The following is a 55076-nucleotide window of genomic DNA, read 5'->3' as shown; positions in this document are numbered from 1 at the left end:
CACGGTGCAGCTGATGCGCGTGGAGCCTCTGGATGAAATCAGTGACGGGGTCTGAAAGCGGTTTCAATTTGAATAGGAATGTGTCTCTTCTGGGAAGCCGCTGTTGGAGCGACGGAACAGGGATAAAGGAGAGACACCCATGACTGCATCTGTGACGTTCAAGGTTGAGGGCATGTCCTGCACGGGGTGTTCAGGCAAGTTGCAGAAGGCGCTTGAGGCTGTGCCGGGTGTGTCGGTAGCGGAAGTCACGCTGGAGCCGGCTCAGGCTGTCATTCAGTATGATGAGGCAAATGTTTCGCCTTCTGCACTGAAGGACACTGTTGAAGATGTTGGTTTTGATGTTGTTGGCTGATTGAAGCCGCATGGCCCATCAGAGCCTGAGATGCAGGCTCTGATGGGCCATAATGAAATGGACGCCTGTTACATTCGTAGCGTTCAATTCTTCGAAAATACGGGCTGCGGGATCCTCCTGACGTTTGAGCGTTGGCTTGACGTGCGTGATGATGACGGGAAGGCCTTGGAGCCTGGTTCCTGCGACCGTTTGCAGATCCTGTAGTTCTTTCTGGACCCAGTGTGGTGTCAGATGGCCATAGAGGTGGCTGGTAGGTTGGCTGTTGTTGTAGGAGCATTCCATCAGGATGGCATGCAGGTGTTTCTGATGAACCAGTGGTGCGATGGCTTGCCAGAGGTGATGCAGATTGTCCGAGTGCTGGGGGGTATCTGGGCCTGTATCGCCAAGATAGAGCAGGGCGTCTGATCCGCTGATTAGCAGGAACGCGGTTGATTCCACGCCGCCATGGTTGAGGGGATAAGCCTGAACCTGAAGTGGGGTTTGTGGCAGGGGGACAGCTCTTCCGGGTTCAAGGTCCTGATAATGATACAGGCCGAGGCGGGGTGTGGGGCCGCGGTCGCTCATGTTGGGCCAGACCTGCCAGTTGAAGACGTGTTCCGCCAGAACGGCGTTGACGGACGGAAGTGCCAGAATGGGTTTGGGGGCGTCATCTGGCGAGACGGCAACGAGGCCGGCGATATGATCCAGATGGGCATGGCTGATGAGGTAGGCGGTGATCCTGTCGTGAAGGATTTCGCCTTCCGGGGACAAGGTCTTTGATGCCAGGGCGTGTTTATCAAAAGCGCCAGCTTTTGTTGCTTCCTTCAGGCCGTGCAGGATGGTTCCTGCATCGCAGAGGACGCCTTTGTCTGACGTGGTTGGACGGATGAAATAGGCGCTTAGGTTTCCGTCTTCCAGGCCACCCTCTGCACCAAGAACCACGATGTCAAAATCCGCTGCATGGCTGCATGCGGGAGCCATGAAGAACGGAAGCGCTATCAGAAGCTTGTGCAGGCAGGTTACGAAGCGCATGGATGATGGTCTTTCCCGTCTGGGGTGGCGTTATTTCCGGTAGTGAGGAAGTCCGAGCCCTTTGATGAGAGCAAGGGCACGCAGGGCAAAACCGGCCGTAATGGCGATTGCTGCTGCGAGTGTTGTGCTGAGGCCAAGTGTGGTGAGAAGCACATAGCTGCATGAGGAGAGGGCTACGGCCGTCACGTAGAGTTCAGGGCGGATGATGATGGATGGGACGCCTGCCAGAACATCCCGAAAGATACCTCCCATGCAGGCGCTGACGATGCCCATAAGAGCTGCCGGAACGAGGGGAATGCCGTAAGCAATAGCTTTGGCTGCTCCGTACACGCCGTAAGCGGCAATGCCCATTCCATCGAACCAGTCCACGGCGCGTTCTGACCAGAGGCGCCCGGGGGTGAACCAGACGAGCAGTGCGCAGACCATGCAGACGGTGATCCCGGTGGAGTTGTGCATCCATGCGACCGGGGCTCCGATCAGCAGATCGCGGACGGTACCGCCTCCGACGCCTGTGATGGCGGCGAAGAACATGAATGTCAGGATCGTCAGGCGTTCACGCGCGGCCGCCAGTGCTCCTGAGATGGCGAACACAGCGGTGCCGGCGATATCCAGAACCGACAGAATGGAAGTTGAGAAAGCCTCGAAGGCGGGGTGCATCATAAGGGATGCCGTAGCAGGGAAACTGCATACAAAAAAGCCCGGCGCGATGGCCGGGCTTTCTCGTTTGACAGATGTCTGTTCGGATCAGACCGAATAGTACATTTCGAACTCTGCCGGATGCGGCGTGTGCTCGAACTTGTAGACTTCTGCCCATTTGATGTCGATGTAGCTCTCGATCTGGTCCTTGGTGAAGACGCCGCCTTCGAGAAGGAACGCGTGATCTTCCTTGAGGGCTTCGAGGGCTTCACGGAGCGAACCGCAGACCGTTGGGATCTGGGCCAGTTCTTCCTTCGGCAGTTCGTACAGATCCTTGTCCATGGCGTCGCCCGGATGGATCTTGTTGCGGATGCCGTCCAGGCCAGCCATCAGCATGGCAGCGAAGGCGAGGTACGGGTTTGCCATCGGGTCCGGGAAGCGGACTTCAACGCGCTTTGCTTTCGGGTTCGTCGCATGCGGGATACGACAGGAAGCGGAGCGGTTGGCTGCGGAATAGGCGAGCAGCACAGGCGCTTCGAAGCCCGGGATCAGACGCTTGTAGGAGTTGGTGGACGGGTTCGTGAAGGCGTTCAGAGCCTTCGCGTGCTTGATGATGCCGCCGATGTAGTACAGGGCTTCATCAGACAGGTCCGCATACTTGTCACCAGCGAATGTTGGCTTGCCGTCACGCCAGATGGACTGGTGAACATGCATGCCAGAGCCGTTGTCGCCTGCGATAGGCTTCGGCATGAACGTGGCCGTCTTGCCGTAGGAGTGGGCGACGTTGTGCACGCAGTACTTGTAGATCTGCATGAAGTCAGCGGACTTCACGAGCGTTGCGAACTTCGTGCCAAGCTCATGCTGGGACTGTGCAACTTCGTGATGGTGCTTCTCGATCGGCAGGCCCATTTCGCCCATCGTGGAGAGCATTTCGGCGCGCAGGTCATGTTCGCTGTCCACTGGAGGGACAGGAAAGTAGCCACCCTTGACGACAGGGCGGTGGCCCATGTTGCCTTCCGGGTAGGCCTTCAGGGATGCGCCCGGGCCTTCGATGCTGTCGAGCTGGTACGTGCCGAAGTTCGGGCCCGTGCCGAACTGCACGTTGTCGAAGATAAAGAACTCAGCTTCCGGACCGAAGAATGCCGTGTCACCGAAGCCGGCTTCTTTCAGATAGGCTTCTGCGAGCTTTGCAGTCGAACGCGGGTCACGGTTGTAGAAACCACCGGTTTTCGGGTCGACGATGTCACAGAACAGGATGAGCTGCGGCTTCGCGGAGAACGGGTCCATGACGGCCGTTTCCGGATCCGGCAGCAGGACCATGTCGGACTCGTTGATGGCCTTCCAGCCTTGGATGGAGGAACCGTCGAACATGAAGCCTTCAACGAAGGTATCATCTTCAATGGTGGAGACTGTCTGGGTCGTGTGGTGCCACTTGCCCTTGGGATCGGTGAAGCGCAGATCGACGAATTCAGCCGCGTGCTCCTGGATCATTTCGAAAACGCGCGCTACGGCTGCGGGGTTCGGTGCCGGCGGCTTGCCAGCTGCGGCTGTGGTCTTGGGTGTTGCTGCCTTGGCGGAAGCGCGGCGCGGAGCAGCGGCTTTCGGCTTGGCGGTGGAAGAAGTAGGGGCTTTTCTGGCCATCGATCTGTCGCCTTGCATCGTGTGAACGGCTTCAAAACGATTACGGGACAATTTCCCATCTGTCGAGTACGACACAGCGCTTCATTTTATCATCTTTTGAAGAAAGGAAATGTCCGGAAACGGGGTTTGAACTGATCGGGTATGGCTTTCGGTCGTATAAGGTATGGGAGGAATGTTTCCTGTTCTGTGTTGTCCGATCGGGAAAACTTTATGATTTCCAAGGCAAGTGGGCTTCTATCTGTGTCATCATGGGGCAAGTGTTTAGAGCCGCCCTTCAAGGACGGAATGGCTTTTCACACGACGCTCCTCCTGCAATGGTGAAAATTCCTTTCTGCTCCTGTCAAAGTCCCGGTTCATGAAAACGCCCAATCGCTATCTTTCGTCACTTCCCACAACTGTGTTCACGGTTATGTCCCAGCTTGCGGTCAAGCATGATGCGATCAATCTGGGGCAAGGGTTTCCGGATACGGAGGGGCCTGCGGATATTATCGCGGTTGCCGCCGAGGCTTTGAAGGATAACCGGAACCAGTATGCCCCGTTGACCGGGTTGCCTGAGTTACGGGAAGCAGTTGCAGCGTCTAACCAGCGTTTCTATGGGCTGGAGATTGATCCCGCGACGGAAGTGGTTGTGACGTCTGGTGCGACGGAGGCTCTGGCAGCCTGTTTGATGGCGGTTGTGGAAGCGGGCGATGAAGTGGTCCTGATTGAGCCGCTGTATGACACCTATCTTCCCATGCTGAAGTTGATCGGGGCTGTTCCGAAATGTGTGCGTTTGCAGCCACCGCACTGGGATCTTCCGGAAAAGGAGCTCAGAGCCGCTTTTGGTCCGAAGACCAAAGCGATGATTCTGAACTCTCCCATGAATCCGGCTGGGAAGGTCTTTTCGCGGGCAGAGCTGGATCTGATTGCCGAACTGGTTCGAGACCATGATGCGTATGTGGTTTGCGATGAGGTGTATGAGCACCTGACGTTCCACGTGAAACATATTCCGTTGATGACGCTGCCGGACATGCGCGAACGATGCATGAGAATTGGCAGTGCGGGGAAGAGTTTCTCTCTGACGGGGTGGAAGGTCGGGTATGTGACTGCTTCCGCTGCGTTAGCGTCTGTGATTGCGAAGGCGCATCAGGTGATGGTTTTTGCCACGGCTCCTAATCTTCAGCGGGCGGTGGCTCATGGTCTGAACAAGGACGATGAGTATTATCAAGGTCTGTCAGCTGATCTGGAACTGCGCCGGGATCTGTTGCGGAATGGTTTGCATCGTCTGGGATTTGAGACGTTGCCTGCTGATGGAAGTTATTTCATCGTGGCAGACATTACGGGCCATGCGCAGGGGCGAACGGATGTAGAGTTTGCAAAATGGCTGGTTGAGCAGGCCGGTGTTGCGACCATCCCTGTTTCTGCGTTCTACGATCCTGACGGTCCGGCTGCTCCGCAAAACTTGATCCGCTTTGCGTTCTGCAAGAAGCCTGAAATCCTTGAAGAAGCGCTTTGCAGACTGGAAAAGGCTCTGTCCTGAGCCTGCCCTCTTCTCTTCAGCCTCTCGCACACTATCTCTGAACCTCGTTTCGCCCTCTCAGCCAGGAGATCAAGACCATGTCCATTGCCGCAGAAGCGCTGGGGGCTCTTGCCACAACGGATGCCCTGTTTTTCGACCGCCCTGGATCCCGACTGACGCGGGATGGCGCGGAGGCTCTGGTCGCGCAGGGGCTGGAAGGCGTGGATGATGGGGAGCTGTTTCTTGAATATCGCGAGAACGAAGGCATCTCTTTGGATGATGGTACGATCCGGTCTGCCAGCTTCACGACGTCTTCCGGGTTTGGTTTGCGCGCGGTTCTCGGGACCGAAACGGCTTTTGCTCATTCGGACGAAATGAGTGAGGAGGCTCTTGCGCGTGCGGTGAGCACGGTTGGGGCTGTGCGACAAGGGCGTAGTGGCATTATGGCGCCCGGACCACGCGCTACAAACCAGCGGCTTTATGCTGATGCCAGACCTCTGGAAGGCACGGATTTTGCGGCGCGGGCGGCGGTTCTCGGCGAGATTGATACATATGCGCGAGCACTGGATTCGCGTGTTGTGCAGGTGAGCGCCAGTCTGAGTTCCGAGTGGCAGGCTGTGCAGATCATGCGTCGGGCCGATGCTGGTGGCCGGGTTGCTGATCTGCGGCCGCTGGTGCGTCTGAACGTGTCGGTTGTTGTGGAAAAAGATGGTCGCCGTGAGAGTGGTGGGCATGGGCAGGGCGGTCGATACGAGCTGTCGCGGCTTTTGGATGCCGGAACATGGAAAGCCGCTGTAAATGAGGCGCTGAGGCAGGCGCTTCTGAACCTGGATGCGGCTCCTGCACCAGCTGGTGAAATGGACGTGGTTCTTGGTCCGGGCTGGCCAGGTATTCTGCTTCATGAGGCTGTGGGTCATGGGTTGGAAGGGGATTTCAACCGCAAAGGGACATCGTCGTTTACGGGGATGGTCGGAAAGCGTGTGGCTTCGCCGGGCGTGACGGTTATTGATGATGGCACGTTGCCGGAACGTCGTGGGTCGCTGAGCATTGATGATGAGGGAACGCCGACGGGTCGCACGGTTCTGATCGAGGACGGTATTCTGACGGGGTATTTGCAGGACCGTTTGAATGCACGCCTGATGGGTGTGTCTCCGACCGGGAATGGTCGGCGGGAGTCTTATGCCCATGCGCCGATACCCCGGATGACGAATACCGTCATGCTGGAAGGGAGCGCGACTACGGAAGAGATGATCCGCTCAACGAAGCGGGGTCTGTATGCGGTCAATTTTGGCGGTGGTCAGGTTGATATTACGTCCGGGAAGTTCGTTTTCGCGGCGTCAGAGGCGTATCTGATTGAGGATGGAAAGGTGACGCGGCCTGTGAAGGGCGCCACTCTGATTGGTAACGGCGCAGATGCCATGAACCAGATTTCCATGATTGGGTCTGATATGACGCTTGATCCCGGGATCGGGACCTGTGGAAAGGCCGGACAGGGTGTGCCGGTTGGCGTGGGGCAACCGACGCTGAAACTCTCGGGTTTGACGGTTGGTGGGACAGCCTGAGGTTTCTGAATTTCCGGATTTCAAAAATATGAAGGCACGAAGGGTTGGTTGAGAGTTGAGGTGTGTCGAAAGTTGCGTATGGTGGAGGTAGTTTGTTCCATCGACCAACATAATGGTGCTTCGACATCAATATTCGTACTTTCTCCTTCCTTTTTGCTGTTTTCTGTTGTTTGGAGAGTTTGTCAGTTTCAAGGGCTTTTTCGGCTTCTCAGACTGTTCCTGAGCAATGGTATACGGGATCTTTGTTTTCACCCTCTCCAGCAGAAACAAAAGCTGGTGCTCTTGCTGTTGAACCGTATTTTCAGGGGGCCATCCCTTCGGGGCGGTTCGATGCGCAGGGAGAAATCCGGCCTGTCACAGCTCAGAGGTCAGTGTCTCAATACACATTGATCAAATATGGTCTGACGGATCGGCTTTCGATCTATTCGTTACCGACATTTTCCTATGGATGGGGAAAAGGTCAGAGCAGTACGGGCGTAAAGTTCAATGATCTGCCAATTGAACTTCATTATAATATTCTGACAGCGCGTCCGGCACGGTATCGGCCCTCGGTGACGGCTTATCTGGGATTTATTGCTCCTACGGGGAATTATTCTGGTTTGTCGCAGTCTCAAAATGGTGTGGGGCAGGGTGTCTGGTTTTTGCGCTTCGGGTTCCAAAGCCAGTCTGTCTATCGGCTTATGGGGCACGTTGCACGGTTACGGATTTGGGCTGTGGGGCGGCAGCCTCTCACAACGGCTCATTTACACGATATAACCAGCTACGGAACATCGACTGGCTTTTTGGGAACTGCCCACCCCGGGACGTTTGGTAACGAAGGGGCGTCTTTCGAATATGGCCTGACAAAAAGCTGGGTGATGTCTCTGGATCTTTATGGCACTTGGGCTGGCTCGACTGAACTGACTGGAAAATACCGTAAAACCTCACAGGTGGTGCATACGCGGTCGTCCTGGTCAGGCTCTTACAACCTTGGTCCAGCAATGGAGTATAACTGGAGCCCGACCATGGGTTTTATTGGCGGGGTTATCGTCCCATTTACAGGGCATAATGCGTCTAGAGCCATCATGCCGGAAGTTGCCGTTAATATGGTCTTCTAGACTTGGAATGTCTGATTGAAGAAGGGCTATTGTTATGGGGCATAATTATGCCAAGCCGCTCACCAGCCAGGTGCGTCTGGAGCGCGTTCTCAGTCGTTTGCCTGAGGATTGGTCGGTGCGGATCGAACGGGACGCAGGGCAGGGATGGCGTGTCTGGATGCAACCTCCTGCCCATGATGGGCAGTGGAGTGAACCGCACGACGTTCTTGCCGATGCAATGGAAGAAGTGTGGCGCGCGGTGAGGTAGGGTTCAGAAGGCCGGGTGATAGATCAGCATTGCGAAGACACGGTTCACAAGTGGATAGACAAGGAACTGGATCAGCAGCAACAGGATCATTGGGGCGAAATCCATGCCACCCGTACTGGGCAGGATGTTCCTGATAGGAGAGAGCAGAGGTTCGACAACGCGGGCCAGTGTGTTGAACAGCGAATAGAAAAACCGGTTACGGATATCCAGAACGCCAAAGCCCAGAAGCATGGACAGGATACAGTAAGCCAGAAGGGCCCAGACGAAGGCCTGAATGATCATCAGGATAATGGCGTGCAGGGCAAGCATGCTGAAAACCTCGTCGGCAGTCGCGAAAGACCCGACAGCAGTCGGGCAGAAGCGGGTTTTGTATCTGTCTCTCGGGGAGAGGACAACTCTCTCCCCGAATGCTTGACAGAAACACTCTCTGTCAGAACTATCACAAACACCATGGGGCTGTAGCTCAGTTGGGAGAGCGCCTCGTTCGCAATGAGGAGGTCAGGGGTTCGATTCCCCTCAGCTCCACCATGGTGTTTTCTTTAACGGCGGGATGTTTGTGCACTTGGTGCGGGTATACTTGTGTAGGTCAATCCGGGGCGAAGAGGCCCAGATCGAGGTGATGGCCGTTTGAGTAGTTCAGGCCTTTGACGCGCCCATATTCGACGACGCTCATTCCGGTTTTTCCCAGCGCATTTTTGAAAATAGTCTCGTCTTTTCGATCAACAAGCGCGAGCGTGCATTTTGGATTTTTTTGCAAGTAAAGAGCCGCTGCTTCAGGGCCGAGCAACTGGGTTTGTTCACCTGCAAGAAAAACCAGACTTGGCTCGGAGTAAGACGTGGAAACCAGCACGCTTTGGTCACAGGGTTTAACGTCTTCGAAAAGGGCGGCTACCCGTGGGGCCAGACGGATTGTCTGCAGGTTGGGGATTACAGCCAGGAAAAGACCTGCCTGTGCAATGACTGCGGCGCCCATTGCACAGAAGGCGGCCTGTTGCCGATGTTGGCTCAGCAGCAGAAAAATTGCGGCTCCCATCAAGGGCAGTGTGCCGCAGAGAGCTAGGCCTTCACGCAGGGAAAAGACGTGCTCCATCTTGTAAAGCAGGATCGTTCCGGTAACGCAGAAGGCTATTCCAATAATAGCCCAGAGAGTGCCGTATAGTCCTAAAGCGGCCTTGCCCCATCGAGACAATGTGGGGACTGACCAGACGGTCAGGGATGCTGCGGTCAGAATGGCAATGGCTGGATAGGTGGGTAGAACATAATGCGGTAGTTTTGTTGCGATGAGTTCGAATACGACCCAGTGGGGAATAATCCAACTCAACAGAAAACGGACTTGTGGAAGTTTTCTGTTTTTCCAGATGGCGGGTAGGGCCAGAGCTGCGAAGAGCGATCCGGGCCAGAAAGCCAGTGCAAACACGACAAGATGGAAGCCGGGAGGAAGTCCGTGTGCTTCTTGGCCGTGCGCGACTTTACCCAAGAAGTTTCGGCCGATGGCGCGTGAGAAAAATTCACCATGGCTGACGACGTCAATTGCGATGCACCAGGGAACGACCACGGCGAGCATGAGGAGCCAGCCCCAGTGGGGGCGGAGGCGGGACCACCATGTTTTGTCTCGCTCCACGGCCCAGAGCGCTAGAGGAGTGCCGAAGCCGGGAATGAGAACGACTGGCCCTTTGAGCATAAGTCCTGCGCCTAGAGCCAACCAGTAACCGCAGGCAACCAGAACCGGAGTGGGAATATTTTTCTGGCGATCGAGGAAAGCTCGCAGAAGCATCGCTTCAAAGCACAGGACATCGAGCAGCAGGACAGTGTCGATCGTCGCCATATGGCTCTCGGCAACGAAAAGCGTTGAGACCATCAGGAGGCCAGCAGCCATCAGGCCCGTAGTTGCGCCAAACAGGACCGTTCCCATCCAGGCAGTGAGTGGAACAATGAGTGTGGCTGCGAGAAGGCTTGGAATACGGTAGGGCCACGTTTTTCTGAGAACGTCTGGGCCCAGAAATGTTTTGGCGATTTGTGCTGAAGAGGCTTCAAGCCAGTAGATGCCTGCTGGCTGAAGGTAGCGGGGTTTATCCTGAAAACGGACATCCACGAAATTACCGGAGGTCAGCATTTGCTCCGAGGCTTCCATGTATCTCGGCTCGTCGCGATCAAGCGGAGGAAGCGTCATGCGTCCTGACAGAGCAAGCAGGAAGGTGACCAGCCCAAGGAGGGCATAGTGCCGGAATGTCAGTTTCATGGTGAGGCTCCGTTCCGGTCCATCACGGAATGGTGGACGGAGACGGACCAAAAGACCATCCCCGATCGTGGATGGATCAGTGTTCGGTCAGATGATCGGGCAGGTGGGTACGGTTCTGCAGCCACATGACACCCAGCAGATCGCGGATACCAACAAGGGCCCGATTGAAATTGGTATATTTGGATGAACCGTGCAGTCGCGCACGATGCTGGACCTCATGGCAGATCAGCGGTGCACCGTAGTGCCTGAGCAGGGCTGGCAGGAAGCGATGGACACCCTCGAACTGCGGAATACGCAGGAACATCTCACGAGAGAAAAGCTTGAGGGGTGCGCCGGTATCCGGGCAGCCATCGTTCAGAAGTCTGCGTCGCAGGCCGTTTGCCAGTTTTGTGGCGACGCGGCGCGACAATCTGTCGTTCCGCTTGCGGCGTACGCCGACAACAAGCGGAGGTTGAGTGTTGGCTGTGCGGGCCAGTTCCAGCATCCGGATAATGGAAGACGGATCGTCCTGCCCATCACCATCGATGGTGGCCATCCATTCCCCATGGGCCGCGGTTGCGCCTGTTCTCAGGGCTGCGGATTTTCCAAGGCGTCGTGGGTGGCTGATAATTCTGAGATTTGGAAGATACTGTTGCCGGGCTTCGAGAAGCTTCTGAACGGTGGCGTCTGTGCTACCATCATCAACAACGACAATTTCAGTATTTTCCGGAAGGCGGTCAAGAACTTCTGCGAGTTCCTGACACACCGGGAGTATATTCTCCGCCTCGTTCAATACCGCCATGACAATCGAAAGAGTCACGGGGGCCTGCGATGGGCGGAGGGCAGTCATAGGCTCAGGCCGCGGAACGGCGGAGAGCTTCCGGAAGGTTCTGAATGCTCTGCTCAATCAACTGGGCAGCAACGTCCGGGCTTTCGGAAAGACGGGAAGCCACAACGTCGCGTGCTGCGGAAATTGCGATTGCCGTCGCACGTTCCTGAACTTCGCGAATGGCAGCACGTTCGGCGGCTTCAATGCGATCGTGAGCCATCTTCTCGTAACGAGCAGCTGCTGCTTCTGCTTCGTGACGGGCGCGTTCTGCAAGAGCAGCTGCTTCCGTCTCAGAGCGGGCGATCATGGCCTGCGTTTCAGCAAGCGTCTTCTCGCGTTCGCGGGTGGCATCTTCCAGCATCTGTTCGGCTTCACGACGAAGGCGTGCTGCTTCGTCAAGATCACGACGGACGCCCTCGGCGCGGGCATCGAGATGACTGGTGATCACGGTCCAGAGTTTGCGACCAAAGATCACAAAGAACAGGACAAAAGCCAGGGCGGTCCAGAAACGGGGTTCGTGGAACATCGTCGTCTCCTTAAGCGCTGACGCGTTTGACGGCGCTGGCGATAGTCTGCTCGTCCTGGTCCCCGATCAGGCGGGAAACGAGGTTCTGGGCGGTACCGGTAGCGATTGCGGGCAGGCTGGACAAAGCCTGTTCGCGGGACTGGGCGATCCGTGCTTCGGCGTTCGCGACGTCAGCTTCGAGACGCTTTGCGGTTTCCCGTGCGTGCGCTTCGGCGCTGAGGCGAGCCTCGTTCTGGATGCGCTCTACATTGGCCCGGGCCTGTGCGGCCGCTTCATGGCGGGTGCTCAGAAGTTCGGCGCTTGCACGGTCGGACTCTGCTTTCGCACGGCGGGCAATATCGAGATCATTCTGGATGCGGGTGCGTCGGTTGGACAGCACGCGCTCGATCCGCGGCAGAGCGGAGCGGCTGAGGACAATGTAGAAGCCGGCAAAGATGACGGCTCCCCAGACGACCTGTCCGATCAGCAGCGGATCATGGACGTTCAGCTGGGGCATGCCCGCAGCCACAGCTCGGCCCGGCACAGCCGCCAGCGGAGCGGCGAACAGGAAAAGACGTGGCGTGCGGTGCATGTTCGACCTCAGGCGAACAGGATCAGGAAGGCGATCAGCAGCGCGAACAGAGCAACAGCTTCCGTCAGAGCGAAGCCGAGCATGCCGAGGCCGAAAACGTGCGGGCGGGAAGCCGGGTTGCGAGCAATGGAGCTCACAAGCGTCGAGAAGATGTTGCCGAGGCCGATGCCGACGCCTGCGAGGGCGATTACTGCGATACCGGCGCCGATTTCACGAGCGGCTAGAACGTCCATGGTCAGGTTCCTTTAGGGTCGATACAGGGGTTGTGCCAAACCGCGCTCAGTGAGCGACGGCCTCGCGCAGATAGATGCAGGTGAGGATGGCGAAAACGTATGCCTGAAGCACACCCACCAGCAATTCCAGAGCCGTCAGCGCAATGTTGATCGCGATCGGGGCAACGGCCAGAATATGACCGAAGAAGCCCAGACCGGCGAGCATGATTGTGAAGCCGGCAAACACCTCGAGCAGAACGTGACCGGCCACCATATTGGCGAACAGACGGATCGACAGGCTGACGGGGCGAGAAAGAAAAGACAGGATCTCGATCGGCACGAGCAGCGGTGACAGCCATACAGGGGCGCCGGCCGGCATGAAGTGCTTGAAAAAGCCCAGGCCCTGAAAACGCAGGGAAGCCAGGATCGAGATCAGGAATACCGTGACGGCCAGCGCAAGTGTGACTGCGATATGGCTCGTGTAGGTAAAGGAGAAGGGGAGAAGGCCGAGGTAGTTACCGGCCAGAATGAAGAAGAACAGAGCGAACACGAATGGGAAGAAAGCTGCGCCCTCTTCGCCCATTGTGCCGATGGCGAGGTCGTGAATGAAGTCATAGCCGATTTCGGCTGCGGCCTGGAGACGACCGGGAACGACGGAGGCCGGGCGCATTCCGATGAAGAGGAATGCGAGCACCAGCACAACGGCGATCAGCATGAACAGTGGAGACTGTGAGAACCGCAAAGCTTCGCCCAGAGATCCGAGAACCGGATGGAGCTCGAACTGTCCGAGCGCGTCAATCGTCGATCCGGCTGCCACGCTGGCTTCTCCCGTCATCTTTTGGCTCGGGTACCATGCCCGGCCCATTCAACACTCGCCAGACATTCATCATGCCGGCACCAAAACCCAGCAGGGCAAAAAGCAGCAGGAACAAGACCCTGTAACCCAGCCAGCGGTCAAGAGCGTAACCTAACGCCACTCCAACCGCCAGACCGGCAACAAGCTCGGTTCCAACCCGGATCGCAACACCGAAAGACGCATAAGTTGATGTGTCTTCGTCGGTGGACTTTGTGGAAAACTCTTCCGCCCGAGGGTCAAGCTTCTTCCTTGCGCGCTTCAGGCGCTCATCGAAAGAACCGTTCTCATCGGAAGGGGCGTCTGCCACGCTGTCTGATCCCTTACCCTGTGCGCATCCTTCTCACCCGGGCAAAATATCCGGATTCCTTCTCAACGCAGGCGCTAGCTACCGACGAGTCCGCGGGCTGTCAATGTATTCCAGCCACGCGAAGGCCTGTAGACGCCATTTCTTCATCAACTTACCAGTCTGAGCCGTCGCCCGCGTGGGCTATCGCCTGAAGAGTGATCGAATGGCAGCATGGGAGACGGATCTTCCGAGCTGGGTTCAATCTGGGGAGCGTCAGGCATATGCTGTCCGAGATAGGCTTCGGACAATGTGCGGAAGGCGTAGTCGAGCATGGATGAGGCGTAAGCCGCACCTGGATCGCCCTCGACCGTTCCGGCAGGACCGAAGCGCGTATAGGCGAATCGCTCCACAAAAGCTTCAAGGGGCGCGCCGAATTGCAGGCCAATGCTGACGGCCTGACCCAAGCAGTCCATGAGGCCGCGGGCCATGGGACTTTCGCGGGTTGGGATAATGCTGATTTCTCCCAGCGTGCCGTCTTCAAACTCACTTGTGCGCATGAACAGGTTGTGTCCGCCAATGGCGGTTCTTTGTGTAAACCCTGTCTGCCGCATGGGGAGTGGTCGACGCACGCCGCGCTCCAGCTTTGCCCTGAGGTTGGCAAGTTCCGGTTCGGGTAGTTCTGGTAGAAAATCGACGGATTTTTCCAGAAAGCGGTGCATCGCAGCGTGAGCTTCCGGGCGTGTTGGTGGCAAAGGGGTTTCGCCAGCCAGAGCAAGAGCCAGGGCGGATTCCGGGGTCAATCCGCGATGCGCGAGGCGCGCAAGGGTTGATGCACGGAGGTGACCGTCATCCCGTAGTGGGGAGAAAACAGGAGCCAGTCCGCAGGCTTCCACACCAAGAAGTGCATCTACGGCGCCGGGAGCGGAAAATCCTGTTTCAATCGGGGACAGGTGACGCCCTTCCTGGGTTGCGCAGGCTTGTGCGGCCAGTCCTCGAAGATCGGGAAGGGCCTTGCATTCCGGAATGGAGGGCAAGGGGAGGTCTGTGCCCGCGCGGGCTATGCTTGTAGCGAGGGCGGCAATGGCCTTTGCGGCATTGCGTCCGTCTTCGCTGTCATAATCCAGCCCCATGGAAGCCAGGCAGGCATCCAGATCCGTGAGAAGAAGAAGGCCAGCGGATTCTTCTGAGGGATTGACTGGCAGGTCGAATAGCGGAAGTTCGCCGGTGCGTTCGATCCGTGTGGTTGCGTGTAGTCGACGCAGGGAATCACAGGCCAGCTTGAGACAGGCGACAAAATGTTCGGGCGCGAAGCCATCATCCTGCACGAATCCGGATAGGCGAACGATAAAGCCGGGCATTTCGTCGGTATGGCGTTCCCAAAGGGCAATATTGGGAGCCAGTTGTCGCATAAGAAGAAGACATGACAGGCTGCGACCCGGTGATGGGGTGTTGGCTGGTGTGCCCGGGAGTGGTGGGCAGGCGTCAATCATGTCAACCCAGCGTGCAGCCTCCGTTGAAAGACGGAGAGGACCACCACTTTGTGTGATCTGGGTCAGAGCCTGGGCGGCATCATCCTCCCAGGCAGCCGGAAGGGTGACGGAGCGCGTGGCGCTGTCGTCCGGATCGGTCGTGACCCGAAGCGTTCGCATCCGAACGCCGGTCCAGTGAAGACGGGCTGTCATGCTGCGAATCTACGCTTCGTCTCTGCGGCTCGGAAGCCGGAAAACAAGCCATTTTGCCGTGTTAATGGGTGGGAACATGGGGATATGGGGGATAACATTTTCAGAGGGGGATGATCTCTGTTTCTCAAGGGAGGGTTGGACGGACGCCACGGAGTCCGCTAGTGCAGGAAAATGATTTTTTCGAAGGTGACGTCATGAGCGCAGCCATGGGAACAGCGCGTCCTGCCGCTCGTCAGGACCGGCTGGAACTGCTTGCCGGACTGCTGGTGCTGGTTTTTCTGGCCGGAATGCTTGTTCTGGCCATGCTGGGGCATCATCAGAGCAATGATGGGGGCTACCAGGTCCATGCGTCTTTCAGCCAGATTGATGGTCTGAATGTCGGTTCGGATGTCCGTCTTGCGGGTATTACGGTTGGGCATGTGACGTCGGAAGTGGTTGATCCGAAGACTTTTCAGGCGAAGGTGACGTTCACGTTGTCGCCTGATGTGAAGCTGCCGACGGATTCAGCTGCGATCGTTACGTCTGATAGCCTTCTGGGCGGCAAATATATTGCGCTGTCTCCTGGGGGCGCCGATGCAACGGTTAAGGCTGGTGGTGCTCTGACGGAGACGCAGGGGTCCATCAGTCTGGAACAGCTTCTGAGCAAGTTCATTTTTTCCGTGACGGATACGCTCCAGAAGGCCCAGAAGACGCAGGGTGCTCAAATGCAGAAGCCTGCTGGCAGCTTGTCGGACGAGCCGTGACATCGGCTGATTTCCCTTGGCTGGATCACGATGGGCAGCCGGTGGCCTGTGTTGAGAAGGTGCGCGTGCTGCGGGAAAATGATTCCGAGCTTCGGCAGGCTCTTCAGGATGCATTTGAGGATGGAATTCTGATGGGCGTTTCGCCTGAGGCGATGCGTCGGTCCTTTACGGCGATGCTGGCAGATCTTGTGGATCCGACTGCCAAGGGAAAAGAGTGATGATGGTTAAGCGTTCTTTTTCTGTTGGTATGGTGCTTCTGATGGTTGGCGCATCATCATGGGCTCAGGCTGCAGTTGGGGTTGCACCTCCGGCAATGTATCCGGCTGATCTTTGGCAGGGTCGTACACAGGCAGTTATTCGTGTTCTGAACCGTCTGGACGCACATATCGAGACGTTGACTGTTCCGGTCGGCGGGACTGCGACTTACGGGACGCTTTCCGTGGCTGTTGAAGCCTGTGTCAGTCGGCCTGAGACGCTTCCGGCGGATGCGGGTGTTCTTTTGCATCTTCGTGACACGGGAGATTCTGCGCGTGCGCCGTTCGATGGGTGGATGCTGCAGAATGAACCGTCTGTCGCGACTTATGGCAGCCCCCTGTATGATGTGCGTGTTGTGTCCTGCGCTGGAGACAAGGTTGCGCCGGATGCGGGCCCATTGCCGGCCATAAAAACGCCGCAACTCACTGACACAAATGCACCAGAGGAAGAAGGAGGGGATGATCAGTCTCATTCCCCGCCGTCCTCTGAAGGGGGGCCGGTGCCTTTGGCTCCGGATACGCATTCCCCCATTCCTCTCGCACCTCCAAGCGGTGGGGCACAGTCTCTTGTGCCGTCTGCGCCGCAGACTCCGCCTTCCGGGCAACCGTTGCCCCCTCCTGAGGCTGATCCCGGTCTCGAGTAAAGGGAGAGTGGCGGAGCGGGGATAATCCTGACACTGGAAAGAGATAACTGACTCATGATCCAGGTTCCTTTTCCGCCTTCCAAGGCAGCGCTGCTGCTGGACTTCGATGGAACGCTTGTTGATATCGCTCCGACACCTGAAAGCGTTATTGTTCCTGCTGGTTTGACGGAAGATCTGCTTCGGCTGAAAGATCTTCTGGGTGGGGCTCTGGCGATCGTGACAGGGCGGCCGATTGCGCAGATCGATCATTTCCTTCCCGGAATTCCGTATGCTGTTGCAGGTGAACATGGTGTCGCTATGCGCAAGTCACCGATGCACGATGTTGATCATCGGGTTCTGCCTGCTGTACCAGCGGACTGGCTGGGCGGAGCGGAAGACATTGTGGCGCGATATCCAGGTGCCAGTGTTGAGCGCAAAAGAGCAGGGATGGTTCTGCATTATCGGCAGAATCAGGATGCGGAACCGGCCTTTCGGTCTCTGGTTGGTGATTGGGCGGCTGAGCCGAATGGTTTTCGGCTTCAGGATGCGCACATGGCCATCGAGTTGCGTCCGTTGGGGGTGGATAAGGGCGGAGCAGTCCGTGAACTGATGGCTGAAAATCCTTTTCAGGGCCGGTTGCCACTCTTTGTCGGTGATGACGTTACAGACATGGATGGAGTGAGGGCTGCCCGCCAGATGGGGGGGGATGGCTGGCTCATTCCTGATGATTTTCCTGATGCAGCTACATTCCGCCGGTGGCTGCATGATTTGTCGGAGGGACATGGATGGGGCGCCTGATTGTTGTTTCCAATCGTACACCAGCGCCCGGAGAGCGGACGCAGCCTGCCGGGGGGCTGACTGTCGGGCTGTATGATGCTGTTCAGACACGTGACAGTTTGTGGTTCGGGTGGTCTGGTGAGCAGGCTGACGATGCGATGGAGCATCCTGTTACGGAAGAGCGTGTTGGGAATGTGACATACGCCACATTCGATATGACGCCACGGCAGTATGACCGGTTCTATCTGAACTTCTCGAATGGTGTTCTCTGGCCACTCTGTCATTACCGAACACAGCTCATGCGTTATACGCGTGAGGATTGTGAGGCGTATTACGAAGCCAATGCCGTATTCGCAGATCGTCTTGTGCCGCTTCTTAAAGAAGACGATACGATCTGGATTCACGATTATCATCTCTTTCCGCTGGGGCAGATGTTGAGAGATCGTGGCGTTACGGGGCGGATTGGTTTTTTTCTGCACATTCCGTTTCCGCCCTGGAGTGTGGCGCGTCTTCTTCCGCAGTTGAAGAGATTGCTGGAAGGGCTTGCGGGGTGCGACAAGATTGGGGTTCAGACCCCTGAGGATGCTCAGAATTTGCGGGGGTGTTTTGAGGCGTCAGGTCTGACAGCAGATGTTGAGGCTGTGCCGATCGGGATTGATCCGATCCGGTTCAGGCAGCAGGCGATTGAGAGTGCCGCAGCAGAAGAGGTTGAACAGATTGTCGACAGTCTTGTTGGCAAGCGTCTGATTATCGGTGTGGACCGTCTGGATTATTCCAAGGGTCTTCCGGAGCGGATGCGTGGCTATGAAATGCTGTTGAAGAATTATCCGGAGTATCGTGGAAAGGTCACGTTTCTTCAGATTACGCCGGTCTCACGCACAGGTGTCGAAAGCTATCGGCTACTCAAGGAAGAGCTGGATGGGTTGGTCGGGACGATCAACGGCGCTTATGGCACGCCGGATTGGGTTCCGATCCGGTATACGACCTGGCCGATTTCCCGGAATGTTCTGGCGGGGCTCTATCGGGTCTCGGATGTCGGGTATATTACGCCGCTGCGCGATGGTATGAATCTGGTCGCCAAGGAGTTTGTGGCGGCGCAGGATTCCAAGGATCCTGGTGTTCTTGTGCTGTCTCGTTTTGCGGGAGCTGCGCCTGAAATGCCAGAAGCGTTGCAGGTGAACCCTTTGGATGCCGAGGGGATGGCAGATGCGCTTCATGCGGCACTGACCATGGACGTGGAGACCCGTCATGAGGCATGGTCCGCGCTCTATGGCGAAGTGTCCCGCAATACGGCGGGAAGCTGGGCCAAACAGTTTCTTGATAGCCTGGAGGCTTCCCGACCATGACCCTGACTGGAACGAAACAGCCCGATATGACCAGGATTCTGGGAGGGTTGTTCGTTCTGGCTGGTCTGGCTGCTTTGGGGACCGCTTGGTTTGCAGAGCACAGGCTTTTGCTTGCGCCCTGTGAGCTTTGCCTTTGGGAGCGTCGGCCATGGCGTGTTCTGATTGCGATTGGGGTTCTGACTCTTGCCGTGCCGCGGCGTTATGCGCGCTATTCGGTGTTGGTCGGGCTGGTGTGTGTGGCGGTCAGTATTGGTTTGGCGGTTTTACACGCTGGTGTGGAACACAAATTCTGGCCGAGTCCGGCTCCTGAATGTCGTGCGCCAGTTTTCCATGGGGGAAGCTTCAAAGACTGGATGGCGTCCATGCCATCGCGCCCGAACAAGCCTTGTGATTCCCCGGATTATCTGTTCGGCCTTCCTGTTTCCATGACGGAACTGGGGGGGCTGTATGCTGTCGCCGTTTTTGTGCTGGGTAGCCTCGGCACCGTACGGTTGTTCCGGTCCCGAGGCTGAAGTCTTCAGAATCTCGGGCGACCTCGGCCGAAGATCAGGCTGATGACCAGCAGAACGAGGAAGATGAAGAACAGGATCTTGCCGATATAGGCGAAATCTGCCGAAATTCCTCCGAAGCCCAGGACGGCGGCGCAGAGCGCGAGGATGAGGAAGACAATTGTCCAGCGAAGAAGATCCATGGGTAATGTCTCCTGTATCATGATGTTCCGTCCATTGGAGGAACGGGGATGAGCAATGCAGAACGGCGCAATGTCATTCCGGTTCAATTTCGCAACGGCGCTTTCATGACGACGGCACTCAATACATGATCCGCCTCCCAGGTTTTTCTGTCCCGAAAGAAGCAACATGACCGGATTCCGCTCTCTCTATCGTCAGGGCTTTGCGCGGATTGCAGCCTGTACGTTGCCTGTTTCGTTGGCCGAGGCGCAGGTCAACGCAGAGCGGGTTCTGGAGGTTTTAAGAGACTGTGACCGTCAGCGGGTTGCTGCTGTTATTTTTCCGGAGCTTGGGCTGACCGGGTACACGCTTGATGATCTTCGGTTCCAGGATGTGGTGCTGGAGGAGGCGCGGTCGGCCCTGATCTGGCTCGCGGAGCAAACGGCGTCTCTCATGAGTGTCGCTGTTGTGGGCGTGCCGCTGTGTCGCGGCGATCTGCTCTATAATTGTGCGGCTGTTCTGCATCGCGGGCGTATTCTTGGTGTTGTTCCAAAATCCTATTTGCCCCGGTATCGGGAGTTTTATGAGCCGCGCCAATTTACGTCAGGATTGGGGACGACGGGCAGTATCCGGATTGGTGGGACGGAAGTGCCTTTTGGGGCTGATCTTCTGTTTGCAGCGGAAGATCAGACCGGGCTGACACTGGGCGTTGAAATCTGTGAAGATCTGTGGGTGGCCAATCCGCCGAGTGGTCGGCTGGCACAGGCCGGTGCGAGCGTCATTCTGAATCCGTCTGCGTCTCCGGTGACGATCGGACGGACGGATGATCGATCGCTGCTGTGTCAGGCGCAGTCCATGCGGACGCTGACGGCTTATGTTTATGCGGCTGCTGGGGAAGGGGAATCCACGACGGATCTTGCCTGGGATGGGCAGGTGTCCATTCATGAGAACGGGCGTCTTCTCGCGCAGTCTGATCGGTTTCCGCAGGGCGAGCGGCTTGTTGTCGCGGATGTTGACCTGGATCTGTTGCGACAGGAGCGTTTGCGGACCGGGCAATTCGGGGTGGGATGTGAAAGTATCCGCACGATTGGTTTCGAACTGGGAGCGCCTGTTGAGGATCTTGGGTTGAAGCGGGACGTCCCTCGTTTTCCGTTCGTGCCGTCCGACATGAAAACGCTTGCCCGGGATTGTTATGAGGCCTGGACCATTCAGGTCAGTGCGTTGTGTCAGAGGTTGAAAGCCAGCGGCGCGCAAAGGGCCGTTATTGGTGTTTCGGGAGGGTTGGATAGCACGCTGGCTCTTCTGGTTGCTGCGAGGGCGGCAGATGAACTTGGTTGGCCCCGGACGCATGTGCTGGCGTACACGATGCCGGGTTTTGCGACAGGCACTGAAAGTCGTGGGCTGGCGCATGCTTTGATGGATGCGCTGGGCGTGGAGTCCAATGAGCTGGATATCCGACCGGCTGCGGAGACCATGCTGGAGGGTATTGGCCATCCGTATGCAGAGGGGAAACCGGTTCATGACATTACGTTCGAAAATGTTCAGGCAGGGTTGCGAACCGATTTCCTGTTCAGGCTGGCTAATCACCGCAATGGGATTGTGATCGGTACGGGCGATCTGTCCGAGCTGGCGCTGGGTTGGTGCACATACGGCGTGGGAGATCAGATGTCCCATTACAATGTTAATGCCGGAATGCCGAAGACGCTGATTCAACATGTTATCCGATGGTTGGCGCGGGAAGGCGAGTTGGGGGCTGGCACCGCTGACGTTCTGGAGAAGATCGTCAGCGCTGAAATTTCGCCAGAACTTGTGCCGGATACGGGGCAGGGTATTCAGAGTACGGAGCAGAGGATTGGCCCCTATGCCCTTCAGGATTTCACACTGTTTTATGTTCTGAGATATGGTTTTCGCCCGTCCCGTATCGCATTTCTGGCCGAAAAGGCGTGGGGAGATGTTACGATGGGCTCCTGGCCTGCGCATTATCCGGAAGATCGGCGGATTTCTTATGATCTGGCGGAGATCTGTCACTGGCTTGAGGTGTTTATTCTTCGGTTTTTTGGGACCAGTCAGTTCAAGCGCTCAGCTATGCCAAATGGGCCGAAAATCGTTGCTGGAGGCTCACTTTCGCCGCGTGGGGACTGGCGGGCTCCATCGGATAGTAACGCACGATCCTGGCTAAAAGAGCTAAAACAGAACACGGCTATGTGAACTTTCAAACTTTTCAGGGGTTGGGGGTTCCGTACCGTGGCTTTCATGCCAATATGTTGAAGTACGATTTTATCTAACGGAGATTTGTCCGTCATGGCTTACGCTACGACCAACCCTTATACGGGTGAGACGCTGAAGACTTTCCCGGAAGCAACCGACCAAGAAGTTCAGCAGGCGATTACTGACGCGTATGAGGCTTTCAAAAGCTGGCGCGATGTGTCTTTTGCAGACCGCGCCAAGGTCATGAGTGCTGCTGGTGCGATCCTGCGCCGCGATATTGATAAATATGCCAAGCTTCTGACCCTTGAAATGGGCAAGCTTTATGAAGAAGCCAAGCTGGAGACGATCCTCTCCGCTGAGATCTTCGAATATTATGCCAAGAATGCTGAAGAGCTTCTGAAGCCGGAGAAGCTGCCGGTTGCTGATCCGAAGGAAGGCGAAGCCACCCTGATCCATCAGCCGCAGGGTATCGTTTTTGCGATTGAGCCTTGGAATTTCCCGTATTATCAGATCGCCCGCATCATTGCGCCGCAGCTTTCTGCTGGTAACACGGTTCTGCTGAAGCATGCTTCGAACGTTCCACAGTGTGCGGCAATCTTCGATGATCTGATGATCGAAGCTGGTCTGCCGAAAGGTGCGTTCAAGAACCTGTATGCAGCGCGTCATCATACGGCTGTTATTCTGAACGATCCGCGCGTCTGTGGTGTTGCTCTGACAGGCTCTGAAGGAGCTGGTGCCATTGTTGCCAGCACGGCAGGTCAGGCGCTTAAGAAGGCCACCATGGAACTTGGCGGTGCCGATGCGTTCGTGGTTCTTGAAGATGCCGACGTTGAGAAGGCTGCCAAGTGGGCTGCGTTCGGCCGTCACTGGAATGCTGGTCAGGTTTGCGTGTCGTCCAAGCGTCTGATCGTTGTGGATTCGATTTACGACCAGTTCCTTGAGATCTACAAGGCTGAGGTTGCCAAGCTGAAGGCTGGCGATCCGATGGATCCGTCCACGACGCTGGCTCCTCTGTCCTCGCAGAAGGCTGCTGACGATCTGAAGGCTCAGGTTGAAGAAGCCAAGAAGCACGGCGCTGTTGTTGAAGTGATCGGTGCACCGGTTCCGGAGAAGGGAGCATTCTTTCAGCCGCTTCTGATGACGAACCTGCATGGTGACAATGAAGCCCGTCACTGGGAGTTCTTCGGTCCGGTCACCCAGCTTTATCGTGTGAAGGATGAGGCTGAGGCGATCCGCGTTGCCAATGACTCTCCGTTTGGTCTGGGTGGCTCTGTCTTCACGAAGGATACGGCTCGCGGTGTGAAGGTTGCCGAAAAGATCTACACGGGCATGGTTTATGTGAACCACCCGACGATGGTGAAGGCTGATCTGCCGTTCGGTGGTGTGGCCCGTTCTGGCTACGGTCGTGAGCTGATCGGTCTGGGTATCAAGGAATTCGTCAATCACAAGCTGATCGACGTTGTTGATATCGACGCTCCATTCTGAGGTTGTGATGGTCAGGGGAAACTCTGGCCGTTCAACCAGAGAAAAACCCCGGACAGATTATCTGTCCGGGGTTTTTTATTGTCATTGGGAAAGTGTTTAGAGGCGTTGTTCTGGGGCCTCTGCCGTCAAATTAATCCATGGGTGACGCGATTTGACGTAGCTGACGACGCGTGCCTTATGAGCGGCCTGCTCCGTAGAGAGATTTGTCATGGAATGAGTGTGCTGGCGGTAGTCGGCCAGAATGACTGGAACCTGACGGCCAGGCAGGCCAAGTTCGGCTAAAGTGCACCAGAGATCAAAGTCTTCCCATCCCATTGCTTCACGTGAAACATAATAGCCGCCAGCGGCAGCCCAGGCCCATTTTGCAATCATTGCCATTGCATCCACGCGGTTTCCCGAAACGAGCGAAAGCGGATTGAAGGGAAGGTCGCCAAGAACTGCAAAAGGGCCTCTGCCTGGTGATACTTCCTGAGGACTAAGTGGGAGCGGTCCACTTTCGTTGAAGCACTGGATAAGGGGATAAGCGTACGCGATTCCGAATGTCATAGCGGCGTGAAGCGTTTCGCAGGCATCCGGACGCAGAAGATTGTCTGCATCCAGTTGCATGACGCAATCTGTCTCTGCGGTATCCATTCCAATGTTTCGTGCTCCTCCCAGTCCGGCATTGCGGAGAGAGCGCTTCAGGATCAGTCTGTTGAAGCGTGTTACATTTCGCTCCATCCAGAGGCGTATCAGGTCTACGGAGCCATCTGTTGAGCCGTCATCAACCACAATCAGATCAAGTTGAGAAAGTGTCTGAGCTGAGACAGAATCCAAGGCATCCAGAATGTAGTTGTCGTAGTTGTAGGATGTGATGACGACGGTGACGTCAGCTTCTCCAAAAACGTCGTGATGAAAAAGTGTTTCGTTTTCTGGAATGACAGGTAGAGGGCGATGCTCCAGATGTTTGCGGGCAAGAAGCAGTTCGCCAGCTTCGGCTGCTTCTTCGTCTCCTTGTAGTGAGGAGATGGCAAGTCTTATGCGTCGCGTCTGTGCCTCTGGGCTGAAGGGCCACAGTACATCATGATACGCATCGCGAGCCATGCGCTGCCGTCGTTCTGGGTCATCAACCAGCGAAAGAAGGGCGGCAGTCCATTCTTCTGGGGTTGCGGCAAGAAGGCCGGTTTCGCCGTGCCGAACCAGACGTTTGAACGGACCTGTTGGAGAGACGATCGAAGCACTTCCTGCAAGGGAGGCTTCCAGAAACTTGATCTCGCTTTTTGCTTCGCAAAAGACATTCCCGACTTCGAGGGGGGCAATAGAAATATCAAACCGTCCGAATTCATCGGGAAGATCCGGGAGAGGAACTGTTTCCCGCCATTCGATCTGGCTGTTCAGGTTTTGGAATTCTGGAAACTCTTCCAGAAGGAGCATGCTGGACTGACTGGCTTTCTCCCGAAACAGAACGAGTCTGACGTTTGGGCGCTGTGACAGAACATATGCGATAGAAGGGGCGGCTATGGCAAAATCACGCTGATGTGTTCTGGTGCCTGTGGCGTATCCGATGCGAATGAGGGTGTCGCCTGCTGCGGAAAAGTGAAGTCCTTCTCGAAGGCGACGATTCAGACGGGAGCGGCGCAGAGTGTTGTTGTCATAGGTATTGGGAAGAATGTGTACCACCGGTCGCAATTTGTGCATCGCGTGGGCGAGTTCCCGGGTTGTGGCTGACCCCTGATCACAGCGCATCAGGGTGCGGCGAACATCCGTAAAGAAGTGTTCAATTCTTTCCTCGGTTGTTCCTATCGACCTTATACCGTCAATCAGATCTATGCGGGCATAGTGAGGAACGAAAACAATATCGTCGGCGTCGAAGATGGTTTTGACGTTCTGCTGCTGGGCTAGATCAAGCATTGTGCTGACATGCCCACTGTATTCTATCCGCCAGAGTATCATGACGTCTGCCCAGCAGATGTCATCGTAGCTGACGTTTGCACAATCCTGAACGCGAGCTTCAAACCCGGCGCAGCGTGCGGCTTCCGCGTTGCGGTAGCAGCGATAAGTCACGCCGGGAGTGTTGGCTTCGCCTGCAACAAAGAGAATGCGCGGTGTTGCAGCAGGAGAAGAGAATTCTTCGTCAGAAGGCAGAAGCGTCTCTACGGAGGCGGTTTCTGCGCCGGGTGGTATGGGGTCGGACAGGAAAGGTGTTGAGGGTGAGGGTAGATCTTGTAGGACCAGCGGTTCGGGGAGCGTTGGTATGTAAGGTATAAAGGGTGTTCGCAGGGCTCTCAGAAGTCTGCGCCAGACAGGAGCAGGACGGTGAAGCAGGTCTCTGAGTGCTTCAAGTGCTTGGTGGCTTAGTGCCAGTTTTGTGTTGAACGACGCATAGGACTGTTGGAGGTATGTGTAATATTTTTCAATTTCTTCTTGTCTGAAAAGAAATATTTTTAGTTGATGTTTTGTATTGTCGAATTGTTTTTGAATATCATTCAGCTTCTCATGCAGGGAAATATTTTCTGAATGAATGTGTTGATATTTTTTAGATAGAGATTGAATAACAGATTCTTGGTTAGAAATATTTTTTGATGAGGTACGCGTATTGATTCGAAGGGCGCGTGTAGTCTCTTCTGCTCTCTGGAGGGTATGAACTGTTGTAATGAGTGCATTCTGGGCTTGGCGCCCTTCCAGATCGTGGGCGAGAATCTGGCGTATTTTTTGACGAAAGCGATGGGCCGGTTCAGATATTTCATTCAGAAAAGAAAGTGCAGAATCCTGAGAAGAAATCCGGATATTCAGACAGTCTGAGAGAAATATGAACTCTTTCTTTGGGTCGAACTCAGGGCCTATGACAAGTGTATTTGCACAAGTTTGATCTGGGATGTCTTCATGATCGTAATGACAAGAAAGGGAAAATTCATTTTCTTGTGTAGTAGAAAAGATATTTCTTAAATCTGGGATGAGATCTTTCTGAAATTTTTGAAGAGAGGGGCTAATTTTCCGGTTCAAGTCATTGGATAGGCGTATGAATGGCTGATTCGATCGTGTCTTTTTCTCCAAGAACAAAGTGAGCCAGCATAGAAAGCGTATGGCCTGCTCGTCATATGCAGACAGTGAGGCGCTGTTATCTGCCTCTTGTGATTTTTCTGCGAGAAAGAAAGCCAGTTCGGCCAGAGCCTGATCTTGGTGAACTGGAAGAGTGCAGGAAGAATGATCAATCACGGAATGCAGCTTTAAGGATTCTGGAAGAATTGCACAGAGGGGAAATGAAACAAAAAAATCAAACTTGTTCACAATACTCTGTTTTTTATGGAATATTGAAAAATTCTCAACAAGAAAACAGAGTAAATTTTATATAGCCATTGCAACCTTTGTTAAAATGCAATCTTGTGCTCTGGGGCATTCCTGCCCCGACTCATTCTGTGGCTTTGGCGGCTGAGTGGGAAAGAAGCACTGTTTGCGGGTCTGTGTGTTGCCCGATGAACGTTAGCAGAGTCGTGTGGGTACCAAGGTGGAATCCTGATTGCTTTTTGGGGCTGAGCTTTGATATATGCAAGACTCGTCGCTCGATCATTTGGGTGGTCTGAGGGCCGCCAGTGCGAAGCAATCTTTGTTTAGGAGTGCATGGTAATGGCAATCACTACCGTGGTTGGCGCCTCCGGCCAGATCCTTGCGGTCACGGTCGATGGTGCACAGGCCCAAGCTCTGGCCAGTCAGTATTCGTCCGCTGTCTCAGGTGTGAGCGGTCTGACGAGCTATGATCTGGTTCCAGGAAGCAACAGTTCATTTTCTGCAGGTGTTTCTCAGGGTGTCATTACCCAGAGCGGCAGCTACAGCATTAACGGCGACGTCCAGTACATCGCTGCAGGCAGCTATGCCCCGCAGGATACACTTACTGGTTCCGTGGCGATTGATCTCAGCAAGAACACAGCCTCTTCCGTCAGTCTGCTGACGGGCGCATGGGATGGCGCATCTGTTGTTGCTGGCGACCAGAACGGCTCTTTCGTTGGCGGCGTTGGCAACAACGTTTTCCTGGGAACGGGCAAGACTGGCAGCTGGAACATTGCTACAGGTTCCGGAAACGATACAATCCTCGGAACGAATGGCAATAACACCATTGATGGTGGCACGGGCAACAACCTGATTTATCTGGGCAGCGGCACGAACGTCGTCCGCTCTGAAGGTCAGGACACGATTGATGGCAGCAACGGTACCGACACCGTTACCCTGCTTGGTGGCAGCTCGGTTGTTAACCTGCATGCAAATGCAACGGTTTATGACACGACTGGCTCCAACAGCGTAACTGTTGGCAACAACAGCTTCATCACGGGCGGTAGCTCCAGCACGTACTTCACGACTGGTGCCAGCGCTACGGTTTCCGGTGGCCTCAACGACACCATCTCTGCTGCAGGCGATCTTCAGCAGATCCGTGGTACGGGTAACACCATCAGCGTTGATGGTTCGCTGTCCTTCCTTAATGGTACGGGTAACACGACCATTACGGCTGGCAATGCAACCATGTTCGGTGCGTCTGGCCTGAATGCTCAGTTCGACGGCACGTCCGGTTACAGCCTGTTTGTAGGCACCGGTGGTGACGAAACGATTTCTGCTGCTTCTTCTCACGGCGTTCTGGAAGCTTTTGCATCCAACGGTGGCAATACGACCGTCATTGGTGGCACGGGCGCAGACACGCTTGTTGGTGGCACGGGCAATGCAACCTTCACGGGTGGCTCGGGCGGCTCCAACCTGTTTGCTCTGAACAATGGTACGGCTGGCGGCGACTATACGGTTACCGACTTCGGCAGCGCTGCTGGTAACCTCATGGCTCTGTATCAGTATGGCCTGCAGAACAACAATGGTCTGCAGAATGTTCTGAGCGCAGCAACCGTTGCTGGTGGTAACACGACCATTGCTCTGAACGATGGCTCCAAGATCACCTTCGTTGGTGTTACGGATCTGAAGGCTTCGGACTTTACTCTGAGCTGATCTGGTTTGTTAGCTTGCTAACATCTATAAAGAGAGCTGGGTTCGAAAGAGCCCAGCTTTTTTTATTTGTATTCAACTGTTTCTAGGCCTGAGTTTTTTATCTGATGACCTTGCCGACTAAAGATGTAACGCTTCTTCCTGCTGAAGCCGAAGAGGACTCACAGAAAGTTCTTTTGGAAAGCTATCGTAGCTCGGCTCGGTTAAACGGTATGCGTGCTGATGGCCTGCAGGGAGAAAGTGCTCATCTGCGGCATCAGATTTCCCTGATTCATCGTTCTTTGTCCTGGCGAGTGACTAAGCCGCTTAGGGCTGTGCGTTCGCTTAGTTTGGGAAGGTTGCCATCTGGACGTCCTCTCAAGGAACTACCGGAGAGACTTTCCGCTCTTTGGGAAGAGGGTGGCGTCAAGGCGATCGGCAAGGCTGTTGAAAGGCGATTTTCTGTTCGGGTTCGTCCCAAGCAGAAAGCAAAGATGTCTTCGCAAGTACAGAAGCTTTCTTCTGCTTCAAGCCAGGTTTCTCTTCCCGACAGGGTTGAAAGTCCTGTTTCGCCACTGTCTGTTTATAGTGATATTCTTGATAAGACGGCAGGGCCGTTGGCTCCTCGTATTCTTATTATTGCAGAAGTGTCTCTTCGTCAGTGTGCGAAATACCGTGTCTGGCAAAAGCGGGATCTTCTTGAACGTCTTGGATGGACAGTGGAGGTTGTTGACTGGCGCGACGTCAATGTTGCCATGTCTGCTCTACAGATTTGCACGCAGGTTATCTTCTACCGGGTCCCGGGCTTTGATGATGTCATGAAGCTTGTGAAGGAAGCGCATCGCTTGCGTCTTGAGCCGCGTTGGGAAGTCGATGATCTGATTTTCGATGCAGAAGAATATTTGCAGAACGGTAATATCAGTAGTCTTCCCAAGTCTGAGCAGGATCTGCTCATGTCCGGTGTGGTTTTGTTCAGACGTTGTATGCTGGCGTGTGGGCAAGGTATTGCATCTACGCGGGCTCTGGCCCAGGCGATGCGAGATGCCGGGTTGAAGCATGTTGATATTGTTGAAAACGCTCTTGATCGAGAGACACTGAAGATCGCAGCGTCTTTACCGCCTCGTGGAGACGCTGTTGATGATCGTGTGTGGGTGTCTTACGGGTCGGGTACCAACACGCATGATGAGGATTTCCGGCAGGCTGAAGCGGGGCTAATTGCTGCTCTGGATGAAGAGCCGCGTTTGTGTCTGCGTGTTATCGGGCAACTCAAACTTTCGAAGGATTTCGACCGGTTTGGGGATCGGATCGAGCGCCTCACGGAACTGTCCTATCGCGATTATCTTGCGGCTTTGGCGCAAACGGATATTGCGATTGCTCCGTTAGAGCCTACGCTTTTCAATGACTGCAAAAGCAATATCAAGTTTCTTGAAGCCGCTGTGGTTCGGGTTGCTGCTCTTTGCTCACCTCGTGATGCGTTTCTTGCAATCATGCGTCATGAGGAAAACGGGCTTCTGGCGGTTACCTCTGACGAGTGGAAGAGTGGCTTCCTAAAGCTTGCGCGGGATAAAGCGCTTCGTGATCGGTTGGCGGCTCGGGCCTGGCAGGATGTCATGGAGCGTTATGCGCCTGAATCCATGGCTGTGACACAGGGTAAAGCCCTGTTTGGTTTGCCGGTGGTGTCTGAGCACAAGTCGTTGCGCGTCCTTATGACGAATGTTTATTACGCGCCACGGTCTTTCGGGGGGGCGACAATCGTTGTTGAGGAACTGGCGCTGCGCTTGCGCAACAAGGGTGTAGAGGTTGGGATATTGACATCCCGGCCCCATCTTGACGGGCGGCTGTCAGGAAATATCCGCTATGTCGCTAATGGGTCGGATGTTCTTGCTGCAATGATTCCAGACGGGAACGATGTTATCGGCTCGATGGATAACCCGCATATGGCAGAGCAGTTTGCAGACTGGCTTGATGCCTATCAGCCGGATGTCGTGCATGTGCATGCTGCACAGGGGTTGGGTACGGCCATGTTGCGGGTGTGTCAGGAGCGTGGTGTTCCTTATGTTCTGACGCTTCATGACGCCTGGTGGCTGTGTGATCGACAGTTCATGGTTCGTGGGGATGGCCGTTACTGTTTTCAGACGACCATAGACCAACAGGTTTGCCAGATGTGCGTGCCACATGCCCGTCATCTGACGGACCGGTGGTTCCTGATGCATCAGGCTTTGTCAGAGGCGGCTTTGCTGATTAGTCCGTCAGAGGCGCATCGTCAGCTTTATCTGGCGAATGGTGTTGATCCAGAGCGTATTGTGGTGAACCGGAATGGTTTCCGGTGGCCGGAACGTCCTCGGACTCCACGTCTTCCGGGTTCGCCCGTCCGGTTCGGGTTCGTAGGGGGAACGGAGGCTGTGAAGGGTTATCCGCAACTCAAGAAATGTATGGAGTCTTTGGACCGTTCGGACTGGAAGCTTGTTCTGGTTGATAACAAGCTTAATCTTGGTTTCAGGTCGATTCATCCGCGGGACTGGTCGGTCAAGGGGCATCTGGAAATCATACCGGCATTCAGTCAAAGTGGTCTTGATGACTTCTATGACCAGATTGATGTGCTGCTGTTCCCGTCACAGTGGAAAGAGAGCTATGGCCTGACGGTGCGTGAGGCTCTGTCCCGGGATGTCTGGGTTGTAACCACTGCGCCGGGTGGGCAGTCAGAAGATGTCGTAGATGGTGTAAATGGCACGTATCTACCGATTGATGGTCGTGCCGAAACGCTTGCCGCTGCGGTCGAGGCTATTCTGGATCAGCCGGGTAAGTTTGATGGGTATGTAAATCCGTTCAAAGATCGTCTGGCGACATATGAAGCGCAGACGGAAGAATTGCTTGGCTTCCTTGGAGGGGTGGCCAAGCGAAAGACCTGATTATCGACCGAGTAGCAGGGCCGGCAATGCGTGTAGCCGGTCTTCGCTTGCAATCGCCTGTACCAATCGCGCGCGGAAACCTGCTTTTTTGTACTGGGCGCGAGGTGGATGATTTGCCAGATATTGGGCGATCCAATCTGGGTTGAAAAAAGCAGGATCAGGGATTTCCTGACGCCAGAGATGCACGGACGGTATCCCGCTGGGATTGTCTCTCAATAATTCAGTTTTGATGAACGGGGCTTTCCCGGAGCGCAGGACCGCTCGCCAATCCGTATGCATGGGGTTGATGGCGAGGAGGCGTGCTATGCCGCGTGTTCCGCTCCATGACGCTGCCATATCCATTTCTGCAGCTTGCATGGCCAAGCCGAGGCCCAACTCACCGTGAAGAACGATTTCCGGTTTGCTCATTTCGCAAAACGGTTGGCGAAAGACCCTCTGAATGGCGGGATGCTCGAACGCCTGTCGGGTCATGATCAGAAACCATGACTGGAGATGACGGTTGATGGCTTCGGAGCGGACCATGCCCCAGATTGGGTGCTGTTTCGCACGCATGCGGGTTACGATGGGCGAGAGGGGGGCCATCGGGCCGAAAACGCTGTCATTGGCGAACAGGATTTCGTCAGCGCCTTCGTCGCAGTGTTGTTTGAGAAGCTCTTGCCAGGAGCCGAAATCAAGACCGGCATTTTCTCGTGGATAAAGTTTGGCTTTTACGGGGTTGGGTCCAGATGTGAAGCTGCGCTTCAAGTTTTCCAACCCTTGATGGTCCTGCGGTGACAGGCTGGAAACTGCAACATGGATCTCGAACCCACAGTCCGCAATCTGGTTGAGAAGGTGGCGAGTGTGGGGAGCCAGGGTTCCTGCAGGATCGTGATAGGCAAAAAGACAGACAGAATGCGACATGGAAGTCCTACGGATGGAACGCTAGGGCGATTGCGACGATTATATCATTGTTCCTTGGTAGCATTGTAAGAAATACTGAGGAATGTTGTATTGATGGCAACAGAAGTTTCTGGGTGTTTTGGGATGCAGCCTGAGAGAAAATCGAAGCAGAGGAGAATGATGCATCCATGAGTAAAGCATTTCTCGCCGCAGTTCTTCAGGACTCCATTGACTGTACAGGCGTTGCCGCGCAACGGGCCGCGAATGATCTTGTAGAAGCGATTATTGACGAGTTGAAGCGCGAAGGTGGCTTCACCATTCCGTCTTTTGGCACTTTCACTGTGTGTGAGACGAAGGCCCGACAGGCGACGAACCCTCGGACTGGTGAGCCGGTTTCAGTCCCGTCGGGGAGGACGGTTCGGTTCAAGGCCAGTCCGGGATTGAAGCAGAATTTGTAGGAAGTGGTGTTTTTTGGAGAGGTGAGTACTGGTTTTTGGGGTCAGTACTTATTTCTCTGCGTTAGGTCTTGATGGGGTACAGGGATAATGTGCAGGGCATCAAAGAATGTCCCAAAATTCGGTGTTTTTGGGACGGTAATCTTACCTAAAAGAACCAAAGAAGAACAAAATATTGTCCTAGAAAGGCAATAAGATGTCATGCATAGTTATAAAAAATTATGCATAGAGGCTTTAACAGTGCAGACGGTTTCATCCAGTGAAGAGCAAATGCTCGTTACGTACGACCCCAATGAACCGATTGAGCTAAAAAAATTTTCTGACAGTATTGGCGCTCTGGCAGACGAATATCATAGCTATATTAGAAAAAACTATAAATTTTCTCCAGATAATTTTCCTGAGATAAGAATAAGAGAAATACGAAAAGGGTCGATAATTGTTGACCTGTTTAATAGTGTAATTAGCGGTGGATTTTTTGATGACGCTGACAAAATTAATCATGGGTTAGAATTTTTCAAAAATATTAAAGGTCTAACTTCGTTTTTTCTGGGGAAAAGTAAGGAGCCGCCGAAAAATACAACAACATCTACAGTAAAAAATCTTATAGATATGGTTGAGCCTATTTCTCAAGATGTTGGTGGAAATATGATTTTCCATGCATCAGGAAATGGGACTATAAATATCAACATAAACCAATCCGAAGCCAACCTAATATCAAGACGAGGTGAAAATTGGATTGCACAACAGAAAATACCGACAAAAAAAACATATACGAAAGAAATATTTTATTGGTACCAAACAAGAGATACGTTTTCAAATAAAACTGGGGATAAGGGAATAGTTGAATCTATAATCAAGAGGCCAGTAAATACATATATTTCAAACGAAGAAATAAAATCAAAAATGATTGAAGGTGAATTTTTTAATAAATATTATCTAGTCGATTTGGTTGTTGATGATATAGAAGAAAAGCCAAGTCTGTACAGAATAATAAATCTCATTAAAATCTACGATAAGTAGTATTTTTTGCTACAATGCCGCCATAGATTGAGAAATATGGCTGTATTGTAGAACCGCAGAAAACAGACAAAAAATAACCGCCATAAATCTCCGCCAAAATTATAAGGAGAATTATATGAAATACGGTTATTGCAGAGTATCCACAGTAGGACAGGATTTGAAGGAACAGGAAGACGCCCTGGTAGCTCTTGGAGTTCCAAAAGCGAATATCTTCAAGGAAAAGATTTCAGGCGTCATCAGGTCAGATGACAGACCTCAGTTCGGGAAGCTCCTGAAGAAGATTCAGGCGGGGGTGAGCTGATCGTGATGAAGCTCGGCCGACTTGGAAGGTCTACCCTCGATATCCTGACACTCATCCAGAATCTGAGAGGTCAGGGGATTGCTATTACTATTGAGGGGGTGGGGACGATCAGGAATGACATGATGGGAAGCCTTACCATGAACCTTCTGGCCTCCTTTGTAGAGTTCGAGCGTGCTCTGATTATCGACAGAACCCAGTCAGGCAGGAAGAGAGCCATGATCAGTGGTGTGAGGATGGGAAGGAAGCAAAAGCTTTCCCCTCAAGCTCGAAGCGCTATCAAACGACGTTATGGAAACGAGGCAGGTGCAGCATTGGCAAAAGAAAATGGGATTGGCTTGCGGACTGTTCAGAGAGTCGCGGCAGAAGGCTGATTTCAGGGACTCATAGAATCGCTAAAAATGGCTTGGACTGCCTCCACCGTTGTCCCCGAAGTTGCTTTTCTCTGGGTTCATAAGGGTTTGATTTCATTGATTTGTAGATACTTGGCTGGGGCGGGAGGATTCGAACCTCCGCATGGCGGAATCAAAATCCGCTGCCTTACCGCTTGGCTACGCCCCAGCAGACGCGTTTCAGAAACGCGCTGGAACGGCTTTTAATCCGAACCAGCATGTTTCGTAAAGCCCAATATCAGGATTCAAGTTCGAGTTCGTGATCGGGCAGGCCTGTGTTGCGCATGGCGTCGTCCATTTTACGGCGTGCCGAGGCTTTGAGGACGCCGAGCCGTTCGGCGCGGTTCAGAGCGCTGTCGAGGGCCGCCATGGTGCTGCCGAGATCCTGACTCTCGTCTTTTTCCCAGGCGCGCAGGGCGTGGCCCCAGACGGCGGTCAGGGCGTTAACGCGCCAGAGGCCACCCAATCCAGAGCAATCCATGCCTGCGGCGTCTGCGAGCCAGCGCATGGAGTCCATGGTGGCGCCCGCCAGAAGGGCGGCGAGGGGAGGATCGTAAGGGAGGGCGTGCAGGACAGCGCGGACACCTTCGCGGTATTCTTCGAAAATATCGAAGCGTCGCATCATCAGGTCGAAGAGGTATTCGCGCAGGGTGCCGCCGTTACCGTCGTCTCGGAGTGCGCTTTCGTCTGCCAGTCGGCCGAGGCGGAGGAGGAGCAGGGCTTTGACGGGGTAGCGGGAGCGCACGGCGTCGACCGGGAGGCCTGCGTCACGTGCGGCATCCACGAGTGAGAACCGGTGCCAGCCGTCTGTTCCTGCCAGGCTTAACGCAGATTGCAGGAGGGCGATGTCGAAGGCTTCCCTGTCCAGTTCCGGTGTGCTGTCTGGTGTCAGCTCATCGGTGTCAAATGGGTCCTGCCGTTCTTCCATTGCCGGTCTCCTGTCAAAAACATGTTTCTTATGGTGGGAGCGTTTGCCTGGGGCGGCAAGTTCCCACCAGAAAGAAACGGTTACCCGGCGAGTTCGTCGGCTCGTTTTGTCGCGGCGTCAATGGCTTTTGCAATATTTGCGGGCCAGGCGTCGGGTGCCATGAGGACGCTCAGGGCTGCGGCGGTGGTTCCGTTGGGGCTGGTGACGGCCTTTCGGAGGTCTTCTGCGTCATCGGGCAGATCGTCGAGCATACGGCCTGCGCCGTAGATGGTTCCGCGTGCCAGACGGCGGGCTGTTTCTTTGGAGAGGCCGTGGGCTTCCCCGGCTTTTTCCAGCAGTTCCGCGAGGAGGAACACGTAGGCGGGGCCTGATCCAGAGACGGCGGTTACGGCGAGGAGGTCCTCTTCTTTTTCCACGCGGACGACGTCGCCCACGGCGAAGAGGAGCTCATGGCAGAGTGTGGCCTGTTCGCTTGTGGCGTTGGGTGGGGCGTAGAAGCCGCTGATGCCGGCGCCGATGGCGGAGGGGGTGTTGGGCATGGCGCGGAGGACGGGGATTTCCGCTCCGGCTTTGGCTGCTGCTGAAGCGAGCGCTTCGCAGGTGCGGCCGGCCATGACGGAGAGGAGGGCTGATTTCTGGAACCGATTTCCGAGGGCTTTGCCGATGTCTTCGATGGTTTTGTCTGCACCTGCTGGTTTGACGGCGAGAACAATGATGTCGGGTGTGAAGGATTCCGGGATTTCAGCGGGGCTGCTGGCGATTGTCAGGGTGTCGTCCGAGCCCGTTCGGTGACGGTCAAGGACGACGATGTTTGGCGGTGTGGGGGAGGCGAGCCACCCATCGAGTAGCGCGCCTCCGAGTTTGCCACAGCCAGCCAGAAGGATTGAGGGGGTGGAAGGCAAGGTCAGGCGTCTCCAACACAGTCTAGCATTGCAGCGTCCAGTGCATCCTGAGGGGATTTTCCACCCCAGAGAGCGAACTGGAAGGCGGGATAGAATCTTTCACATTCGGATATGGCGATGTCGATAAGGTCTTCCATGCTTTCGCCGGGCAGTGTGGCGACGCCGCGCATGAGGAGCGTATGGCGGAAGGCTGGGGTTCCGGTTTCGGTGTCGATTGTGAAATGGCCGACCCAGAGGCGGTTATTTGCCAGCGAGACCAGTTCGTGGACATCGGCCCGGCGTGCGGCGGGGGAGCGGAGGTCCAGCGTGCAGTTCAGGTGCAGCGCGGAGAGTTCGTCCGACCATGTGAAGTAGAGAGAATAATCACACCACTGGCCCGGGGCCTGGGCTGCCATTTCGGACTGGCCGAGGCGCTCGAATTCCCATTCATACAGGCCCATGACCTGTTCCATGATGTCGAGCGGGTGGGATTCGGTTTCGGTGGTGAGTGAGGTGCTCAGGGCAGGCATGTCGGATCTCCCAAGGCCGTGGAGCCTGGCACCGGCCGTGCGCCGGTGCGGCGCTCCAGATGTCTGCGTCTGGGGGCAGGGTGCCTGCCTCCAGCACTCATCACGTTATGGGTCCTTTTGAGACTGCGCAAGTATTACGAGCATCTTCAGTGAGTTCGTACGAAGATGTGTTGCAGTGCTGGCGCAGTCGAATGGGCTGGATCAGCCCTGCGGACCGCCTTTTTCTTCCGTTGCCAGTTCTTCAAGGGCGGTCAGGCGCGATTCGATGGCGGCGAGGCGGGCTTCTGCTTCGTCCTGTGCCATGCGGGCGCGGGTGGCCATTTCCTGCACGGCGTCGAACTCGTCCCGGCGGACCAGTTCTAGGGACGTCAGAATTTCATCGACGCGGGTGCGGATGATGGAGTGCAGTTCTTCGCGGGCACCGGTAACAGCGGAAAACGCATTGCCGGCGAGGCCTGCGAGGTCGTCGAAGAAGCGGGGTCTGTCAGACATGGGAGAAACTCCTGCAGAGAGGCGGCGTGTCATGTGTGGCGCGTCGCTTGGATCGTTTTCGGGGGCAGACTATACAGGAAGGATGATTATCGTCACCGGCGGAGCCGGATTCATTGGATCGTGCCTTCATGCCGCCCTGCGTCAGCGCGGGCTGCGGACGGTTATCGTGGACCGGCTGCATGAGGGGGTGAAGTGGCGGAACCTTGCCTCGCATGCGCCCGATCAGATCATCACGCCTGAGGCGCTTCCGAGTTTCCTTGAGAAAGCGCCAAAGATTGAGGCGGTGTTCCATATGGGAGCCATCAGCGCCACGACGGCGCGGGATGGAGATCTGGTGTGGTCGACCAATGTGGCGTTGTCGCAGTTTCTCTGGCGCTGGTGTGCGGAGAATGACGTCCGGATGATTTATGCGTCTTCGGCGGCCACATATGGCGCGGCGGACAAGCCTGAGATGTTCCGGGATGGTCTGGAGGCGATTGATCCTCTGAAGCCGCTGAACCTTTATGGCTGGTCCAAACAGGCGTTTGATCTGTGGGTGAAGCGGGAGCTGGCGGCGGGGCATCCGGCTCCGAAGCAGTGGGCTGGGCTCAAGTTTTTCAATGTTTATGGGCCGAATGAATACCACAAGGGGTCCATGATCTCGGTCGTGAAGGTCAAGTATGATGACCTTCAGCGCGGGTCAGCAGCCAAGCTGTTCAAGTCCGATATTCCTGGCTTGCCGGATGGTCAGCAGAAGCGCGATTTCATCTGGGTTGGGGATGTGGTGAACGTCATGCTCTGGCTGTTCGACCATCCCGATGTCAGTGGGTTGTTCAACTGCGGAACCGGCGTGGCGCGGAGCTATCTGGATCTTGCTTATGCGGTCTGTGATGCAGCGCATCGGGCGCGGGATGTCGAGTTTGTTGAGATGCCTGAGAAGCTGCGGGGGCAGTATCAGTCCTATACCTGTGCGGATATGAGCCGACTGCGGGCTGCGGGCTATGATCTGCCGTTTACAACTCTTGAAGACGGTATCCGGCAGTATGTCCGTGATTACCTTTCCCGATCGGAGCTGAACCTTTGAGCCAGCCATTGATGTTTCCGGGGTTTGACCCTGTTGCCTTCCATGTCGGGCCTTTGCCTGTGCGGTGGTATGCGCTGGCTTACATGGTGTCGTTCATCATTGCCCTGCCTATTGCGCGACGGTTGAATCGTCTTTCCCCCGAAGTGGCGACGAGTGAGCAGGTCGATGATTTCCTGTTTTACGCCATTCTGGGTGTTCTTCTGGGTGGTCGTCTTGGGTACGTGCTGTTCTACCGGCCTCTGGATTATCTCGCGCACCCGGTGGACATCATCAAGACATGGGACGGCGGGATGTCGTTTCATGGTGGCGCACTGGGCGTCATTCTGGCTCTGGCGTTCTTCTCCTGGAAGAACCGTCTGAGTTTTCTGGCTTTTGCGGATCGTATTGTGCCGGTTGTTCCGATCGGGCTAGCGCTGGGTCGATGTGCGAACTTCGTGAATGGGGAATTGTGGGGGCGCCCGGCGTCTCCGGATCTGCCGTGGGCGATGGTGTTTCCGACGGGTGGGCCGGTCGCTCGGCATCCGTCCGAGCTTTATGAAGCGCTGACGGAAGGCGTTCTGCTGTTGTGTGTGATGCTGTTTGCGGCATCACGGCCCCGGCTGCGGGGGCATTTCGGGTTTCTGTCCGGGTTGTTCCTGTTTGGGTATGCCTGTGCGCGGAGTTTCTGTGAATTTTTCCGGGAGCCGGATGCGAATATCGGCTTTCTGGCGGGGGGCGTGACGATGGGGCAGATCCTGTGCATTCCTATGGCGCTTGCTGGCATTGGACTGATGACCTATGCGCTGCGTCGTCCATGGCGGGAGACGGCGCATGTCTGACGCGGTGCTGGGGAGTGATTTGCTCAGTGTGCCGCATGGGTTTTTCACCCGTCTGGGCGGCGTTTCTCCCAAGCCTTATGACAGTTTGAACTGTTCTCTGTCGTCGCCTGATGATCTGGAGAATGTGCGGGAGAACCGGGCGCGTGTGGCGCGGCAGATTCAGGTTGAGCCTGACATGCTTCTGGGTTTGAAGCAGACTCATAGTGACATTACGGTTCCTGTGACTGTCGCAACGCCGCTCTGGGCCATGGGCACTGGGCAGAATGGCGATGCGTTGGTGACGGATCGGCCTGATGTGGGTGTCAGCATTATCACGGCAGATTGCGGGCCTGTGCTTCTGGCATCAGGCGATGGTCGTGTTGTTGGGGCGGCTCATGCGGGGTGGCGTGGGGCTGCGGGCGGGATTCTGGAATCCGTTGTGGCGCAGATGGAGGTTCTTGGGGCTTCTGAAATGCGGGCTGCTGTCGGGCCATGTATTGGGCCGGAAAGCTACGAAGTGGGTCCGGATATGCGGGAGGCCGTTCTGGCAGAGGATCAGAGGGCTGAGGTATTCTTTCGTCTGGCAGAGCGTGCCGGACATTTCATGTTTGATCTGCCGGGTTACTGCGCTGCGCGTCTGCGGGCTGCCGGAGTTCAGAAGATTGAAGTGCTTGGCGTTGATACATTGACGGATCAGCGGTTCTTCAGCCATCGGCGCCGGACGCTGGCAGGTGGTGGCCATATTGGCCATCAGATTTCGGCCATTCGACCCCGTCTTTCATCATAATATTTCTGGAGCATTGTGAGCTTGTTCCCGCAGCGGTGAGTGTTATCGTTCCGGGATGAAAATGCTTCGTCCTGTCCAGATTCTGTGTTCTGCCGTTATGGCGGTGTGTGCGAGTGGTGTGGCTTATGCTGCCCCGTCGCATCTTCTTGTTCGTAATGCCCTGATTTTTTCGATGGCCGATGGGCAGAAAGCGCCTTTCAAAGGGTATTTCTCTGTTCGTTCGGATGGCGTGATCGATCACATCGGGGCGGGTCTTCCGCCAAAAGGGCTGAAAGCCGATCAGGATGTGGATCTGCATGGGCACTGGGTGATGCCGGGCTTTATTTCCGCACATAGCCATCTCTGGCAGGCTGCCTATCGGGGGCTTGCTGCGGACCAGACGCTGATGGGCTGGATTGAGGCTCTGTATTCCGGAAAGGCGAGCGTTGCGCAGCCTGAAGATATTTACTGGTTCACGCTGGATGGGGCGCTCGATCATCTCGCGCATGGTGTGACGGCGGCTTATAATTTTAATTATGGCGGAGCGAACGCCGCTGTGGTCGAGACGACGGACCGGTTACAATTTCAGGCAGAGAAAGCCTCTGGGCTTCGGTTCGTACATGGTCTGGAGCCATTGCCGAGTAAGGGCGATGTGTCGCTTGCCAAAGCCCGACAGCATGTAGGGGATTTTCTGACATGGTCCGCCGGGCAGCATGTGGGGTCTACGTTTCTGTCCGTGATGATCAATGGTGGGACGGGATTTCACGACACCGGAGAAGTGGCGAAGGTCGAAGGGACATTGATGCGAGAGTATCATCTGTCCAACCAAAGCCATTATCTGGAGCCACCTGAAAATGTTTCAGTCCAGCAGGTCCGGTTTCACTGGTTTGAGGATGAAAGCATTCTTGGGCCGCATCTGATCTTCGGACATTTTATTCATACGACGCCCGAGATCATTGCCCGATCTGTAAAGGCTGGGGCGTCCATGGTCTGGAATCCGCTGTCGAATGGTCGTCTGGCGTCAGGAACGGCGGATATTCCGGCTTATCTGAAGGCAGGTTTGCGGGTTGGAATGGGAGAGGACGGGGAAGCCAGTGCGGATCTGGCTGATCCTTTCGAGAACATGCGGACTGGGCTTTATGCCATCCGGGACAAGTATCAAAGTGCCGCGATCATGAGCCCGTATGATGTGGTGCGCCTGCATACGCGGGGGAGTGCGGATGTTCTGGAAGTGGGGGATCGGCTTGGGAGTCTGGAAGTCGGGAAATTCGCGGATTTTCTTGTGATTGACCCGACCAATCTTGGGTACGTATTTGACCCATATGCCACGCTGGTTTTTGCAGCGGCTCAGGAAAATCTGGAACAGGTTTATGTGGGAGGCGATTTGATGGTGGAGCATGGCAAGCCGTTGAAGCAGGATTTTGCACATGTTCGGCAGGAAGCTGATCGCCGGGTTGCGGCCTCTGTTCAGCATTAAAAAAAGCCGGGGTGTGATCCCCGGCTTTTTTTGTGTGTCAGACGCTGTGGGTTTTAGCTTCACGATCCCAAAAGCGGAGCTTCCGGCAGGTTGTGATGAAGGGTTTGATGTCTGCTTCACTTTTGAGAGCGATCACGCCATCATCCATATCGTCAGAAGTGATACCGCCTTTTGCCAAAAGGGCGGTGGCGTCCGGGCCGTAGGCGATGAATTTGGCGTGGGCGAAAGCATCGGCCACAAAATCGCGAGTTGTTGCGTCTTTGCCAAGGAGTTTTGTTCCCTCGGCGGACGAAAGGAGCACGACGGCATCGTAAAGGACGGATGGTGCACCGACGATTTTCTGTTGGGCAGGGATGATCTGGCCGTCTGTTAGAGTGATGCCTCCAACAACGGGAGCGACCAGTTCCATAATTGCTCCTTCCGCCTCGACCTGCGTCTGAAGAGCGTTGAGGAGGGCTGCGTCTGTTCCATCTGTGACAATGACGCCCAGCTTTCGACCTGCAAAGGAATCTGGTCCGTTCTTGAGGATGCTGAGCGCTGTCGAGGCGGCCAGATCCGTGATCGGTGTGCGGGCGGCTGGAGCTGAGGCGGGCAGGTCTTTCAGGCCCAGACCTTCAGCTACATCCTTGGCCAGAGTTTCATCTACATTTAGCAGATGAGCGACGACGCGGGACCTAATGTTTGGCGTCTCAACCTTGCTGAGTTCGAACACGAACGCATTCTTGATATGCGTTTGTTCGGGCTTTGTCTGGCTGATGTAGAACTGGCGTGCCTGACTGTAGTGATCGGCGAAGAGTTCACCGCGTTCGCGGGTCGTGCGACCGTTGTCATCGGAGAAGTGTTTGTAGCCAGTCTTGGGGTTTTCACGCGGACCTGCACCCCAGGAGTTGGGTTCGTAATTTACGCGACCCTTTGGGTTGTGCATGGCGGCGTGGCCGTCCTGCTGGAAGTTGTGGAACGGGCATTTCGGCGCGTTAATGGGGATGTGCGTGAAGTTCGGGCCGCCGAGACGCTTTGTCTGTGTGTCCAGATAGGAGAAGTTTCGGCCTTGCAGGAGCGGATCGTTGGTGAAGCCGATACCGGGGACGACGTTCTGGGTGCAGAAGGCCACCTGTTCGGTTTCTGCGAAGAAGTTGTCCACCATGCGATCCAGCACGAGGCGACCAATCCGGCGAACGGGGACGAGTTCTTCCGGGATAAGTTTGGTGGCATCCAGAATGTCGAAGTCGAATGTGTCGGCGAAGGCGTCATCAAAGAGCTGTACGCCCAATTCCCACTCAGGGTAGTCGCCGGATTCGATGGCCTGCCAGAGGTCGCGGCGGTGGAAGTCGGGGTCAGCGCCGTTGATTTTGACGGCCTCGTTCCACACGACCGATTGAAGGCCCTGCTTCGGCTTCCAGTGAAATTTCACATAGGTGGATTTTCCTTCGGCGTTGATGAGCCGGAAGGTATGGACGCCGAAGCCTTCCATGAAGCGGAAGGACCGGGGGATAGCCCGGTCTGACATGACCCAGAGGAGCATGTGGACGGTTTCGGGCGAGAGTGATGCGAAGTCCCAGAAATTGTCATGGGCGGACTGGGCTTGCGGGAAACCGCGATCAGGTTCTTCCTTCACGGCGTGGACCATATCCGGGAATTTCATGGCATCCTGGATGAAGAACACGGGCATGTTGTTGCCCACGAGATCCCAGTTGCCTTCCTCTGTGTAGAGCTTCACGGCAAAACCGCGGACGTCTCTGACCAGATCGGAAGACCCCTTTGCGCCAGCGACGGTTGAGAAGCGGACGAAAGCCGGGACACGGGTTCCGGTTTTTCCAAGAACTTTGGCAGTTGTGTAGTCGGAGAGGGAGTCGGTGAGCTCGAAGAAGCCGTGTGCGCCGTAGCCTCGGGCATGGACGACGCGTTCGGGGATGCGTTCGTGGTCGAAGTGGAAGATCTTTTCCCGGAAATGGAAGTCTTCCAGAAGCGTTCCGCCGCGCGGGCCTGCCTTCAGGGAGTTCTGGTCATCTGCGACGGGTACGCCCTGCTGGGTGGTCAGGGTGGGGGTGTCGCCGCTTGCGGTCTGATGGGTTGCCCCCTGGGGGCCGCGTTCGAAGGTCTGGTCACCGATGGTCACGGTGGTGCGTTTATCTGCCGTGTCGCTCATGGGTCGATCCGATCTGCTGTCGTCGCGAGTGTCCGGGAAAGTAATGCCGGGCGCTTCGGCCTGATTTCAGTAAGTCGACTTCCGTTTCGGGAAATCCTTCACTTTAGAAGTCTGAGACGTTGGTAAATGTTCCGGAAAATAATTTGGAGAAATGTTCTGAACTGAACGAAAGAGCGGCTCGTTAGCGATCAGACTGCCGTACTGAAGGAGGCTTGGATGCCTGTTGATCCGCGTCATTGTTATCCGCAGCCTCCTTTTGAGGGGCAAACGCAACCTTTTCCTGGTCTTTCGGCGAAGATGACGCCGGAACCTGATTATGGTGAGAAAACCTATCGGGGGTCAGGAAAACTGACTGGGCAGGTGGCTCTGATTACGGGAGGGGATTCCGGGATCGGGCGCGCTGTGGCTTTGGCTTTTGCTCGTGAAGGCGCCGATGTTGCGGTGTCTTACCTTGATTCTGAGAGTCAGGATGCGAAGGAGATTGCAGGGCAGATCGAAGCTGAAGGACGGCGTTGCCTTCTTCTGCCGGGGGATATTCGGGAGGCTGCTCAGTGTCAGGCGCTTGTGAACAAGACACTGGACGCATTCGGACGGCTTGATGTTCTGGTAAACAATGCGGCGTTCCAGAGTTGGGCAGAGCATCTTGAAGACATCACCGACGAAGATTGGCAATGTCATTTTGATACAAACACGCATGCCATGTTTTATCTGACGAAGGCTGCGTTGCCGCATTTGAAGCCGGGGGCGTCCATTATCAACACCTCTTCAGTCAATCTGAAAACGCCTCCGAAAATTCTTGTGCCCTATTCGATGACGAAAGCGGCGATTGCGAACTTTACAGTGAGTATGGCGCAGCAGCTTGCGTCCCGAGGCATTCGGGTGAATGGCGTGATGCCGGGGCCGATCTGGACGCCGTTCATTGTGACGGGAATGCCGGAAGAGGCCCAGAAGAGCATTGGGTCCAATGTTCCGCTGGGCCGACCGGGTCAGCCAGCAGAACTGGCTGGGGCTTATGTGTATTTTGCTGATCCGTTGAACAGTTACACGACGGGCGCTTTGCTGGCTGTTAATGGCGGGATGCCGATGCTCTGACCGGGTTGGATATTCTGGATTTCAGTGGAACGCCTGCTCCTGATCGAGCGGGCGTTTTTCTGTTCTGGGGCCGAAGATCAGAGTGGTGCCCGCGCCTATAAGCAGGACGCAGGTTGTGAGGCCGAAGACGCCGGGGAAACCGGCTTTTGGGTAAATCCAGCCGATCAGGACAGGGGATGAGATAGCGCCCAGGCGTGCGATGGCGGAAGCCAGTCCCATGCCTCTTCCGCGCAGGGATGTTGGGAAGAGTTCCGGGGTGTAGGCGTAGATACCACCGTAGGTTCCGTTCATGAACATGGAGAGCAGGATGCCGAAGATCAGGACCTGTGTGGGTGTCTGGCTTGCGGCCAGGCCAATAGCGCTGATTCCGCCGCAGATCATGAAGGTTGCCACTGTGGCGCGTCGGCCGAGACGTTCCGTGCAGAAAGCTGAGGCGAGATATCCGGGAAGTTGTGCGGCGTAGATCGAAATGGCGTATGCGAAGCTGCGGGTCACGGTCATGCCACGTTCGATCATGAGCGTGGGGATCCAGGTAAAGAACGCGTAGAAGCAGAAGGTGATGCTGAGCCACATGACCCAGCTCATGAGCGTAGAGCGTCTGAGGTTGGGAGCGAAAAGATCGCTCAGGGAGCGGTTGGCTCTTCCGGCAGTATCGGGTGTTGTTGAAAGACCGACGGCCAGTCCTGCGCTTTGTTCAATCATTCCGACAATGCGACAGGCTTCGTGTGTGCGTCCCTGCTGATCGAGCCATCTTGGAGATTCGGGAAGAGTCCGTCTCCACCAGAGAAGCATCAGGACGGGTAGGGCTGTGGCGGCCAGTGCCCATCGCCAGCCGTCGGGGGAGGAGGGGACGATCATGAAGCCGAGGATGGCAGCTGTCACGTAACCGAAGGAATAGAAGCCGGTTAGGCTGGCCGTGAAGGCTCCGCGATAACGGGATGAGACGAATTCGCTCAGATAGGGGGCGATGATTGTGGCTTCCGCGCCCGCACCCAGTCCAGCGAGAAGACGGGCGCTGAAGAAACTGCTGAATGTTTGGGAAACGGCGGATAGCAGGGATCCGATGGCGTAAAGCGCGAGGGCGCTCATCATGACGGAGCGCCTGCCGGATCTGTCTGCCCATAAGCCAGCCAGCAGAGAGCCGATGCCGTATCCCAGATAGGTTGCGCTTCCCAATAGTCCGAGGAATGGACCGGACAGGTGCCATTCCGTTTTCAGAACAGGAAGTGTGAAAGCGACGATCGCGGAGTCCAGACCGTCAAACATATATCCGCAGCCTCCAAGAATCAGGAGGCGGCGATGGAAGGGAGTGAAGGGGAGGTGCTCAAGGCGTTGGGCAATGCTCATGGGTTCTCTGGGGCGCGGGCAGCTATGGGGCGTGTGACAGACTATCTGGGGGGGTGGGGGCGGGTCCAGTCATGGCGGATGAGGAGCGTGAGGTATGCGGAATCCGGGAAAAAGGTTGTGTGTGTCGCAGTTTTCCGCTATTTCGCCGCTCGCACAGGCACCCCTGGAGGTCTGTGTGGTAACGAAATTCAATACGCAGGAGCGTAACAGTGGCTAAATTGACGACACTTGCTGTCTCGACGCGCGCGAAGGCTGGTAAGGGGGCAGCGCGCGCAACGAGACGTGCCGGGCTGGTTCCGGCAGTAATCTATGGTGGCAAGCAGGAGCCTTCCATCATTGCTCTTGATCCGCGCGTGATCATGAAGGAACTGCACCGTGGTGGCTGGTCCTCCCGCGTGTACAACCTGGCAGCAGAAGGTGCAGAGCCGGTTGCAGCTCTGATCCGTGACGTGCAGCTGCACCCGGTTTCTGATGCTCCGATCCATGTGGACTTCCAGCGCGTTTCCGCTGGCACGAAGGTTCACGTTGAAGTCTCCATCGTCTTCACGGGCGAAGAAAAGGCTCCGGGCATCAAGCGCGGTGGCGTTCTGAACGTTGTCCGTCACTATGTTGACGTTGCTGCTGACCCGGCCAACATTCCTGAGCACTTCACGGCTGACCTGAGCGCGCTGGACATCCATGACAGCGTTCGTTGGGCTGACCTGAAGGGCACCGAAGGCGTTTCTCTGACGGGTGGTCAGGCTACGGATATCGTGATCGCTTCCGTTGCTCCGCCGACCATCGATGCAGAAATGGAAGCTGAAGCTGCTGCCAAGGCTGCTGCGGCTGCTGCCGCTGCTACGGCAAAGCCGGGCGCAAAGAAGAAGTAAGTCATGAGGCTCTGGACCGGTCTCGGCAATCCCGAGCCGGGGATGAGCCGTCATCGACATAACATCGGCTTCATGGCGGTTGATGAAATCGCCAGGCGTCACGGGTTTTCTCCGTGGCGCAAGCGCTTTCGGGGGGAAACCTCCGAAGGAACGCTTGGGGGGCAGAAAATTCTGCTCCTCAAGCCGATGACCTACATGAACCTGTCGGGTGACAGTGTTCAGCAGGCCGCGCAGTTCTTCAAGATCGCGCAGGCCGACATCACCGTTTTCCATGACGAACTCGATCTTGCTTTCGGCAAACTGCGTATCAAGCGTGGTGGCGGTGCGGCAGGGCATAATGGCTTGCGCTCAATGGATCGCTGTCTTTCCGGGCCGGATTACTGGCGTGTACGGATGGGCATTGGCCATCCGGGGCATAAGGACCGGGTACACGGGCATGTTCTGGGGAATTTCGCCAAGGCGGAAGAACCGGAGTTGGAGCGGTGGCTTGAGGCGGTTGCAGATGCTGCGCCTATTCTGGCCAAGGGCGAGAATGAAGCGTTCATGACGAAAGTGGCGCTGCTTACGGCCTGAATGCCGGGAGACTTCGGGTCTCTTATGGTCAGCTTTTTTCATTGGTATAACGTGCGGGGCGCTGCCGGAGAGAGATCTCAGGCGGGAATCGTATTCTGCTGCCTGTTTTCCAGGGCGCAGGTGTTGTCCGTGGGCGTGGATTCTGCGAACACAGGGCGACTGAATTTTGAGACTGGGCTCGTCAAGCTGGCGGCCTGAAAAATGGAGAGCACAATGGGTTTCAATTGCGGCATCGTTGGTCTGCCCAATGTTGGCAAGTCCACGTTGTTCAATGCCCTGACGGAAACAGCCGCAGCGCAGGCAGCAAACTACCCATTCTGCACCATTGAACCGAATACGGGCCGTGTTGCCGTGCCGGACCCGCGACTGGATATTCTGGTGAAGATCGGCAAGTCCCAGAAAGAGATCCCGACCAGCCTTGAGTTTGTTGATATTGCGGGTCTGGTTCGTGGTGCGTCCAAGGGGGAGGGGCTGGGGAACCAGTTTCTGGCGAATATCCGCGAGACGGATGCCATCATTCATGTTTTGCGTTGCTTTGAAGATGATGACATCACCCACGTTGAAGGTGGGGTCGATCCGGTTCGGGATGCGGACATCATCGAGACCGAACTGATGCTTGCGGATCTGGAAAGCCTTGAGAAGCGCCAGATCAATCTTCAGAAGCGTGCGCGGGGCAATGACCGCGAAGCACAGGCCCAGCTTGAGCTGATGGAGCCGCTGATTGCGGCGCTGCGTGATGGTAAGCCTGCCCGTACGGCGGTGCCGAAGGGCCAGGAAGAGGAAGCAGCGCGTCTTCAGCTGCTGACGACGAAGCCGGTTCTGTATGTTTGCAATGTTGAGGAGGCTTCTGCGGCCACTGGAAACGCGCATTCGGAGGCGGTTCGCAAGCGTGCTGAGGAAGAAGGCGCTGGTGTTGTGATTGTGTCTGCGGCGATCGAGGCTGAGGTCAGCCAGTTGCCGCAGGAAGATCGTACGGAGTTCTTGGAAGGGCTTGGCCTGAGTGACAGTGGTCTGGATCGTGTGATTGCGGCTGGCTATCGTCTGCTGGGTCTGCGGACATACTTCACGGTTGGCCCGAAAGAAGCGCGTGCCTGGACGATTACTGCGGGAACGAAAGCGCCTCAGGCTGCTGCGGTTATTCACAATGACTTTGAACGCGGCTTTATTGCCTGCGAAACGGTTGCTTTTGACGACTATGTGGCTTGCAATGGTGAAGCAGGCGCCAAGGAGGCGGGGAAGTTGCGGATCGAAGGCAAGGAATATGTTGTGCAGGACGGAGATATTCTCCTCTTCCGATTCAATGTCTGACGCTTCGGCTATTCTGAAAAGCCTGACGGATAAAGCCCGTCAGGCGAGCCGGGGTCTGGCGCGGGCTGATGAGGCTACGCGGAACCGGGCGCTTGTGGCTGCGGCTGCGGCACTTCGTAAAAATTCTACAGCGATTGTTGCGGCCAACCAGCAGGATCTGGCCACATTGTCTGCTGACCGGACGGCAGCGTTCCGGGATCGTCTGACGCTGACGCCTGAGCGGGTTGAAGCAATGGCGAAGGGTCTGGAAGACGTTGTCCAACTACCAGATCCGCTTGGACGTATTCTGGCGGAATGGGAGCGACCGAACGGGTTGCTGTTTCGCCGGGTTGCGGTGCCGCTTGGCGTCATTGGTATGATTTACGAAAGTCGGCCGAATGTTGGTGCTGATGCTGCGGCACTTTGCATCAAGTCGGGCAATGCCGTCATTCTGCGTGGTGGTGGTGAAAGCCTGAATTCGGCACGTGCTATTCATGCGGCGATGATTGCTGGGTTGGAGCAGGCGGGTCTTGATCCGGCTTGCGTGCAGATTCTGCCTTCTGCTGATCGTGCGCTGGTCGGAGCTTTGCTTCAGGCGGCTGATGGGGTTGATCTCATTATTCCGCGCGGTGGAAAGTCTTTGGTCGAGCGTGTTCAGCGTGAGGCGCGTGTGCCTGTTCTGGCGCATGCGGATGGGCTGAATCACACCTATGTTCATGCCAGTGCTGATCCGGATATGGCGCGTCGGGTGCTGCTGGATGCCAAGATGCGTCGGACCGGGATCTGTGGGGCGACCGAGACGCTGCTGATTGATCGGGCGATTGCCCCGTCACTGCTGCCGCTGATTGTGGACGATTTGGCTGCAAAAGGGTGTACGTTCCGGGCAGATGAAGATGCTCGAGCGATTGTTTCGTCTTTACCGACGGCCAGTGCGGCGGATTTTGATACCGAATGGCTGGATTCGATTCTGTCCATTGCTGTTGTGGATGGCGTTGAAGAGGCTCTTGAGCACATTGCCCGTCATGGCAGTGCGCATACGGAAGCGATCATTGCCGAAGATCCGGAAGCCGCTGCTGTGTTCCTGAATGGGACGGACAGTGCTGTGGTGTTGTGGAATGCGTCTACGCAGTTCTGTGACGGTGGTGAGTTCGGATTCGGGGCGGAGATCGGTATCGCTACAGGGCGGATGCATGCCCGTGGGCCGGTCGGTCTCGAGCAGTTGACCTGCTATCGCTACGAAGTTCGGGGCAATGGGCAGGTGCGCGGCTGACCGTGATCCCGACATTTGGGGACGGGCGCCGGATGCGGATTGGCCTTCTGGGCGGGTCCTTCAATCCGGCGCATATCGGGCATCTTCAGGTGGCGCAGCGTGCCTTGCGCGCTCTACGGCTGGATCAGGTCTGGCTTATGGTGTCACCGGGAAATCCGCTGAAACCCCGGAAAGGTATGGGGACGTTCAGGGCGCGGCTTGGATCGGCGCGGAGGCTTGCGGACGGACGGCGGATCTGTGCGACAGATATCGAGGCTCGTCTGAAGCAGCGTTATACGGTAAAAACTGTGGCGTTGTTGAAGCAGCGTTTCCCGAATGTGCAGTTTGTCTGGCTGATGGGTGCTGATGGGCTGGCCCAGTTTTCCCGATGGAAGAACTGGCGTGCTTTGGCCCGGATGATTCCGATCGCGATTCTTCCTCGGCCAGGAAGCGTAACCCCGGCATTACATGGGGCGGCAGCCTCGGTTTTGCGTCGCAATCGGCGGCCATCGAGAGAGGCCCCCATACTGGGGCGGAGAAAAGGAAGAGCTTGGACGTTCCTTTCTGCGCCGCAGAACGATATATCGGCTACAGCGTTGCGTGAGTCTGGGCAAACCTGTCTGGACGCTGATCAGGAGTAAAAACCATCACCAAGACGACCTCAACCGACCCGAAGGCCAAGACCACGCGTCGGAAAACCAGCACCCCTGATGCGGCACTGGCCGAGGCTGCCAAGGTGCCGGGAACGCCTCGCAAGAAGGCTGCTGCTGCCGGTCCGAAGAAGACAGCGGTCAAGCGCGAGCCTGTGCAGCCGGATGTTCTGACGAAAATGCTCTCCATCATCACGGCGAGCCTTGAGGAAGACAAGGCAGAAGACATTGTGGTGGTGGATCTGGTGGGACGCGCCAATTTTGCTGACCGCATGGTTGTCGCTACAGGTTTGGCGGACCGTCAGATTGCGGCCATGGCTCATCACATCGAGAAGAAGCTGGGTGAAGAAGGCTTCAACCGGGTTCTCGTTGAAGGGGCTAATGGCAGCGACTGGGTGCTGCTTGATGCCGGTGACATTGTTGTTCATCTCTTCAAGCCGGAAAGTCGTGAGCTCTACGGTCTGGAAAAGATGTGGAGTGCCGATCTGGATTCGAGCGAATCCGAAGTAGCTGTCGGTAAGGGCGAAGAGCAGGGCTGAATGAAGCTCGTTGCTATTGGACGTCTGAAATCCAGGCCGGAACGGGAGTTGTTTGACCGTTATGCAGCCCGGATTCGTCCGGCTTTGACGGTTACGGAGTTGCCGGCTTCCAAAGGTTCGGTTCAGGAGCAGAAGCGGAGAGATGCCAGCGCCCTGCTAGGGGCCTGCCCTGACAATGCCTTCATCATTGCATTGGATGAGGGGGGTAAAGTGCATGGGAGCTTGCAGTTTGCTTCCCTTTTTTCCCGCTGGCAGGAAACGGGACGTCCTCTTCATTTTCTTATAGGCGGGGCCGAAGGACTAGACAGTTCTGTCATCCAGAGAGCTGATGCTGTCATTTCTCTGGGGGCCATGACCTGGCCTCACATGCTTGTACGGGTCATGATTGCAGAGCAGATTTTCAGGGCTCAGGCGATTAATTCCAATCATCCGTATCATAAGGATACGCGGCCTGATTGAAGTTCGACCACTTGTCTGAACACAAAAAAAGCGGGGATCTACCCCGCTTTTTTTGTGAGCTCAATCTTAGCGGATTGAGCGGTTGGGAGCGTCTGAGGTGAACGCGTCGTCTGGGGCTTCAGCAACTTCTGTGTTGCTCATTGGGTGGCCTAGAGCGTTCGAACCATGGAAAACAGCGCGATGCCGGAAGGTCGTAGGGTGGCTTTCACGGGCCACCATAACCTGTCGTGCTGGGCGTCCGTCATCCGGGCGGCCATAAATGAAGCCATAAGTGGGATAGATGCTACCGAATCGTCCGCTACGGTCATTCAGTGCAACGCGGACTGCGCTCCAGTCATTGTTGGGCGATACGTCTACAACGCGCACATTGTGTGCGATGCCGTTGGAGGCCCAGTGAGACTGGTCAATGTAGATGGTGCGGCTGTTTTCTACCGCGCGAACGACGGCCACATGACCCAGTGGCATACGGCGGATGGCGCGGAAGTTCAGGACTGATCCTGCTTCCGGAGCGTTCCCGCGGGCATAGCGGCCAGCAGCATTGTACCACCAGTCACGGGCATTGCCGTGAAGGACAACGTCAGAAGCCTCTTTTGCGTAGGCTACGCACTGAATGACGTGTGCCGTGGAGAATGTGTGGTGGTGGTAGGAATGGGATGCTCGGTGAGAGCGGAAGACACTGTGACCGCCGTGTGAACCACGGAGGTGTTTGGCCTGTGCATGACTTGAAAAGAACATGACCGCTGAGAGCGCCAGGGCAGAGAAAAAAGTTTTCCGGCAACTTTTATGCGTCACGATCTTTTTGATCCTGAATTGGCTTGTGTCGTTCGGGTGACAGGGAGCTAACAATCTTCATGCAACCCTGACAAGGGCAGAATGCATTGCTGAGGGTTAAATTTTCATTTCAGTTGAAAATCTTTCTTGCGTCGCATTCTGCCTTAATTATGCCTTATTGTCCCGAAGCAGTTTTATTTGGTCGTCGTCAGCATGATTTCCACGAGGATGCGTGGGTCAGCCATGACGGCCTGAACGCAGGCACGTGCAGGAGCCAGGCCTTCCTGAAGCCATGCGGACCAGTGAGTGTTGAGGGCATCGCGATCAGCAATGTCTTTCAGCCAGATCTGTGCCTGAAGAATGCGGGTGTTGTCTGTGCCGTGTTCTTCGAGGATGGCGTCCAGCTGGGCCAGAACGTCCTTTGTCTGTCCGTTGATGTCTTGGGACAGGTCTTTGGCGACAACACCCTGTGTGAAGATAAAACCGTGGTATTCGACAGCCTTGGACAGGATGGCGTTGGGTTCTGTGCGGATGATACGGCTCATGGAATATTCCTGATCCTGAGGGAAGAAAGGTGCAGAGTGATGCGCCTTTGAGGGCGGGTCAATCACCCCGTTGGTCCCTTGTGGTAGGGGGAAGGACGCGGTATCGCCGGGAACGATGGATGAACCGGCCGGTCGGGAGACAGAAGCGTGGTCCCTTTGAATGTCAAAAGAGTAGCTGTGACGCCGATCCGGCAGAACTGCACGATCCTCTGGGATGAACGGAACCATGCCATCGTCGTGGACCCGGGCGGCGATGTAGATGATCTGCTTCAGGAGCTCACTGGTTTGACAGTTGATGCGATCCTGTTGACCCATGGGCATCTTGATCATGCCGGTGGGGCTGATGACCTTCGGACGCGTCTGACTGAAGTACAGGGGCAGCCTGTTCCGGTTCTGGGGCCTGATCGTCGGGATGCGTTTCTTCTGAGTACTATTGAAAAGCAGGCAGCTCATTTTGGTTTGAGCGGCATGGTCAGTGTCGTGCCGGACCGGTTTCTGGAAGATGGAGAGACGCTGCGGCTTCTAGGGCATGATATTGAGGTGCGGCATCTTCCGGGTCATACGCCTGGCCATGTGGTTTTTATTGATCATGCCAGTGGCAGAGCAATCGTCGGGGATACGCTGTTTCGTCGGACGGTAGGGCGCACTGATTTTGCGTATGGCGATTCTGAAGCCTTGATTGCTGGTATTCGACGCCAGCTTCTGAGTTTGCCCGATGAAACCGTCGTGTTGTGTGGGCATGGAATGCCAACCACGATTGGTGAAGAGCGTCGCTCCAATCCGTTTCTTGTTGCTGGTCTATAAATTTTCAAAGGGGTTTTTCATGCGATTTTCTGTGTGTTCCGTGTTGGCTGCTGCATGTTTTGCTGCTGGTGGGCTGTCTGGTTCCGCTTATGCAGCGGAGGAGCCGATCCGTCAGGCGCAGCCCGTTTTGCCGACGGCACCTCTGACGATCACCACACAGGATGGGGTCAAGCATCAGTTCACGGTGGAGCTTGCAAAAACATATCGTCAACAGGAAGTTGGCGAGATGTTTCGCAAGGAATTGCCGAAAGACAAGGGAATGCTCTTTCTTTGGCCTCGCCCGCAGGTTTCCGATATGTGGATGAGAAATACTCTGGTGTCTCTGGACATCGTGTTTATTGATTCCACCAACCATATTCATGCGATTGCTGAAAAGGCTGTGCCCTTGAGTGAGGCCATTCTCAGCAGTAATGGTTCTGTTGCCAATACGCTTGAGCTTGCCGGGGGTGTTACGGAAGAGCTGGGTATCCGGGTGGGTGATGCGGTCAGCAGTCCGGCTTTGAAGCACTGAAACGATTGTGAAGGTTCTTGTTACTGGAGCGGCTGGCTTTATTGGGTTTCATGTTGCGAACGCATTGCTTGCTCGCGGAATGGATGTTGTCGGTGTTGATACGCTCAACAGCTATTATGACCGCTCTCTGAAAGAGGCCCGACTGAAGCAGTTGGATGGGCAGGCGAATTTCTTGTTCTTGCAGATTGATGTGTCTGACAGAGATGGGATGACGTCTCTTGTGGCAGCACATCCGGATATTGAGATTGTCATCCATCTGGCCGCGCAGGCGGGTGTTCGATATTCGCTGGTGGATCCTTATTCCTATGTACAGACCAATGTCATGGGGCAGGTCGTTCTGCTGGAAGCGTGTCGAGCGCTCAAAGAGCTGAAGCATTTCGTTTATGCGTCTTCATCCTCTGTTTACGGTAGAAATCGGTCATTGCCTTTTCGGGAAGATGATCGGGTAGATGAACCAAGCTCTTTGTATGCTGTCACCAAGAGAGCGGGTGAACTTACAGCGTCTACCTATGCGTATCTTTATGGAATCCCCCAGACTGGATTGAGGTTCTTCACTGTCTATGGGCCTTGGGGGCGTCCCGACATGGCGTATTATGGTTTTGCCGATGCGATTTGTACGGGGAAGCCTGTCACCCTTTATGAGGGTGCCAACCTGTCGCGGGATTTCACATATATAGATGATATTACCGCGGGTATTCTGGATATCATGGATTTGCCGCCGGAGAAGGGGCAGGCCAGGCTTCTTAATCTAGGCGGGGATAGGCCTGAGCATGTGACTGCTCTTATTGGGCTTCTGGAAAAATATCTTGGGCGTTCTGCACGGATTGAGCTTCGAAAGCGGCCGGTAGCGGATATGGAAAAGACTTGGGCCAGTTTGGAAGATGTGCAGGCGCTTTGCGGGTGGACTCCTAAGGTTTCCTTAGAAGAAGGCGTTATGAAATTCGCAGCCTGGTACAGGGAGTTTCATAAAATCTGACTTTATTTCATTTTTCTTATATTTTTTGGTTGACGGGTATGTGTGGTGGTCTTATAAGCCCGTTCACCGACGCGGCGGGGCTCACCTGAGGGGCTCTGAAGCGGGGTG

At 55.6% G+C, this 55076-nt stretch carries 56 protein-coding genes, 2 tRNA genes and 1 pseudogene (1 of these 59 running past the window's edge); 35 read left to right on the top strand and 24 right to left on the bottom strand.

Annotated elements, in window-relative coordinates:
* Both HKD32_RS03680 and HKD32_RS03675 read left to right on the top strand, forming a co-directional pair.
* Positions 1 to 55, top strand: partial view of a putative quinol monooxygenase gene (locus tag HKD32_RS03680; RefSeq protein ID WP_228118763.1) — the 3' end only. 350 nt of this gene lie to the left of the window's left edge; only the last 55 of its 405 coding nucleotides appear in the window; the start codon falls outside the window, past its left edge; the stop codon is at positions 53 to 55.
* Positions 56 to 139: 84 nt separating this feature from the next.
* A complete protein-coding gene (locus tag HKD32_RS03675; protein ID WP_061929115.1) occupies positions 140 to 352 on the top strand; it encodes a heavy-metal-associated domain-containing protein in 213 nt (70 codons plus the stop codon).
* Positions 353 to 370: 18 nt separating this feature from the next.
* Here HKD32_RS03675 and HKD32_RS03670 read toward each other — a convergent pair whose 3' ends face one another.
* From HKD32_RS03670 to glnA, 3 genes are all read right to left on the bottom strand, one after another.
* Positions 371 to 1363 carry an MBL fold metallo-hydrolase gene (locus tag HKD32_RS03670; RefSeq protein WP_061929113.1) on the bottom strand — a complete coding sequence of 331 codons (993 nt, stop codon included), beginning with the start codon at positions 1361 to 1363 and terminating at the stop codon, positions 371 to 373.
* Between the two features lie 30 nt (positions 1364 to 1393).
* Positions 1394 to 2023, bottom strand: coding sequence for a trimeric intracellular cation channel family protein (locus tag HKD32_RS03665; RefSeq protein WP_061929111.1), 630 nt, complete (start codon positions 2021 to 2023; stop codon positions 1394 to 1396).
* A gap of 84 nt (positions 2024 to 2107) precedes the next feature.
* On the bottom strand, positions 2108 to 3490 hold the full coding sequence (gene glnA / locus HKD32_RS03660) for a type I glutamate--ammonia ligase (RefSeq protein ID WP_023944416.1): 1383 nt from the start codon (positions 3488 to 3490) through the stop codon (positions 2108 to 2110).
* Positions 3491 to 3995: 505 nt separating this feature from the next.
* Here glnA and HKD32_RS03655 point away from each other — a divergent pair.
* The 4 genes from HKD32_RS03655 to HKD32_RS03640 all read left to right on the top strand — a co-directional run bounded on the left by HKD32_RS03655 (position 3996) and on the right by HKD32_RS03640 (position 8044).
* Positions 3996 to 5159 carry an aminotransferase gene (locus HKD32_RS03655; RefSeq protein ID WP_061929109.1) on the top strand — a complete coding sequence of 388 codons (1164 nt, stop codon included), beginning with the start codon at positions 3996 to 3998 and terminating at the stop codon, positions 5157 to 5159.
* A 77-nt stretch (positions 5160 to 5236) separates the two neighbouring features.
* Positions 5237 to 6700, top strand: a complete 1464-nt coding sequence (gene tldD / locus HKD32_RS03650) for a metalloprotease TldD (protein ID WP_061929107.1) — start codon at positions 5237 to 5239, stop codon at positions 6698 to 6700.
* A 242-nt stretch (positions 6701 to 6942) separates the two neighbouring features.
* The gene (locus HKD32_RS03645; protein ID WP_061929105.1) at positions 6943 to 7797 is read left to right on the top strand and encodes a hypothetical protein; all 855 of its coding nucleotides are present in this window, start codon (positions 6943 to 6945) and stop codon (positions 7795 to 7797) included.
* 34 nt (positions 7798 to 7831) lie between these two features.
* Positions 7832 to 8044 carry a hypothetical protein gene (locus HKD32_RS03640; RefSeq protein WP_023944421.1) on the top strand — a complete coding sequence of 71 codons (213 nt, stop codon included), beginning with the start codon at positions 7832 to 7834 and terminating at the stop codon, positions 8042 to 8044.
* Positions 8045 to 8047: 3 nt separating this feature from the next.
* On the opposite strand, the gene HKD32_RS03635 is transcribed toward HKD32_RS03640, so the two are convergent.
* Positions 8048 to 8353 carry a YggT family protein gene (locus tag HKD32_RS03635; RefSeq protein WP_010504486.1) on the bottom strand — a complete coding sequence of 102 codons (306 nt, stop codon included), beginning with the start codon at positions 8351 to 8353 and terminating at the stop codon, positions 8048 to 8050.
* A gap of 143 nt (positions 8354 to 8496) precedes the next feature.
* Between HKD32_RS03635 and HKD32_RS03630 the strand changes: the two genes are divergently transcribed.
* A tRNA-Ala gene (locus HKD32_RS03630) sits at positions 8497 to 8572 on the top strand.
* A 58-nt stretch (positions 8573 to 8630) separates the two neighbouring features.
* Here the strand turns inward: HKD32_RS03630 and HKD32_RS03625 are convergent.
* The 8 genes from HKD32_RS03625 to HKD32_RS03590 all read right to left on the bottom strand — a co-directional run bounded on the left by HKD32_RS03625 (position 8631) and on the right by HKD32_RS03590 (position 15224).
* Positions 8631 to 10283, bottom strand: coding sequence for an ArnT family glycosyltransferase (locus tag HKD32_RS03625; RefSeq protein ID WP_010504488.1), 1653 nt, complete (start codon positions 10281 to 10283; stop codon positions 8631 to 8633).
* A 76-nt stretch (positions 10284 to 10359) separates the two neighbouring features.
* Positions 10360 to 11112: a glycosyltransferase family 2 protein gene (locus HKD32_RS03620; RefSeq protein WP_194257558.1), complete on the bottom strand. Its 753-nt coding sequence runs from the start codon at positions 11110 to 11112 to the stop codon at positions 10360 to 10362.
* A gap of 4 nt (positions 11113 to 11116) precedes the next feature.
* Positions 11117 to 11617: a F0F1 ATP synthase subunit B family protein gene (locus HKD32_RS03615; RefSeq protein ID WP_023944425.1), complete on the bottom strand. Its 501-nt coding sequence runs from the start codon at positions 11615 to 11617 to the stop codon at positions 11117 to 11119.
* 10 nt (positions 11618 to 11627) lie between these two features.
* Positions 11628 to 12188 carry a F0F1 ATP synthase subunit B family protein gene (locus HKD32_RS03610; protein WP_061929101.1) on the bottom strand — a complete coding sequence of 187 codons (561 nt, stop codon included), beginning with the start codon at positions 12186 to 12188 and terminating at the stop codon, positions 11628 to 11630.
* A gap of 8 nt (positions 12189 to 12196) precedes the next feature.
* A complete protein-coding gene (locus HKD32_RS03605) occupies positions 12197 to 12421 on the bottom strand; it encodes an ATP synthase subunit C family protein (protein ID WP_010504497.1) in 225 nt (74 codons plus the stop codon).
* A 46-nt stretch (positions 12422 to 12467) separates the two neighbouring features.
* On the bottom strand, positions 12468 to 13217 hold the full coding sequence (locus HKD32_RS03600) for a F0F1 ATP synthase subunit A (protein ID WP_010504500.1): 750 nt from the start codon (positions 13215 to 13217) through the stop codon (positions 12468 to 12470).
* Complete coding sequence (locus HKD32_RS03595; RefSeq protein WP_010504503.1) at positions 13195 to 13563, bottom strand: AtpZ/AtpI family protein; 369 nt, start codon at positions 13561 to 13563, stop codon at positions 13195 to 13197. The genes HKD32_RS03600 and HKD32_RS03595 overlap by 23 nt, the downstream gene beginning before the upstream one ends.
* Positions 13564 to 13709: 146 nt before the next feature.
* On the bottom strand, positions 13710 to 15224 hold the full coding sequence (locus HKD32_RS03590; RefSeq protein WP_061929099.1) for a TSCPD domain-containing protein: 1515 nt from the start codon (positions 15222 to 15224) through the stop codon (positions 13710 to 13712).
* Between the two features lie 194 nt (positions 15225 to 15418).
* Between HKD32_RS03590 and mlaD the strand changes: the two genes are divergently transcribed.
* The 6 genes from mlaD to HKD32_RS03560 are packed head-to-tail and all read left to right on the top strand — an operon-like array spanning position 15419 to position 19479.
* Entirely contained in the window at positions 15419 to 15967 is a 549-nt protein-coding gene (gene mlaD, locus HKD32_RS03585; RefSeq protein WP_061929143.1) for an outer membrane lipid asymmetry maintenance protein MlaD, read from the top strand.
* The gene (locus HKD32_RS03580; RefSeq protein WP_010504509.1) at positions 15964 to 16185 is read left to right on the top strand and encodes a hypothetical protein; all 222 of its coding nucleotides are present in this window, start codon (positions 15964 to 15966) and stop codon (positions 16183 to 16185) included. The genes mlaD and HKD32_RS03580 overlap by 4 nt, the downstream gene beginning before the upstream one ends.
* Positions 16185 to 16865: a DUF2155 domain-containing protein gene (locus HKD32_RS03575; RefSeq protein WP_228118762.1), complete on the top strand. Its 681-nt coding sequence runs from the start codon at positions 16185 to 16187 to the stop codon at positions 16863 to 16865. Before HKD32_RS03580 ends, HKD32_RS03575 begins: the two co-directional genes overlap by 1 nt.
* Before the next feature lie 54 nt (positions 16866 to 16919).
* A complete protein-coding gene (gene otsB / locus HKD32_RS03570) occupies positions 16920 to 17642 on the top strand; it encodes a trehalose-phosphatase (RefSeq protein WP_010504513.1) in 723 nt (240 codons plus the stop codon).
* Positions 17630 to 18967 (top strand): alpha,alpha-trehalose-phosphate synthase (UDP-forming), encoded by a 1338-nt coding sequence (locus HKD32_RS03565; RefSeq protein WP_010504515.1) that lies wholly within the window; start codon positions 17630 to 17632, stop codon positions 18965 to 18967. Before otsB ends, HKD32_RS03565 begins: the two co-directional genes overlap by 13 nt.
* Positions 18964 to 19479: a disulfide bond formation protein B gene (locus HKD32_RS03560; protein ID WP_061929098.1), complete on the top strand. Its 516-nt coding sequence runs from the start codon at positions 18964 to 18966 to the stop codon at positions 19477 to 19479. Before HKD32_RS03565 ends, HKD32_RS03560 begins: the two co-directional genes overlap by 4 nt.
* A gap of 5 nt (positions 19480 to 19484) precedes the next feature.
* Here the strand turns inward: HKD32_RS03560 and HKD32_RS03555 are convergent, their stop codons facing one another.
* A complete protein-coding gene (locus HKD32_RS03555; protein WP_026017668.1) occupies positions 19485 to 19658 on the bottom strand; it encodes a DUF1328 domain-containing protein in 174 nt (57 codons plus the stop codon).
* Positions 19659 to 19824: 166 nt separating this feature from the next.
* On the opposite strand from HKD32_RS03555, the gene HKD32_RS03550 reads away from it, so the two are divergent.
* Together HKD32_RS03550 and HKD32_RS03545 are read left to right on the top strand one after the other, a co-directional pair.
* Positions 19825 to 21843, top strand: a complete 2019-nt coding sequence (locus HKD32_RS03550; protein WP_194257557.1) for an NAD(+) synthase — start codon at positions 19825 to 19827, stop codon at positions 21841 to 21843.
* Between the two features lie 93 nt (positions 21844 to 21936).
* The gene (locus HKD32_RS03545) at positions 21937 to 23328 is read left to right on the top strand and encodes an NAD-dependent succinate-semialdehyde dehydrogenase (RefSeq protein WP_061929094.1); all 1392 of its coding nucleotides are present in this window, start codon (positions 21937 to 21939) and stop codon (positions 23326 to 23328) included.
* A 96-nt stretch (positions 23329 to 23424) separates the two neighbouring features.
* Here HKD32_RS03545 and HKD32_RS15155 read toward each other — a convergent pair whose 3' ends face one another.
* On the bottom strand, positions 23425 to 25371 hold the full coding sequence (locus tag HKD32_RS15155) for a glycosyltransferase (protein WP_337905502.1): 1947 nt from the start codon (positions 25369 to 25371) through the stop codon (positions 23425 to 23427).
* Between the two features lie 1560 nt (positions 25372 to 26931).
* Here HKD32_RS15155 and HKD32_RS03535 point away from each other — a divergent pair.
* Both HKD32_RS03535 and HKD32_RS03530 read left to right on the top strand, forming a co-directional pair.
* Complete coding sequence (locus HKD32_RS03535) at positions 26932 to 28287, top strand: beta strand repeat-containing protein (protein ID WP_010504526.1); 1356 nt, start codon at positions 26932 to 26934, stop codon at positions 28285 to 28287.
* A gap of 104 nt (positions 28288 to 28391) precedes the next feature.
* Positions 28392 to 31172 (top strand): glycosyltransferase, encoded by a 2781-nt coding sequence (locus HKD32_RS03530; RefSeq protein ID WP_194257555.1) that lies wholly within the window; start codon positions 28392 to 28394, stop codon positions 31170 to 31172.
* Here HKD32_RS03530 and HKD32_RS03525 read toward each other — a convergent pair whose 3' ends face one another.
* Positions 31173 to 32072 carry a rhamnan synthesis F family protein gene (locus HKD32_RS03525; protein ID WP_061929092.1) on the bottom strand — a complete coding sequence of 300 codons (900 nt, stop codon included), beginning with the start codon at positions 32070 to 32072 and terminating at the stop codon, positions 31173 to 31175.
* A 167-nt stretch (positions 32073 to 32239) separates the two neighbouring features.
* Between HKD32_RS03525 and HKD32_RS03520 the strand changes: the two genes are divergently transcribed.
* The 3 genes and pseudogenes from HKD32_RS03520 (at position 32240) to HKD32_RS03510 (ending at position 34198) form a co-directional block, all read left to right on the top strand.
* Complete coding sequence (locus tag HKD32_RS03520) at positions 32240 to 32509, top strand: HU family DNA-binding protein (protein ID WP_010504529.1); 270 nt, start codon at positions 32240 to 32242, stop codon at positions 32507 to 32509.
* Positions 32510 to 32707: 198 nt separating this feature from the next.
* Positions 32708 to 33526: a hypothetical protein gene (locus tag HKD32_RS03515; protein WP_194257554.1), complete on the top strand. Its 819-nt coding sequence runs from the start codon at positions 32708 to 32710 to the stop codon at positions 33524 to 33526.
* 115 nt (positions 33527 to 33641) lie between these two features.
* Positions 33642 to 34198: pseudogene (locus HKD32_RS03510) on the top strand (recombinase family protein).
* A gap of 112 nt (positions 34199 to 34310) precedes the next feature.
* On the opposite strand, the gene HKD32_RS03505 reads toward HKD32_RS03510, so the two are convergent.
* From HKD32_RS03505 to HKD32_RS03485, 5 genes are all read right to left on the bottom strand, one after another.
* Positions 34311 to 34385, bottom strand: a tRNA-Gln gene (locus tag HKD32_RS03505).
* Positions 34386 to 34454: 69 nt separating this feature from the next.
* Positions 34455 to 35144, bottom strand: coding sequence for a hypothetical protein (locus HKD32_RS03500; RefSeq protein ID WP_061929087.1), 690 nt, complete (start codon positions 35142 to 35144; stop codon positions 34455 to 34457).
* Between the two features lie 80 nt (positions 35145 to 35224).
* The gene (proC, locus tag HKD32_RS03495; RefSeq protein ID WP_194257553.1) at positions 35225 to 36046 is read right to left on the bottom strand and encodes a pyrroline-5-carboxylate reductase; all 822 of its coding nucleotides are present in this window, start codon (positions 36044 to 36046) and stop codon (positions 35225 to 35227) included.
* A gap of 2 nt (positions 36047 to 36048) precedes the next feature.
* On the bottom strand, positions 36049 to 36555 hold the full coding sequence (locus tag HKD32_RS03490) for a type III secretion system chaperone family protein (RefSeq protein ID WP_194257552.1): 507 nt from the start codon (positions 36553 to 36555) through the stop codon (positions 36049 to 36051).
* 201 nt (positions 36556 to 36756) lie between these two features.
* On the bottom strand, positions 36757 to 37047 hold the full coding sequence (locus HKD32_RS03485) for an accessory factor UbiK family protein (RefSeq protein ID WP_010504534.1): 291 nt from the start codon (positions 37045 to 37047) through the stop codon (positions 36757 to 36759).
* Between the two features lie 82 nt (positions 37048 to 37129).
* Between HKD32_RS03485 and rfaD the strand changes: the two genes are divergently transcribed.
* Genes rfaD through HKD32_RS03465 form a run of 4 tightly spaced genes read left to right on the top strand, consistent with a single transcriptional unit; the run spans position 37130 to position 41150 of the window.
* Positions 37130 to 38110, top strand: a complete 981-nt coding sequence (rfaD, locus tag HKD32_RS03480) for an ADP-glyceromanno-heptose 6-epimerase (RefSeq protein ID WP_194257551.1) — start codon at positions 37130 to 37132, stop codon at positions 38108 to 38110.
* 11 nt (positions 38111 to 38121) lie between these two features.
* The gene (gene lgt / locus HKD32_RS03475; RefSeq protein WP_062018568.1) at positions 38122 to 38928 is read left to right on the top strand and encodes a prolipoprotein diacylglyceryl transferase; all 807 of its coding nucleotides are present in this window, start codon (positions 38122 to 38124) and stop codon (positions 38926 to 38928) included.
* Complete coding sequence (pgeF, locus tag HKD32_RS03470) at positions 38921 to 39694, top strand: peptidoglycan editing factor PgeF (protein WP_194257550.1); 774 nt, start codon at positions 38921 to 38923, stop codon at positions 39692 to 39694. Before lgt ends, pgeF begins: the two co-directional genes overlap by 8 nt.
* A gap of 55 nt (positions 39695 to 39749) precedes the next feature.
* Positions 39750 to 41150, top strand: a complete 1401-nt coding sequence (locus HKD32_RS03465) for an amidohydrolase family protein (RefSeq protein WP_194257549.1) — start codon at positions 39750 to 39752, stop codon at positions 41148 to 41150.
* 37 nt (positions 41151 to 41187) lie between these two features.
* Here the strand turns inward: HKD32_RS03465 and HKD32_RS03460 are convergent, their stop codons facing one another.
* Positions 41188 to 43296 (bottom strand): catalase, encoded by a 2109-nt coding sequence (locus HKD32_RS03460; RefSeq protein ID WP_194257548.1) that lies wholly within the window; start codon positions 43294 to 43296, stop codon positions 41188 to 41190.
* Positions 43297 to 43512: 216 nt separating this feature from the next.
* On the opposite strand from HKD32_RS03460, the gene HKD32_RS03455 reads away from it, so the two are divergent.
* Entirely contained in the window at positions 43513 to 44388 is an 876-nt protein-coding gene (locus tag HKD32_RS03455) for an SDR family oxidoreductase (protein ID WP_061929074.1), read from the top strand.
* A 21-nt stretch (positions 44389 to 44409) separates the two neighbouring features.
* Here HKD32_RS03455 and HKD32_RS03450 read toward each other — a convergent pair whose 3' ends face one another.
* The gene (locus HKD32_RS03450; protein WP_061929072.1) at positions 44410 to 45735 is read right to left on the bottom strand and encodes an MFS transporter; all 1326 of its coding nucleotides are present in this window, start codon (positions 45733 to 45735) and stop codon (positions 44410 to 44412) included.
* A gap of 209 nt (positions 45736 to 45944) precedes the next feature.
* Here HKD32_RS03450 and HKD32_RS03445 point away from each other — a divergent pair, with 209 nt between their 5' ends.
* From HKD32_RS03445 to HKD32_RS03415, 7 genes are all read left to right on the top strand, one after another.
* Positions 45945 to 46604, top strand: coding sequence for a 50S ribosomal protein L25/general stress protein Ctc (locus tag HKD32_RS03445; protein ID WP_010504549.1), 660 nt, complete (start codon positions 45945 to 45947; stop codon positions 46602 to 46604).
* Positions 46605 to 46607: 3 nt separating this feature from the next.
* Positions 46608 to 47177 (top strand): aminoacyl-tRNA hydrolase, encoded by a 570-nt coding sequence (pth, locus tag HKD32_RS03440; protein ID WP_010504550.1) that lies wholly within the window; start codon positions 46608 to 46610, stop codon positions 47175 to 47177.
* Positions 47178 to 47390: 213 nt separating this feature from the next.
* A complete protein-coding gene (ychF, locus tag HKD32_RS03435) occupies positions 47391 to 48485 on the top strand; it encodes a redox-regulated ATPase YchF (protein ID WP_007284278.1) in 1095 nt (364 codons plus the stop codon).
* A complete protein-coding gene (locus HKD32_RS03430; RefSeq protein ID WP_061929067.1) occupies positions 48478 to 49734 on the top strand; it encodes a glutamate-5-semialdehyde dehydrogenase in 1257 nt (418 codons plus the stop codon). Before ychF ends, HKD32_RS03430 begins: the two co-directional genes overlap by 8 nt.
* A gap of 32 nt (positions 49735 to 49766) precedes the next feature.
* The gene (locus HKD32_RS03425; RefSeq protein ID WP_234781726.1) at positions 49767 to 50354 is read left to right on the top strand and encodes a nicotinate-nucleotide adenylyltransferase; all 588 of its coding nucleotides are present in this window, start codon (positions 49767 to 49769) and stop codon (positions 50352 to 50354) included.
* A 95-nt stretch (positions 50355 to 50449) separates the two neighbouring features.
* The gene (gene rsfS, locus HKD32_RS03420) at positions 50450 to 50902 is read left to right on the top strand and encodes a ribosome silencing factor (protein ID WP_061929063.1); all 453 of its coding nucleotides are present in this window, start codon (positions 50450 to 50452) and stop codon (positions 50900 to 50902) included.
* Positions 50903 to 51361, top strand: coding sequence for a 23S rRNA (pseudouridine(1915)-N(3))-methyltransferase RlmH (locus HKD32_RS03415; RefSeq protein WP_194257547.1), 459 nt, complete (start codon positions 50903 to 50905; stop codon positions 51359 to 51361). It abuts the gene before it with no gap.
* A gap of 66 nt (positions 51362 to 51427) precedes the next feature.
* Here the strand turns inward: HKD32_RS03415 and HKD32_RS03410 are convergent, their stop codons facing one another.
* Entirely contained in the window at positions 51428 to 52153 is a 726-nt protein-coding gene (locus tag HKD32_RS03410; RefSeq protein WP_061929059.1) for a CHAP domain-containing protein, read from the bottom strand.
* Positions 52154 to 52326: 173 nt separating this feature from the next.
* Positions 52327 to 52677 carry a RidA family protein gene (locus HKD32_RS03405; protein ID WP_010504564.1) on the bottom strand — a complete coding sequence of 117 codons (351 nt, stop codon included), beginning with the start codon at positions 52675 to 52677 and terminating at the stop codon, positions 52327 to 52329.
* Between the two features lie 147 nt (positions 52678 to 52824).
* On the opposite strand from HKD32_RS03405, the gene HKD32_RS03400 reads away from it, so the two are divergent.
* From HKD32_RS03400 to HKD32_RS03390, 3 genes are read left to right on the top strand one after another with little or no spacing between them, the layout of a single operon-like run.
* On the top strand, positions 52825 to 53481 hold the full coding sequence (locus tag HKD32_RS03400) for an MBL fold metallo-hydrolase (RefSeq protein ID WP_337905501.1): 657 nt from the start codon (positions 52825 to 52827) through the stop codon (positions 53479 to 53481).
* A 19-nt stretch (positions 53482 to 53500) separates the two neighbouring features.
* On the top strand, positions 53501 to 53992 hold the full coding sequence (locus HKD32_RS03395; protein WP_010504567.1) for a DUF192 domain-containing protein: 492 nt from the start codon (positions 53501 to 53503) through the stop codon (positions 53990 to 53992).
* Positions 53993 to 53999: 7 nt separating this feature from the next.
* Complete coding sequence (locus HKD32_RS03390) at positions 54000 to 54968, top strand: SDR family NAD(P)-dependent oxidoreductase (protein WP_194257546.1); 969 nt, start codon at positions 54000 to 54002, stop codon at positions 54966 to 54968.
* Positions 54969 to 55076 lie beyond the last annotated feature (108 nt).

It is taken from the genome of Gluconobacter japonicus (assembly GCF_015244665.1).
GTDB lineage: Bacteria > Pseudomonadota > Alphaproteobacteria > Acetobacterales > Acetobacteraceae > Gluconobacter > Gluconobacter japonicus.
Note: the sequence above shows the minus strand (reverse complement) of the source record. Positions and strands in the feature narration are given on the sequence as shown.

What these genes read in the sequence shown, in the direction of transcription:
- HKD32_RS03450 (WP_061929072.1), bottom strand. Translation starts at nt 45,735, where the DNA reads ATGAGCATTGCCCAACGCCTTGAGCACCTCCCCTTCACTCCCTTCCAT.
- HKD32_RS03545 (WP_061929094.1), top strand. Translation starts at nt 21,937, where the DNA reads ATGGCTTACGCTACGACCAACCCTTATACGGGTGAGACGCTGAAGACT.
- HKD32_RS03640 (WP_023944421.1), top strand. Translation starts at nt 7,832, where the DNA reads ATGGGGCATAATTATGCCAAGCCGCTCACCAGCCAGGTGCGTCTGGAG.
- HKD32_RS03525 (WP_061929092.1), bottom strand. Translation starts at nt 32,072, where the DNA reads ATGTCGCATTCTGTCTGTCTTTTTGCCTATCACGATCCTGCAGGAACC.
- HKD32_RS03665 (WP_061929111.1), bottom strand. Translation starts at nt 2,023, where the DNA reads ATGATGCACCCCGCCTTCGAGGCTTTCTCAACTTCCATTCTGTCGGTT.
- HKD32_RS03455 (WP_061929074.1), top strand. Translation starts at nt 43,513, where the DNA reads ATGCCTGTTGATCCGCGTCATTGTTATCCGCAGCCTCCTTTTGAGGGG.
- pgeF (WP_194257550.1), top strand. Translation starts at nt 38,921, where the DNA reads ATGTCTGACGCGGTGCTGGGGAGTGATTTGCTCAGTGTGCCGCATGGG.
- HKD32_RS03520 (WP_010504529.1), top strand. Translation starts at nt 32,240, where the DNA reads ATGAGTAAAGCATTTCTCGCCGCAGTTCTTCAGGACTCCATTGACTGT.
- glnA (WP_023944416.1), bottom strand. Translation starts at nt 3,490, where the DNA reads ATGATCCAGGAGCACGCGGCTGAATTCGTCGATCTGCGCTTCACCGAT.
- otsB (WP_010504513.1), top strand. Translation starts at nt 16,920, where the DNA reads ATGATCCAGGTTCCTTTTCCGCCTTCCAAGGCAGCGCTGCTGCTGGAC.
- HKD32_RS03670 (WP_061929113.1), bottom strand. Translation starts at nt 1,363, where the DNA reads ATGCGCTTCGTAACCTGCCTGCACAAGCTTCTGATAGCGCTTCCGTTC.
- HKD32_RS03430 (WP_061929067.1), top strand. Translation starts at nt 48,478, where the DNA reads ATGTCTGACGCTTCGGCTATTCTGAAAAGCCTGACGGATAAAGCCCGT.
- HKD32_RS03485 (WP_010504534.1), bottom strand. Translation starts at nt 37,047, where the DNA reads ATGTCTGACAGACCCCGCTTCTTCGACGACCTCGCAGGCCTCGCCGGC.
- tldD (WP_061929107.1), top strand. Translation starts at nt 5,237, where the DNA reads ATGTCCATTGCCGCAGAAGCGCTGGGGGCTCTTGCCACAACGGATGCC.
- HKD32_RS03530 (WP_194257555.1), top strand. Translation starts at nt 28,392, where the DNA reads ATGACCTTGCCGACTAAAGATGTAACGCTTCTTCCTGCTGAAGCCGAA.
- HKD32_RS03655 (WP_061929109.1), top strand. Translation starts at nt 3,996, where the DNA reads ATGAAAACGCCCAATCGCTATCTTTCGTCACTTCCCACAACTGTGTTC.
- HKD32_RS03565 (WP_010504515.1), top strand. Translation starts at nt 17,630, where the DNA reads ATGGGGCGCCTGATTGTTGTTTCCAATCGTACACCAGCGCCCGGAGAG.
- HKD32_RS03465 (WP_194257549.1), top strand. Translation starts at nt 39,750, where the DNA reads ATGAAAATGCTTCGTCCTGTCCAGATTCTGTGTTCTGCCGTTATGGCG.
- HKD32_RS03560 (WP_061929098.1), top strand. Translation starts at nt 18,964, where the DNA reads ATGACCCTGACTGGAACGAAACAGCCCGATATGACCAGGATTCTGGGA.
- HKD32_RS03460 (WP_194257548.1), bottom strand. Translation starts at nt 43,296, where the DNA reads ATGAGCGACACGGCAGATAAACGCACCACCGTGACCATCGGTGACCAG.
- HKD32_RS03395 (WP_010504567.1), top strand. Translation starts at nt 53,501, where the DNA reads ATGCGATTTTCTGTGTGTTCCGTGTTGGCTGCTGCATGTTTTGCTGCT.
- HKD32_RS03490 (WP_194257552.1), bottom strand. Translation starts at nt 36,555, where the DNA reads ATGCCTGCCCTGAGCACCTCACTCACCACCGAAACCGAATCCCACCCG.
- ychF (WP_007284278.1), top strand. Translation starts at nt 47,391, where the DNA reads ATGGGTTTCAATTGCGGCATCGTTGGTCTGCCCAATGTTGGCAAGTCC.
- lgt (WP_062018568.1), top strand. Translation starts at nt 38,122, where the DNA reads ATGTTTCCGGGGTTTGACCCTGTTGCCTTCCATGTCGGGCCTTTGCCT.
- HKD32_RS03635 (WP_010504486.1), bottom strand. Translation starts at nt 8,353, where the DNA reads ATGCTTGCCCTGCACGCCATTATCCTGATGATCATTCAGGCCTTCGTC.
- pth (WP_010504550.1), top strand. Translation starts at nt 46,608, where the DNA reads ATGAGGCTCTGGACCGGTCTCGGCAATCCCGAGCCGGGGATGAGCCGT.
- HKD32_RS03550 (WP_194257557.1), top strand. Translation starts at nt 19,825, where the DNA reads ATGACCGGATTCCGCTCTCTCTATCGTCAGGGCTTTGCGCGGATTGCA.
- HKD32_RS03675 (WP_061929115.1), top strand. Translation starts at nt 140, where the DNA reads ATGACTGCATCTGTGACGTTCAAGGTTGAGGGCATGTCCTGCACGGGG.
- HKD32_RS03615 (WP_023944425.1), bottom strand. Translation starts at nt 11,617, where the DNA reads ATGTTCCACGAACCCCGTTTCTGGACCGCCCTGGCTTTTGTCCTGTTC.
- HKD32_RS03415 (WP_194257547.1), top strand. Translation starts at nt 50,903, where the DNA reads ATGAAGCTCGTTGCTATTGGACGTCTGAAATCCAGGCCGGAACGGGAG.
- HKD32_RS03535 (WP_010504526.1), top strand. Translation starts at nt 26,932, where the DNA reads ATGGCAATCACTACCGTGGTTGGCGCCTCCGGCCAGATCCTTGCGGTC.
- HKD32_RS03590 (WP_061929099.1), bottom strand. Translation starts at nt 15,224, where the DNA reads ATGACAGCCCGTCTTCACTGGACCGGCGTTCGGATGCGAACGCTTCGG.
- HKD32_RS03555 (WP_026017668.1), bottom strand. Translation starts at nt 19,658, where the DNA reads ATGGATCTTCTTCGCTGGACAATTGTCTTCCTCATCCTCGCGCTCTGC.
- HKD32_RS03605 (WP_010504497.1), bottom strand. Translation starts at nt 12,421, where the DNA reads ATGGACGTTCTAGCCGCTCGTGAAATCGGCGCCGGTATCGCAGTAATC.
- rfaD (WP_194257551.1), top strand. Translation starts at nt 37,130, where the DNA reads ATGATTATCGTCACCGGCGGAGCCGGATTCATTGGATCGTGCCTTCAT.
- HKD32_RS03405 (WP_010504564.1), bottom strand. Translation starts at nt 52,677, where the DNA reads ATGAGCCGTATCATCCGCACAGAACCCAACGCCATCCTGTCCAAGGCT.
- HKD32_RS03625 (WP_010504488.1), bottom strand. Translation starts at nt 10,283, where the DNA reads ATGAAACTGACATTCCGGCACTATGCCCTCCTTGGGCTGGTCACCTTC.
- HKD32_RS03610 (WP_061929101.1), bottom strand. Translation starts at nt 12,188, where the DNA reads ATGCACCGCACGCCACGTCTTTTCCTGTTCGCCGCTCCGCTGGCGGCT.
- mlaD (WP_061929143.1), top strand. Translation starts at nt 15,419, where the DNA reads ATGAGCGCAGCCATGGGAACAGCGCGTCCTGCCGCTCGTCAGGACCGG.
- HKD32_RS03620 (WP_194257558.1), bottom strand. Translation starts at nt 11,112, where the DNA reads ATGACTGCCCTCCGCCCATCGCAGGCCCCCGTGACTCTTTCGATTGTC.
- HKD32_RS03575 (WP_228118762.1), top strand. Translation starts at nt 16,185, where the DNA reads ATGATGGTTAAGCGTTCTTTTTCTGTTGGTATGGTGCTTCTGATGGTT.
- HKD32_RS03515 (WP_194257554.1), top strand. Translation starts at nt 32,708, where the DNA reads ATGCATAGTTATAAAAAATTATGCATAGAGGCTTTAACAGTGCAGACG.
- HKD32_RS03500 (WP_061929087.1), bottom strand. Translation starts at nt 35,144, where the DNA reads ATGGAAGAACGGCAGGACCCATTTGACACCGATGAGCTGACACCAGAC.
- HKD32_RS03425 (WP_234781726.1), top strand. Translation starts at nt 49,767, where the DNA reads ATGCGGATTGGCCTTCTGGGCGGGTCCTTCAATCCGGCGCATATCGGG.